The sequence below is a fragment of the Rhizobium sp. BT-226 genome, assembly GCF_025847085.2.
Classification (GTDB): domain Bacteria; phylum Pseudomonadota; class Alphaproteobacteria; order Rhizobiales; family Rhizobiaceae; genus Rhizobium; species Rhizobium sophorae.
Genome location: NZ_JAOYTI010000002.1, coordinates 559,703 through 614,791, shown reverse-complemented (window position 1 = coordinate 614,791; position 55,089 = coordinate 559,703). Strand labels below are relative to the sequence as shown.

Genomic DNA, 55,089 nt, shown 5'->3' with positions numbered 1-55,089 from the left:
CCATTCGGCGAATAGATGGCGGTGTTGATGCCGACGACATTGCCGCTGCGGTCGACGAGCGGGCCGCCGGAATTGCCATGGTTGATCGGCGCGTCGATCTGGATGAAATCGTCATAGGGGCCGCTGTGCAGGTCGCGGCCGCGCGCCGAGACGATGCCAGCCGTCACCGTGGTGCCGATGCCGAAGGGATTGCCGATCGCCAGAATCTGGTCGCCGAGCTTCAGCCGGTCGGAATCGCCCCAGGCAATGGTCTGCAGCGTCTTGCCCGCCTGGACCTTCAACACGGCGACATCGGATTTCGGATCGGTGCCGATCAGCTTGGCCGGCAGTTCCGTGCCGTCGTCGAGCGTTACCTTGATGTCGACGGCATTGTCGATGACATGGTTGTTGGTGACGATCACCCCGTCGGGGCTGATGATGAAGCCGGAGCCGAGCGCCATCGCCTGCTGCGAAGGCCGCTTTTGCGGTGCCTGGCGCGGCAGCGGGATACCCTGATCCTCGAAGAATTGGCGGAACTGCTCGTCCATCGGCGATTCCTGCTCTCCGGCGCTGACATCGGTCGCCTTCATTGTGGTGGTGATGGTGACGACGGCAGGCTTGTCGGCATCGACGATGGAGGCAAAGGAGCCGCTGGAGGCGAGAATGCCGCCGGTATCCGACGGCGCGGCAACGGCATTGGACGCATTGATGGCGAAGGGCAGGCAGGCTGCGCCGGCGATGATGGCGGCCCCGACAAGGGCTGCTGTGCGATGGTTGCGGAGGATGTGCGACATGGTGGTGGTCCCTTGGGTGATGATCCCTTGTGAGAGCGTTGGCTTTGGATGGCGTCGTGGTTCCATGTCCTGGGACCTGGCGTCGGATGGCGTTTGGCGCCAATTCCTCTTGGGAACGCACAGTCGTCGAGGGCGGCGACCGGGGGAGAGAAGAATTGGCGCTCCGGATTCATATGATCCCACCAAGCGGATTTACAAATTAAAGTTTGATCATGTTTATATTGCCGATTTGTAAGATATGACTGGAATTTAATCTTCGCTCCCCCAGGGTTGGAGCTTCTCAAAACATCCGGCCCGATTTGCCCCGCTCGCGTCCTCAGCGGTGTTTTCATTCGAAATTAAATGGACTTATTCCCGGAGGCGGTGATCCGTTCGCCGCATGCGCCCGTAATTCGCCGTTAGACGAACTTGTTGCTCTTTCTGGAAGTTATATTCCGGATCCTGTTGCGAATATAAAATGTTAGTAGACTCTAAATTATTTCTTCTTCAGAAAGTAAAGGCCGCGATTCGAGGGCAAGCGAGTCTCGCGGGCGACGCATAAGGGGGATGAGGGCAGCAGTGGAGCGGGGGCGGAAGGCCAGGCGCGGCGCGCATGTGAAGTTGAGCGATGTGGCGAAGAAGGTGGGGGTCAGCTCGATCACGATTTCGCGCGCGCTTCGCAATCCTGAAATCGTCTCGGAGGATCTGCGCCAAACCATCCTGCGCACGGTAGACGAGATGGGGTATATCCCCAATCTTGCCGCGCGGGCGCTGGCCGGCCGCCATAACGGCATCATCGGCGTCATCACGCCCGCTTTGCACCAGCACGGCTTCGCCGGCCTGATGATCGGCATCGAGGATTGCTTGCGCGCCACCGAATTCCGCGTGCAATATTCCAATACGCTCCACCATGCCGACGGCGAGGCCGGCGAGCTCAAATCCGTGCTGACGCAGAAGCCGGCCGGCGTCATCATCGCCGGCGCCGAATCCTATCGTGATCTTCTGCCGCTGATCGAGAATGCCATCTGTCCGATCGCCCATATCACCGATCTCAGCCAGGAGCCGGCAAGGCTGGTCGTCGGCCTCGATCATCACGCGGCAGGCGCCGAACCCACCCGCTTCCTGCTGTCGAGGGGTTATGAGAGGATCGGCTTCATCGGCCGCGGCACGGATATTCGCTCGCGTCGCCGGAAGGAAGGCTATGAGGCCGCGCTGCGGGAAGCGGGCCGTTTCGATCCCGATCTCGCCATTGGCGGAGATGAGGGAAGCAGCACCGGCCTCGGCAGGGAATTGTTTGCCCGCCTGTTGCAGCGCGTGCCGGATATCGATGCCGTCTTTGCTCAAAGCGACGACCTGGCGCTTGGTGTCCTCATCGAATGCGCCGTGCGCGGCATCCGCGTGCCGGAGGATGTCGGCATTTGCGGCTTCAACGATCTGGAATTTTCGGCCTTCACCCAGCCGACGCTGACGACGGTGCAGATTGCACGCTACGATATCGGCCACCGCGTCGCCGACATGCTGCTGCGCGCCATTCGCGACGAGCCGCCCGGTGAAGGCAAGGTCGACTGCGGCTTTTCCATCATCCCGCGCGGCTCGACGCGGTAAGCTGGTATGATCTGCCGAATGAAATGCGACCGTATGCTCGAACTAGAGCCTTTCCGGGTTAGATTGCAGCATTCTGCCGGAGCAGGTTTTCGTCAGGGCAAAGGCGACTGGCGAAGGGCATACCCCAAGATACGTGCGAGCCGATCGCCTTTGATCTTGGCGGAAAGATGCCCGGCCGCACGGCCGCACCGCTTCGCCATGCGAAGCGACAAGTGCGTCCGGCGATTCTTAAGTCTTGCAGATTTGCCAGGCAAATCTGCGGGAGGGTTGGCTGAAACGGGCCGGCTGATCGACCGGCCGGCTTGGCCGTAGAACTGGGCTACGACGCGCGCCGGCCGGTCGACCATCCGACTCCGTTTGAGCCAACAGAATGCTGCAATCTAATCCGGAAAGGCTCTAGGCATAGCCCAGATTATTCCCTATATGGAATGAATGATCTTCACTGTGCTGAAAAATGGATAGCGCCGGACTGTCTCTCGACAGAATGCGCACCTTCGTTCGCGTCGCAGAACGCGGCAACCTGTCGATGGTCGCAAGGGAGCTGGGTGTCGGTCAATCCACCGTAACGCGGCACCTCAATGAGCTTGAGGAGGCTGTCGGCGTACCGCTTCTCAGCCGAACCACGCGTCGGGTGACCCTGACCGACGAAGGCAGCCGCTATTATACGAACTGCCTGCAGATATTGCGCCTGGTCGAACAGGCTGCCGAAGAAGCGAGAGATGCCCGTCAGGCCCCGGCGGGCGCTGTTCGGCTTTCTTGTACGGCAGCGCTCGGCGTGATGCACATCACGCGCCTCATCTTCGACTTTCAGGATAAACATCCGGACATCCGGGTCGACCTCAACCTGACGGACGAGCGTATCGATCTGGTTCGCGAAGGCGTCGACGTCGCACTGCGTCTTGGGCCTCTCGCCGACAGTGCCATGAAACTTCATGCGCTCGGAAAAAGCCATCGGCTGCTGGTCGGCGCGCCCACCTATTTGTCCGCCCGCGGATGGCCGGAGCGCCCCGCCGATCTGTCACGCTACGAAACCCTCATAATGTCCAATGTGGCGGGGAGCGATCGGCTCGTTCTTTCCTCTCCCGATGGCACAAGCCTGATGATCCCGGTGAGCGGCAAGCTGCGCGTCGATCACGGGCTTGCGGCGCGCAAAGCCCTTGCCGCCGGACGCGGCATTGGGCCCGCACACCTCTGGCTGGTTCACGATCTTCTGGACGACGGTCAGCTCGAGGTCGTGCTTGGCAACTATCGTCCTGCGCCGGTTCCGGTGAGCTTGCTAATCGTCCCAGAGCGGGCAGCCATTGCCCGCGTTCGGCTGCTCGTCGACTTTCTTGCCGCCGAGATTGCCAAGCTGCCTGGAATCCGGCCATCATAAGTCCTGGTTTCAAGCATGTCGTTGTCGCAAAACCGCTGCCGCAGTTTTGCGAGGCATGCTTCAACCCCCGAAAGACCGCTTGTCGCCACGCCACCCCGTCTTCCGTAGATACTGCTCCCAGTTGAGCGTGTCGGGGTTCAGGCGACGGCTCCATTCGAGATCATGCTCCCTGCCGAAATAGCCATATTCGACAGCATATTCGACCATCCCCAGAATCTCTCGAACGAGAAGTTCATTGGCGGCAAACTCCGGAAAATAGCGCAGCAGGCCATCCCGGGTGAAAGCGTTCCGATATTCGGCCTTGAGCCCGGTCACGTGCTGGAAGGTTTCGATCATCTCACGCGGAGAAAGGATATCGCCAACGATCGGCAGCGTTTTCCCGTTGTAACGCTCGGGATTTGAGAAAATTTCGAGCACGACCGGCCCGGTCGCCGTCAGCGGATCGACAAAAGGCGCTCGGAAATCTTCGGGAAGATAAATCGGCAGGAGGAGAATATCCCCCTCCATGCGGGGCACATAATATTCGAGAAGATTGGTGTAGAAGAACGCCAGCATGACGAAGGAATGAGAGATAGGCAGGCCGCGAATATGGTCTGCAACGCGCGCTTTGTCGGTAAAGTGCGGTGCATACTTCGTGCCGCTGGTGATCTTGTCGACATTTTCGAGGGTGCTGAAAACAACATGCCCAACGCCGGCCTCAACGGCGGCATCCGCCAGTTGCCGGCCGAGAGGGGCCTCGATCGTCTCCGGCGGGGCGATCGGCGGCGTCATCAGAAATGCACCGTCCGCGCCTGTGAAGGCAGCAACGAGGTCCTTTTGACGGCCAAGTTCGAGCGGGACCGTTACGATTTCAGCGCCGAGTTTCTCCAGGCGTAAAGCTTCAGGCGAATCCTTTTTCCGGGTGAAGGCACGCACCCGGAAACGTTGGCTCTCAAGGAGTGCCGCGGCGACGCTGCGCCCCTGTTTGCTCGTTGCACCGGCGATCGCGATCAGTGGCTTTTCATGTGCAGACATAGAGCTTTAAACCTTTCCCTGTCATTGACGCCGGCTACGGTGCCAGGCGTCGTTTTGCGGGAGAGCGGTCGGCCTGTGCCGAGAGCCCACCTTCATGGCGGTACCCTATCGCAACAGGTTCTATGGCTATAGATGTGTGAAATACATAACATAATGCCATTTTATGGATAATTGCGCCGGCTAGGCGCGGTCGGCTCGCCATGCCGGATCAGAATGTCGAAACCCGCGCCGGGATGACCGGAAGTGCCGAAAGCCATCCCTGGACTCTGCCGACATCCATGGCGGGCTCTGGTGGATCAAAGCTGAGGGCTACATTGCAAAAGGTCGTAAAGTTCACCCCGCAGATCGTCAAATAAATCGATAAGACCAAGGGTTTAGAAGTCCTGCCCGTCGCTGCAAGTTATTACGTTCATTGAATTCTTTTCAAGTCAGACTCTTGGGCTGCTTGGAAGATGTACTAATCATTCGTAAGTACTATTGAATATGGTTAATATTATGTTAACCTTAAACAGATCCGAGGGTGCTCAGCGCTTTCAAGGCGGAAATCCGAAAACATGAAGCTTTCGAAGATAATATCTCCAGCTATGCCTGAATATAGGTTGAGAAGAGGTTCTCGCCTAAATCAAACAATACTATGGATGGTATTTACGGCAATTGCTCCTTTGGCGTCAGCAGCGGAAGAGTTACCTGCGCCCACGGAAGCGGTCTCGGTTGTGACGTCTGGTGAGACTTCGGCGCGACAGCCTCAATTGTTGCGTGACGTTCTTCGCTCAGGCGATAAATTGGATCTCGCATTTTACGAAAGCTTGGCCTCCGTCGAAGATCGCTGGACGGGCTCACGGGGCACGGTTCCCTGGAACTTTTACCAGCGGCCCGAGCTCACCGGCGAATACGTCGTTGAAGCGGACGGGACGATTTCGCTTCCTCTTTTGGGACGCTTCCCGGTTCGAGGGCTTACTCCGGCGGATGTGGAGGCGATAATTCTTCCTTCGTACGAAAATTTGGTCGGCAGAAAGGGGTTCGTGAATATCGTCAAGATTGAGCACCAGCCAATTTATATTACCGGCCCGGTTCGGAATCCTGGGTCGTTTCGATATGTTGATGGCATGACTGTTCTGCATGCCGTCGCGCAAGCGGGTGGCATGGCTGCGAAGAGTATTGAGCCATGGCAGAGCGTGGAAATTTCACGCCAGATCGAGCGGTTGAAGGCTGGGCTGGCCGACGTGAAGCGGCTTGCGTCGCGCACCGAGGTGCTCAGGGCGAAGCGCGATTCCGTACAAATTGCCAGCATTGGCACGCCTGTTCTTGGTCCGGACCCCGATGCTCAACGGTTGCTGGATGATGAGACATGGCAGCGCCAATTGGTAACGACGAGCAAGGATGCGCAGAGCAGTGCTTACGCAAAATCTGTTGCCAATGCTCAGGCCGATCTTGATCTGCGTCAGGCACGAGTCGGCAATTATGATGCCACCATTCGGGTCCGCCAGGATCGGCTGGCAAGTATCGAGAAGTTGGCCAAAAACAAACTTGTCACGAGCATTGAGTTGACCCGGGCACAAAGCGAACTGACCGAGTCGGAAGATCGAAAGCAGCAAGCCGTCATCGATGTTGAGAGCGCAAAGCAACGGCTGGCGGCAGCCAAACAGGACGTTGAGCGCGATCGTATCGAACGCAAGATCGAGATCGAAAAGTCGGCAGCGGATGCCGAAAGAGGCCTATCCACGGCGTTGAAGACGACCGAGAGCGATCTTGAAATCTTCCAGTCGATGGTATCGTCGAATGATAGCGCCGGTGTTGAATTTGAAATCGTTCGGCCTGGACCGAATGGTGTCATCGTCGAACCTGCGACCGAAGAAACGGTCTTACAGCCTGGCGATCTGATCAAAGTACATTGAGACTTAGCCACATAGTCTTCCAGGAGAGTTTAATCCTCCTCTCGGCCAAAGAGCTCAGGGGCATCGTCGATTTGCGATTTGTCACGCGGTCCAAAACGCCAAGGAGAGCTTATGTCTACAATTGAAGCGTTACAGTCCTCGCATTCCTCTATGCCGGTCCAAGGTCCGATGTTCAATTTGCCAAGGACCTCACTCGTTATTCCAACCTTGAACGAAGCGGAAAACATTAAGCTGCTCTTGCCCCGCATACCGACATGGGTGCATGAAATCATCATCGTCGATGGGCGATCGACGGACGGAACGCCGGATATCGCGCGAAGCATGCGCGATGATGTCAAGATCGTGCTTCAGCCGAAGAAGGGCAAAGGCATCGCGTTGCGGACGGGCTTCGAAGCCGCATCTGGTGATATGATCGTGATGCTTGATGCTGACGGGTCGATGGATCCCTACGAAATCATCTTGTTCGTCGCAGCTCTTGTTGCAGGTGCGGATTTCGTCAAGGGTTCGCGCTTTATGCAGGGTGGCGGCACCAGCGACATGACGGTCATCCGCCGTTTCGGCAATCTGGGCCTGACGCTCCTGGTCCGGATGCTCTATGGCAGCTCTTTTAGCGATCTGTGCTACGGCTATATGGGCTTCTGGAGACGGCATGTTCCCTTGCTGCGTGCCGATTGCGACGGCTTCGAAATTGAGACGCTGATCAATTTGCGGGCTCTCAAGAATAATCTCAAAATTATGGAAGTCGCGAGCTTTGAATCGGAGCGTATCTACGGCGTCAGCAATCTGCGTGCCCTTCCGGACGGCTGGCGCGTGCTGAAGACGATCTTCCGGGAACGCGTCAGTACGCCGACGGGCGTCCAAGTCCTCGAGCAGGGCATTTCCTGAGGTCTGGATTCAATTGGCGAGGCCGCATGATGCGCATTTTGATGCTCAGCGCGAAATACCTGCCTTTTGCCGGAGGAACGGAAACCCATGTCAGCGAGGTCGCAATCCGGCTCGTGCGCAAGGGGCATGCGGTGACGGTATTGACGGGCAATCCCGACGGCCTTCTTCCGGCAGCGGAAACCCGAGACGGCGTGCAGATTGTCAGGCTGAAGACGTTTCCCCGTGGGCGGGATTGGTGCTTCGCCCCCGGCGTCTTCAGGGCGGTCGCCGAAGGGGATTGGGACCTGATGCATGTTCAGGGCTACCACACCTTCCTGGCACCGCTGGGAATGGCCGCCGCATCGCGGAAGGGGCTTCCTTTCGTGGTCACCTTTCACAGCGGTGGCCATTCGTCGCGATTTCGGTCCTCGATCCGGCGCCTCCAACATAGAATGCTTGCGCCTCTGGCTGCGGGGGCAGCGCAACTCATTGGCGTGTCGCGGTTCGAAGCGGATCTATTCAGCCGGAATATGGCAATCGCGAGAGACCGGTTCATCGTTATCCCCAATGGCGCGCGCCTGCCGGAAACGTCCGGGTGGCGACCGGCTTCTTCACCTCACGACAGGCGGCTGATCGTCTCGCTCGGCAGGCTGGAGCGCTATAAAGGTCATCACCGCGCGCTTGCTGCATTTCATGTGCTGGCAACGAAATTCCCTGATATGCGCCTTCGGATCCTGGGAGAGGGGCCTTATGAGGCGAAGCTGCGTCAGCAGGTGGCCGAGCTTGGGCTCGGCAACCGTGTCGAGATCGGGGCAATTCCGCCGACCGACCGGTCCGCAATGGCCGATCTTTTGTCTTCGGCCGCTCTTGTCGTGCTCCTCAGCGATTATGAAGCTCATCCCGTGGCGGTTATGGAGGCGCTTTCGGTCAAGGCTCCCGTACTGACCGCCGACACATCCGGCTTTCGGGAGCTGGCTGAGGAGGGCCTCGTGCGATCCATTCCGCTCAACGCTTCGCCAGACTTCACCGCGCGTGAAATGCTCGCCGCCATGGACGCGGGGCCGATCTCAATCGAGACGAGGTTGCCGGACTGGGACGATTGCACGGACCGGCTGCTGAAGGTGTACAGACGCGTCCTTTCGCATCCGCAGCCTGAATTGCGAACCGGTCCAGCACTGCTTGGAGATTTGAAGCACGATGACCGTTGTTAAGGGGCGGGCTTCTCCAGGCCGGCAGAAGGCCTACCAGGACGGAGCTTATCGTCATGGTTATCCAGGAAGGGTTTCCATTCCACGCGTCGATCTGTGGATCGCCGCATTTCTGGGCCTGCGCAGGCAGGACAGCGCGGTCGGGGACGTTGCCGATCCTTCGTCGCTGGGGATGTCGCCGGTCTTTGCCTTCCTATGCAGCTGCGCCCTTGTTGTGGCCGCTCTTGCTGCAAATGCCAGTCGGCTGGGAGAGGGCTGGGCGGTTCCGACGTTCTATTGCGCCATCGCCGCGATCTTTCTCCCCGCGGCGGCGCGAATCATCCATCCGGGAGCCAGCCGCCTGGAGCGCTTGGCGCTCATAGTGATCGTCACCTCAGCCCTCTTCGTGGTACGCCTCATCCGCGCGCCCGTCGCCTTCATAGACCATGACGAGTTCCTGCATTGGGCGACGGTGAACGACATTCTGGAGGCGGGGCGACTGTTCCTGCCCAATCCGCTTTTGCCGGTCAGCCCGCTCTATCCCGGGCTAGAGCTCATAACGTCCGCCTTGGTCAGCCTCTCCGGACTGTCCGTTTTCGCGGCAGGCCTCATCGTGCTGGCGGCGGCACGGATAATGCTGATGCTCACGCTATTCCTGCTCTTCGAGAAGATCACGGGCTCGGCACGGATCGCCTCCATCGCCTGCCTGATCTACATGGGCTCGTCCACGTTTTTGCTGTTCGACGTCCACTATTCCTATGAAAGCCTGGCGATCCCCATGCTTGCGGCGGTGCTGTTGGCTTCGGAAAGCCGACGCATGGAGCGAAGCGACGCGGCAGGCTGGCCGACGGTCGTCGCCACCATGGTCCTGATCGTGGCGCTTGCGGCCACTCATCATCTCACCTCCTATTTTTGCACGGCCCTTCTGTGCGCCACGGCGGTGATGGAATGCCTGAGACAGGGCGCGTCCGCTATGGGGAGGCGGCAGGCGATCCTGCTGGCCGCGATCGCCGTGATTGCTCCGGTCGCCTGGTCGAAGATCGTCGGGAACCCCACCGGCAGCTACATTCTTCCCGTACTGGCAGGCGGCCTGCACGAGGTAGCGCAACTCGTATCGAGTTCGACCTCGACGCGTAAGCTTTTCGTGTCGGACACGGGAGCCTTGGCGCCGGCTTGGCAACGTTACCTGACGATGGCGGGCGTCGCGCTGATCTGCCTGGGACTTCTCACCGGCTTTCTCCGCTCGCTCGTTTTCAATGGGCAGCCCCGGAATGCGAGCATCCTCTGGCCGCCGACCAGATGGCGCCTATGGCGGTCAAGCCTTCTCGTTGTCCTCGTTTTGGTGACGCTGGCCTACCCCCTCAGCATCATCTTCCGCCTGACGCGCAGTGGGTGGGAGATCGGCAACCGCATCGGCTCGCTATCCTTCCTCGGCGTCGCAATTGTCGTCGCGGTGGCCGTTGCGGCGTTCTGGCACGGCACGTCGCGTGGCTGGCTGCGCGCAACGGCGCTTGCCGCCGCCGCAACGACGGTGCTGATTGCTGGCGTCATCAGCTCCGAGGGACCACGTATCCTGGTTCCGGCCGGCTATGAAGTGTCGGCCGACTCCTCGTCGATAGAACCGATGGGGATCAGCGCCGCAAGGTGGACCAGGGAATGGCTGGGCGGCGACCAGCATTTCGCAGCCGACCGGATCAATCGCCTGCTCCTGTCTACCTACGGCCGGCAAAAGGTCTCGACCACGCTTGAGAGCGGGCAGGATACAGGCATGGCCATCACCGCAGCCGATCTCGGTCCGATGGAACGCAAGCTGCTGATCGAGTCGGGCATCGGTTTCGTCATGGTCGACCTGCGCATGACCACCGGCCTGCCTGGTGTCGGCGTCTATTTCGACGGCGGCGCGCAGGACCGAAACCACCTGGTCCCCCTCCAGCCGTCATCGCTGCTCAAGTTCAATTCCGAGCCCGATGTCGACCGTAGCTTCGACAACGGCTTCATGGTCATTTTCGACGTCGGGCGGCTCGGGAAAACACGGCAGCCCGGCGTCCCTGGTAAGCGGACCGGAGAGCCGGTGCAATCCTTGGGACGAACAGACGGAGATTCGCGATGATCGATAGCCGTCTCGACGCTTTCATGTGCGTCCATTCGCGGGACATCGAATATTTGCTCGAAGCGTCCCTTCGCTCCTACCAGCAGCATTTCCCCGACAAGGGAAACCTGACCATGGTCACCGACAACCCGGCCGCTTTAAGAGCCTTCCTCGACGCGAAGGGTCTCGTGCCTGGCGCATCCGTCACCGGCGACAACGACTGGCTTTCCGCCAGCGAACTGGAACTTCCCGGCTGGTTTCGGCAGCAGATCATCAAGCTGCGCGCCTCCGAATTCTGCCGGACCGAGCATTTCTGTAATCTCGGCGCAGATACACTGCTGCTGCGGCCCATTGCGAGGACCGATCTGATCGACGGGCGCGAACCGGTTCTCTACTATTCCAGCCACAGGCTTCCCGATCTGCACTACCGTTTCGAGAAGAAACGATTGCGCAATGTTGCAAAGATCCTTGGCGTCGAGCCAGCCCGGTCTTCTCGCTACGTCGATTTCATCAATGATTTCTTCTGCTTCAAGCGCGAATGGCTTATCGCTCTGAATGACTACATCGCGTCGAAATACGGCTCAAAACCCTATGTCGAGCTGCTCAAGGGGCTGAGCGCGTCAAAAGATCAGGCACGGTTCGGGGAATGGACGCTCTATTCCGTCTTTCTGCTCGATGTGATACACCAGTCGCCGACGATGCGCGATGCGCGCGGGGCCTATCTGACGCAGATCCATAGCCGTCTCGGCCTCACTCTGAGCCGGCTGGACAGCAAGATCGTTCATCTCGTCCAGAAATCCTTCGACCCGAACGTGATCCGGCAGAAGCTCATGAAGGTGAACCCGGGCGCCGCTCAGATCATCGGCGCGACGGCATGGGCGGATGCAGGAGCTCGTCCCCGATGATGGCCCGCCGTGTCTTTCCGGGAATCATTCCGCTGTGGGTTCTTGCCGCTGCGTTGGCCGTAACGTGGCTGCCCGAAACCTTTTCGACCTGGGAAAAGGCGGTCCGCCTGGCGCTCTGCGCGCCGCTGATACTGTATCTCCCGGGGCGCATGCTGGTGGACACCCTGCGCATAGAGGGCGATATGGTCACCAGGGGGACGCTCTCGGTGTTCCTGAGCTTCGCGGCCTGCATTTTTTTGGGGCTTCTGCTGCATGTCGTCGGACATCTCGATGCCCGAGGCTGGGTCTACGCGCTGGGCCTGACGACGATCGCCGTTCGGTGGCTGAATGTCGTTTTGCAGCTCGCAAGGCCGGTTCCAGCCATTCCCTGGGCTTGGCCCGGCCGCCGTTTTGGGACCTTCGCTGTTTCCATCATCTTGGCGACGAGTTCCGTGCTCATGGCGCGCCCGGTCGCGCTTGAACGCAAGCCGTTTCATTTCACCGAGCTTTGGATGGTGCCCAAAGGGAACTGGACGAACAATGTGGTAACGGTCGGCGTGCGCAATTCGGAAGACGCCAAGACGCTTTACAGTCTTGACCTTGTTCTCGGCGGCACGTTGATTGGAAAGATGCCAACCTTCGAACTGGCACCGTCCTCCAGCCAAACCTTCGAATTCTCCGTACCGACAAAAACGCGCCCCCCCGCACGGCTGGAGGCCTGGCTCTACAAGGGCGGCGACAGGGAAACGATCTACCGCAAGGTCTGGATGACCATCGACACGCTCCAGTCCCCGGCATCGACCGGAATAACCCTTCAGTTCGCTCCGGGGACGAAAAATGGATAATTTCCAGCACCCCGTGCCCGGCAAGCTTACGACGGCAATCGTCATCTGCTGCTATTCCGATAAGCGCTGGGACATTCTCAACAAAGCAATCGAGGCGGCAGCGCGCCAGGTCCCGGCCGCGGACGAGATCGTCGTCGTCGTCGATCACAATCCGGCACTCGCGCTGCGTCTGCGCGCCAAGCGCTTCGAAACCCCGATCAGGATCGTCGAGAACAGTCATCCGCCCGGCCTCTCCGGTGCCCGCAACACCGGGATTTCTGTCAGCCGCGGCGAGGTCATCCTGTTTCTCGACGACGACGCCGTGTCGGATCAAGATTTGCTGGCGACCTTGGTGCGGCAACTCGAAGATCCCTCGGTTCTGGGAGCCGTGTCCGCTATCCGCCCGTTGTGGGAAACAGACCGTCCGTCCTGGTTTCCCGACGAATTCCTGTGGACCCTCGGCTGCACCTATCGCGGCCTTCATCCGGGGCCGGTGCGCAACCTCATCGGCGCGTCCATGTGCATCCGCCGCGATGTCTTCGATCATACGGGCGGCTTCGATTCCGGCTTGGGCCGAACGGCCAAGGCTTTGCCGCTCGGATGTGAGGAAACGGAACTCTGCATCCGTGCAGCCAAGGCCTTGCCATATGGCCGTTTCGTCTTCGAGCCATCGAGCGGCAGCGATCACGCCATCCCCGCCGATCGCGCGACCTGGAAATATTTCCTTCATCGATGCTGGGCCGAAGGGCTTTCAAAGGCCAGCCTATCGTTGATCGCAGGCTCCGGCGAGGCGCTGGCGTCGGAAAAGACCTATGTGACAAGGACGTTGCCCCAAGGGGTTATGCGGGGATTCGCTGATCTGTTGCTTGGCCAGCCGAGCGGCCTTCTTCGCGCCGTCGCGCTGGGTGCCGGCCTGGCGGCCACTGCGGCCGGCTTCGCTTTCGGCCGGACCCGCGCTGCCCTTACGCGTCCGTTCACCTCCGTTCCTGCTCGCGCTCTCGAACCGGTGGAGTAGGCATGATGACCCTCAGCGCCGCCATGACTAAAGTCCGCAGCCTCCTGTTGAATCAGGCGGTTTTGCTCCTCAATGCAGGCATGCTGGGGCTTGGAACGTTGATGACAGCCATTCTTGGCTTCGTCTACTGGTGGTTCGCGGCACGCTCCTTCTCGGCCGAAGCTGTTGGGCTCGCCGCCGCCGCCATATCGTTGATGAATCTCCTCGCGAATCTCGGTGAAGTCGGTCTCGGGCCCTTCCTGATGGGCGAGATAGGCCGTCAGAAAAGAGCGGGCCCCTTTCTGACGGGCGCCCTCCTGGCCTCGTTCAGCGCCTCCATCGCCGTGGGGCTGATCTATCTTGGAATCGCAGCCTGTACATCGACGCAGCTTGGCTCGATCGTCGGTTCCTCCGCGACCGATCTCTTCTTCGTCGCTGGTTGCGCTCTGACGGCCGTGACCCTCGTGCTCGACCAAGCCCTGGTAGGCCTTCTGCGCAGTGGCCTTCAACTGGCCCGAAATGTCGTCTTCGCCGCCAGCAAGCTTCTTCTACTGATCGCTCTCGGCCTGACACTTGGCCGGGCGACCAGCGAACTGGCGATCTTCACCACCTGGTTTGCCGGGCAGCTTGTCTCGCTGGTCGTCGTGGCCGGGCTTCTTGTTTATGCCGGCAGGCGCGTTTTCCACCGGCCGGAAATCCGCGCCTTCCGCCCGGTGCTCGGACAGGTTTTCGGCCATCATACGCTCAGCATGGCTGTGCAGGCGCCGGCGCTGCTGCTGCCCTTCGTCGTCACGGTGATGCTGTCCGCTGAGATCAACGCCGCCTTCTATGCCGCCTGGACGGTGCTGAACGTCGCGCTTCTCGTCCCTGGGTCACTCGCCTCGGTGTTGTTTGCCATCGCTATGCGGGAGCCGGAGCTATTTCCTTCGCGCCTGCGCCTGTCGCTCGGCTTGTCGATGCTGGTCTGCGCGGCGACCGCCTTGGCGTTCCTCTTCCTGTCAGGCTTCATGCTCTGGATATTCAATCCGGCCTATGCCGTGATTGCAGGAAATGGCCTGCAGTTTCTTGGCGTTGCCGCTTTCGGAATGGCGTTGAAGTATCATTATCTGGCGGTTCAACGTGTCCGACGGCGCCTGGGTTTTGCTACGCTCGTTCTGACCGGCGGTGCGATGCTGGAGATCGCGGCCGCCGTCGCTGGTGCGCAATTCGGGATCGCAGGCACAGCCAACTTCTGGGTCATTGCTGTTTCGCTGGAAGGCCTGCTTCTTTGCCCGGCATTGTATTGGGCCACACGGCACACTGCGACGCAGCCCGCCATCGCGCCATCAGCGGCTGCCGGTGTCTCGACATACGGCAATTCCCTCGACGAGACAGACCAAATCGGAATTGCGTCACGGGCTTGAAAGGGAGTTTCTTCGCATGAGGCGTATTCATCATTTCCGGAATTTCGCTATCGGCGCCGCGGCGCTGGCGCTTTTTTGGTCTGCTCAGGTCGGATCTGCGGACGCACAGTCCTCTGCGCAGCAATCTTTCGTCACGACGAAAGAGGGGGGCTTCCTTCTGGACGGCAAGCCATTTCGGGTGGCCGGCGTAAACAACCACTATCTGACATTTGGCTCGCCAGGCGAGGTCACCCGTGTGTTGGACGATGCCACGGCAATGGGTGCCAATGTGGTGCGCACCTTCCTGCAACCGGTTATAGGGTCGCTGGACGGCCAGGTGCCGACGATCTGGAATTCAAAAAGCACGGCCGATTCCAGCAATCTGGGAACCAAGGGCATCTATATGATGAGTTGGGATCCGATAACCAACAAGATGGTTCCCAACGACGGACCTGACGGCCTGCAAAAGGTCGATTACCTCATCGCCGAAGCGGCGAAGCGCAAGCTCAAGCTGATCCTCGCATTCGTCGATTTCTGGGCCTACACCGGCGGTGCCCAACAGATGAACGCCTGGTACGGGAGTTCGGACAAATACACGTTTTTTGCCGCTGATCCGCGAACCCGACGCGATTACAAGGCATGGGTCCGGCATGTTCTGTCGCGCGTCAACACGATTACCGGTGTGCGCTATTCCGATGACCCCACCATATTTGCCTGGGATCTGGCCAACGAACCTGACATCCATCCCAAACCGCTCCTTTATGAGTGGGTGTCGGAAATGTCAGCCTATGTCAAATCCCTGGCACCGAAACAACTGGTAACGACGGGCCATGGGAACATGGATCAGAAGCTGGCGGATATGAATATTCCGAGCGTCGATTTCGGCACGTGGCATGGCTATCCATCCTACGTCAAAATGAGCCATTCCGATTTCGATGCCCGCATTCGCGAATACTGCGCGATCGGACGAAGTATCGGAAAACCGGTGATCCTGGAGGAATTTGGAATTCCCCGATCCGATGCCTATCAGGCAAATGCCTATGAAACGTGGCTGAACACCATCGCCACCTCGGATTGCGGAGGCTGGGTGGTCTGGCGGCTCACCAGCACCCAGGACTCGGGCCTCTATCCTGAGGACGATTATGACAAATTCGACATTCATAACGATGGAAGCCCTGCTTGGCACGCTCTGCGCGGCGCCGCCCTCAAGCTTCAATAATCAGGGCCACCGAAGCCATTCCGCCGTCCAGGATTCGAAGGCGGAAACCGATTTCAAGACGAAAACACGCGTGACACGACGATCGGAAGCGCGCTCGCCAACCGGGATGGTTGCGCGAACGGACGAGTGATAGCGATCTCAACACGCCAGAGTATTGACCTAATGCATCCATATTTTCTTGCGATCTAAACTGGGTCTCTAGCTTCGCCAAATATTCGCGGTATATCCAGGATATCGGGGGATAAACTGGAGATTTTCGAAGGTCGGCAGTTGGCAATATGAATAATGCGGACGGCTCGCTCCCAGAAGCGGTATCGTATATTGACTCATCATCGGGCTATCCCGATTCGAAAGAGGGAATCCGGCAGTGAACTCTTCACGCTTTCTCCAATCAATCGTCGAAGCCGAATCCCATGATACACGCTTGAATTTTGCCCGTGCCGCGATTTTTCAGCTTTATAGTGCTTGCCTGCCAACCGGTTCTGCGCCGGCTCAGTTTTCCGTCGAACTCACTCTATCTGAAGAAGAAGCGGTCACGCTTGTCGTGCGGCCGTTCGTCAATAAGGTCGAAGCACTTGGCGGGCTTGTGAAATCCCTGTTTTCGACAAACGCAGAGACCGTACTGCGAGCCCTGCCATGCAGGGTGGAGGATAAGCTTGGATCCGGCATTGGACTGATACTTTTCGTCGACGATGAGCCGATGATTACTATCGGATCTCTTGCAGATGATAGCGGACTGTTTCTTCGCCAGATCGAACCGGCATCCAGGACGACCTCCGGGGTTGCCACAATCGGTGCGGTGGTAGGCCAACGACTTGCCAGTGTGGTTCCTATTCCGACTGGATCTCTCGATCTGCGTAAGCCGAAATAACGGACTCTGAGCAATCAAGGGATCAGCAGGATACTGCCCGCCGAGCGTCCGGATTCCATCTCTTCGTGAGCCTTTGCAAGATCGGCCAAACGATATTCGGCACCGATCTGCGAAACGATCCCTGCTTCCATCGCGCCGACGGCAGCCAGGGCAGCCTCGCGATACTGTCCGACGTCGGCGCTCCAGGCCATGATGCTCGGATGGCAGAGCGCCTTGCCCGGGCGAAGTTCCTCGACAGGCACCGGTGGAATAGCACCGGCGGCCTGACCGATGGTGACAGCCATGCCGAATGGGCGGACCGAGCGTATGCTTTTGAGAAGCGTGTCGCCGCCGATCCCGTCATAGGCGATGTCGACACCAAGCCCGTTCGTGAGCCGCTTCACTTCCGCGACGATGTCGGCGTCTCGTCCAACGATAAGGTGATCGGCTCCATAAGATGCGGCGAGTGCGGCCTTTTCGGAAGAGCCGACCGTCCCGATCACCGTGGCATCGAGCGATCTCGCCCAACGAACGAGGATGCTCCCAAGCCCGCCCGCGGCCGCATGGATCAGAACCTGGGTGCCTGCGCGCACATCATAGGTCTTCTTCAACAGCATGTAGGCGGTCATGCCTTTGAGGAGCGAACTCGCTGCCGTTTTCGCCGAAACGGCATCCGGAAGCTTGATCGCCCTTTCGGCGACAATATTCCTGGTGGAGCGATAGGCGCCAACCGGCGGCCCGGCATAGGCGACGCGGTCGCCCTTTTGAAACATGGAGACGCCAGGACCGACATCCTCGACGATGCCCGCCGCCTCGGCACCGATCACCGCGGGGTAGGACGGCATCGGATAGATGCCCTTTCGGTGATAGACGTCGAGAAAGTTGGATCCGATTGCCTGATGACGGATTTTTATCTCGCCATCACCGGGAGGTTCTGAATGGTGCTGCTCCTCAACATGGAACTGGGTGACGTCACCTGGGGCATTCAGCCATACGATTTGGTTGGTCATCTCTCGTGCTCCTTCATGGGCACAAATTAGGCGATGGCGTGATGTGTGAAAATTCTCTATTGTTTCACAATGATTGGGAGAGAATTCACAAAACTCGACTGGGACGACCTTCGGCATTTCCTGGCGCTCGCGCAGTCCGGAACGTTGCTTGGTGCGGCAAAGCAGCTCGGCGTCGAACACGCAACGATCAGTCGGCGCGTTTCATCGCTTGAAGCCGGTCTCGGTCGCAAGCTCGTAGACCGCCGCGGACGGCGCATCACGTTAACCTTGGAGGGAGAGCAGGTTGCCAGGCACGCAGCTCTTGTCGCGGCGCAGACTGCGGCAATCGAGCAGCTTGGCCGCAGCAGCACCACGGAATTGCGTGGCCATGTGAGGATCAGCGCGCCTCCCGCTCTCTCAAGCGTGCTGCTGGCAAAGCCGATCGCCGCCGTCAGGCGAGACCATCCCGGGGTCCAGATCACGCTTGTCGGAGAAAAGCGCCTCGCCTCCCTGAACAGACGAGAGGCGGATATTGCCGTGCGAATGTCGCGTCCGGAAGACGGCGATTACTCTATCGTCAAGCTCGGCGAGACGAGCTTCCATCTCTACGCATCAAAGACCTATCTCGAAACGGTTCCACCATCGGACTGGACCTTCATCGGTTACGACGAAACCATGAACGCCTCGCCGCAGCAGCTGCGGCTGATCGAACTGGCCGCCGGCCGGCCGATCGCCGTGCGGTCGTCCGTTCTGGAGTTTCAGGCCGCAACCGCATGCCTTGGCGCCGGTGTCGTCATGCTCCCTGATTTCGCCGCCCCGGAGTCCGGCGGTCTCCAGCGCATTGAGAGCGAACAGGCTTTGACAAGAGAGGTCTGGCTGGTTGTCCATTCGGACATCAAGGACGTCCCCTCCGTCCGCGTCGTCGTCGATGCGCTGAAAAACGCTCTCGGGAAGTAGCCCGCTCAGTCCGTTAGGCCGCAAAGGGGCAGAGGCAGCCATTGAACTGGTCGCAGTCCGGCAGAGTTCCTCTCAGGATTGCGCCCATTGCCGTCATTGATATCTCACCGCTGTTGTCTTTAGTTTGTCGTCACAACTTTCAAGCGGGAGGAGAACATGCCAGTCGAAGCAATACGAACGGGTGGATGCCTGTGCGGTGCAGTGCGTTATGAGGTCCGAGGCGAGCCCTATCAGTCGGGGTTGTGCCACTGCAAGACATGCAGAAAGATCACTGGCTCCGCCTTCTCCGCAACGGCAAATTGGCATCGTTGGCAATTCCAGATGTCCGGGGAAATCAGCACTTTCGATAAAAGGTCCTTCTGCCCTGCCTGTGGTTCTCGGCTCTTCTTTCTCTTCGATGACGGCGTGGAAGTGTTTCTGGGGACGCTTGATGAAGCGCCTTACGCTATCAGCCCGATGGTCGAAGTGTGGAACATTCGACGTGAACCTTGGCTCGCACCGGTCGTCGGAGCTGCGCTTCACGAAGGAAATGAGATCGCTTCGGGAAAAGACGAAGGATGACTTTCGAACTTGACGCTGAAACTGTCTTGCAACTCATCCAGCACCTTGAGCCCGATCTCACCATCTGCGGTTTCTCCCGGCTGGAGGGCGGGAGCACCGAGGTCTATAAGATTGATCTTGCGAATTCCGATTATGGGTCGCTGGTTCTCAAGACTTATCCGGATGAGCCCGAGTGGGGCCCTTCGAAGGAGGCGCTCGTAGCGGGCTGGCTCAAGGATTTGACGCCGCCGGTTCCCACCTGGCTGCGCGTCGATGAATCTCGGTCTCTTCTGCCGCTACGCTATTCCTTGTTGACCCACTTGCCCGGCCGCTCGCTTCGCCACTGGATGGCCGAGCCTGATATCAAAAACGTCTATCGCCAGATAGGAGAGCTTCTGAGACGCATTCATGCGGTACCGATGCCTGCGTATGGCTATGTGCTTGGCCACGGCATCGACAAACCGGTACCCACGAACGCAGACTACATGACGGCAGCGTTTGACGATGTGTTTCGGCGGTTTCGCGCCCTTGGCGGCGATCCCGAGCTGGCACGCCGTCTGCAACAAGCAGCTAAGGGCAGCTTCGATTTTCTTGACGCAAGCGATGGCGCAGTCCTCGCCCACGACGATTTTCATCAGGGCAATGTATTGGCGTTACGTGGCAAGGCTGGCCGACTTGAATTGAGCGGGCTTGTCGATTTTGGAAATGCACGCGCTGCGGATAAGCTCTTCGACTTGGCCAAGGCCCTTTTCTGCTGTGCACATGAAGACCCGCGCAGCTATCAGCCCATTCTGGAAGGTTACGGCTCGGTCGATCACCCGGATACCGAAAGGGCGCTTTGGCTCTACACTCTTTTCCATCGGGTCAGCATGTGGTGCTGGCTCACGAAGATTGGCGTAGACGCTGCAGCCGAGGAAGGCCCTGGCGGACTTATTCGCGATCTCAGCGAAATGGTTGTCTAGCATGCAGGTAGCGAAAGAGCTTTGCTGCCCAACCTTTCCACGTCCATTCATTCTAATTAGCGATTGGAAGGCTTTGAAAGTGCTCTACTGTTTCGTCAAGCTGCACCCAATTATGTTTCGATTGTTCGAAGACTGACAGGGCAGGTGGCGCGAAGGCGGGGTCGGCGAGGGAACCTACCGCCACCCCGATCCAGGACGGCGCAGCATCGGCCTTCCAATAGACGGTCGAGCCGCAGGTTGGGCAAAAATGCATTCGGACGTTGCGACCGCTCTCGGCAGTACGAATGAATTCTGTAGACGCGCCAGATATTTCGACACAGCCCATCGAGTAGAAAGCGTTTGCGCTAAACGGCGCACCTGTCCTGCGCTGGCAAGCCAGACAGTGACACAGCGCAGTCAATTGCGGCGGCTCGCTGAGCATCAGTCGCAGAGCGCCGCAGGCGCATTGGGCATTGGCCATGGAAAATCCTCCCGCTTGCACGGTGAAAATACGTTGAATGGGGGATGAAGTGCAGGCCCGAACCGCAAATGGTTAGGGTGGGCGATGCGAAGGGGCTGAGACCTGATATAATTTCAGGCCCACAGAAGCTCAAATGTAGATCGCGGAATGCCGAAGTCTAGAGGAAAGCCCATCTGATCGCTTCGGGCCGGACGCGGATGCGGAGCCCTGATCGCACGGCCTTAGGTTCTGATCGGTTTCTTTGCGGCAAGCTGGATTTCAAATTCCACTAGCGATCAATAGCCAAGGGCGGAGTGTAGTCGTTAGTGACCCACTGAGCACCACCCGGGCGGCTGGGCGTCGAGCGAGTTTTTCGTTGTTAATGCACGACTTGGGAAGCGACCGACATCAATTCCTGGGAATTCGGTGCCTGGAATGTCTGGAGCCCAGCCTCCAGAACTTCAGTGAAGCTCCAGCGTACGATGCCCTCCCGGTCGATTAGGAACTGACCGACAAGCTGCCCGTGGTCGGCAGTCATCATTTGCTGATCGGCTTCCGTAATCTGATATCCTTCCTTCTTGTTGAGAAATTCGTCCATTGCCATCACGCCCATAGGCTCGGGCAACTCGCCCGGAAGATCGATCAGTATCGCCATGGCCGTGTCGATCCCGACCTCGCGTAGGCCGAAGGCTTGGTGCGAAGCCCGTACCGGGTCGGAAGCAGCAAGAAGATCGGGTATCGGATGGTAACGGAAATAGAGCCGCGCGCGTTCGACTGGGGTGTTTACCACCGCCAGCGATTGGACGCCTTTCTCACGCAGCATCGGGTTGAGATATGCCATGGCCGCGACATGGCGCCGGCAGAACGGACAATGCAGCCCTCGAAACAAACCGATCAACAATGGGCTGCGGCCACGAAAATCATCAAGTGCGATCTTCCCCTCGCGCGAGATCGCATCAAACACAACGTTCGGAACCCGGTCGCCCGGTTGTAGCGGATGGTCGACATAGCTCGTGGACATGGACAACCTCCTCGCTCGGGGATCAGTCGAGAAAAGGCAGTGCTTCGAGGTCGAGATTGAGCGTTGCAGGGCCTGACCTCTCGTCTTACCGCACCGCCAGGATCCGATCTAAGAATGGCCCCACATTGGCCCGCGGGCAAGCGGTAAACAGCGAATCGTGAATTGAAAAAGTCCGTTTTCTGCAAACTCTGATTTTTTTAGCGGCCGTAGAGGCCGACACAGAAAATTGAGCTGGGCGACCAGCCAATTTTGCGTTCAAGCAGTGTGGGGCCGCGTAGCGGAAGTTAAGCCCGGATTTTCGACTTTTCAACACTGTCGGCCGGAAGCGGACACGAAGCTGCTATCGCAAAGTCTCAGGTTCTGAACGGTTCTTTGCCGCTCGACAGGGAACCCGCCAGCCCTACAGCCAGCGAATTCGGCTGCGGTGAGGGGCCAGTCTTGCTGGCCCCTTATCCCTTATCCCTTGTCAGATATCGCTTGCAGCGCTCGACCAGAGGTCGGCCGCTTCGGCTGCCGTCATGCGCCGCACCTCGGCCTCGTGGCTGCGGCTGGCGAAGAGTTCGCTTGCCATGATCTGCTCGGCAAGGTCGGCCGGAAGCGAGAGGATGACGCGGGCTTCGCCATTGTGCAGGCCGCCGAGTTCCGTGCGCTTGCCGGTCACCATGCCGCCGGCGACCGTATTGTTGGTCTCCGGATCGATCAGGATGAAGGAGCCGGAAAGCCGGTTCTGCTCATAGGGGTCGAAGATCGCCGCTTCGTCGAAGACGAGCCGGACTTTGCCGATGGCGTTCATGTAGAGCCGCTGGGCGGCGTTCCAGGTGCCGGTCTTCAGTTCCAGCTGGCTGAGCGGCTGCACCTGCACGCGCTGGCGGCGGCTGCCGCTCTTCAGCCAGTAGCGTTTGCCGGGCTCGATACCCTCAGGCTGCAGCGCCACGATCTGCGCGTCGAAGGCAAGGCCGACCTGCGGCTGGGCGTCGATCGAGACGATCATGTCGCCGCGCGCCACGTCGACCTGGCGGTCGAGCACCAGCGTGATCGCGTCGCCGGCAACGGCGGCATTGCGGACGAGATCGAAGGTGACGATCTTCGAGACGTTGGCGACCATGCCGGACGGCAGGATCATGACGCTGTCGCCCGGCTTGACCGAGCCGCCGGCAACCGTGCCCTGATAGCCGCGGAAGCTTTCGCCGGGGCGCGAGACGCGCTGCACCGAAAGGCGGAAGCCGACCGTCTGCGACGAGCGCACAGTGGCAAGCTCCAGTGTCTCCACCAGCGTCGGGCCGCTGTACCAGGGCATGGCGGCCTGGCCGGAATAGACGACGTTTTCGCCCTTCAGCGCCGACATCGGAATGGCGGTGATCTGCTTGACGCCGAGCGACAGGGCAAATTCCCGGAAGTCATGGCTGATCTTGTCGAAGCCGGCGCGATCGTAGCCTGTGAGGTCGATCTTGTTGACCGCGAGCACGAACTGCTTGATCCCGAGCAGCGAGGCGATCGTCGCGTGACGGCGCGTCTGTTCGAGAATGCCAAAGCGCGCATCGACCAGCAGGATGGCGAGATCGGCGGTCGAGGCGCCGGTCGCCATGTTGCGGGTATATTGCTCATGGCCGGGCGTGTCGGCGACGATGAAGGAGCGCTTGTCGGTCGAGAAATAGCGATAGGCGACATCGATGGTGATGCCCTGTTCGCGCTCGGCCTGCAGGCCGTCGAGCAGCAGCGCGAAGTCAGGCAGTCCGAGATCGTTCTGCTTGCCGGTGGAATCGCGCTGCAGGGTGGCGGCCTGGTCTTCCTTGACCGCCTTGGTGTCCCAGAGCAGGCGGCCGATCAAGGTCGACTTGCCGTCATCGACACTGCCGCAAGTGATGAGGCGCAGCGGGCGCGAGTCGCGCAGAGCTTTCTGCTGCTCGGCGGCGGGCAGGGTGACGACGGTGGCGGCCGAGACGGCGGTTTGGGCTGCGGTCATCTCAGAAATATCCTTCACGCTTCTTCTTTTCCATGGAGCCGGACTGGTCGCGATCGATGGCGCGGCCCTGGCGTTCGGACACCGTTGCAATTTCGAGTTCGGCAATCACCTCTTCGAGGGTGGTGGCCTGTGAGCGGATGGCGCCGGTCAGCGGGAAGTCGCCGAGGGTGCGGAAGCGGATCATGCCTTCCTGGCGGACTTCACCGGGCAGCAGTTCCAGGCGCGGATCCTCGGCCAGGATCATCATGCCGTCGCGCTCCACGAAGGGCCGCTTCTTGGCGTAGTAAAGCGGCACCAACGGAATGTCTTCGGCCTGGATGTAGCGCCAGATGTCGACCTCTGTCCAGTTCGACAGCGGGAAGGCGCGCACGCTCTCGCCCTTGCGGATCATGCCGTTATAGATGTTCCAGAGTTCCGGCCGCTGGTTGCGCGGATCCCAGCGATGATCGGGCGTGCGGAAGGAATAGATGCGCTCCTTGGCGCGGCTGGCTTCCTCGTCGCGCCGCGCGCCGCCGAAAGCGGCGTCGAACTGGCCGGCATCGAGCGCTTGACGCAGGCCTTCGGTCTTCATGATGTCGGTGAAGGCGGCTGATCCATGCGTAAACGGCGTGATGTTTTCGGCTTTGCCGCGCGGATTGATGTGCTCGATCAGATCGAGATCGTACTTCTTCGCGGTCTCGTCGCGGAAGGCGATCATCTCGGAAAACTTCCAGCCGGTGTTCACATGCAGCAGCGGGAAGGGCACGCGGCCGGGATAGAAGGCCTTGCGCGCCAGATGCAGCAGCACCGAGGAATCCTTGCCGATCGAATAGAGCATGACCGGACGCTCGAATTCGGCCGCAACCTCGCGGAAGATGTGGATGGATTCGTTTTCCAGCGCTTTCAGATGCGGGTCGAGCGGCGCCTTGGCGCTCTGCGGATTGCTAAGTTCCGTATCCGGACGGCTATCGGGCATGTCTTACTCCAGGCTATCGGTCGTTGCGGCTCACCGCAAAACAATTCCTTGATGTTGGCTTTCCCAAGGCTGCGGCGGTCGCCGCGCCCTGATTGGGAAAGCCGTGGGGTGATTTACTGTGCGGCGATCGCTGCGGCCTCTTCGGCGACATGCAGGCCGCATTCGCGCGTCTCGTCCTGCTCCCACCACCAGCGGCCGGCGCGTTCCGGCTCGCCGGGCTTGATCGCCCGCGTGCAGGGCTCGCAGCCGATCGAGGGATAGCCGCGCTGATGCAGCGGATTGACCGGCACGCCATTTGCGGAAACGAAGGCCTTGATCGCCTCCAGGTCCCAATCGGCGAGCGGATTGACCTTCAGCAGGTGCCGTTCGGCGTCATATTCGGCAAAGGGCGTTTCGGCGCGGTTGGCCGATTGGCCGCGGCGCAGGCCGGTGATCCAGATCGCAGCGCCGTCGAGGGCACGCGCAAGCGGCTTCAGCTTGCGCACGCCGCAACAGGCGTGCCGTGCCTCGACGCTCTCGTAGAAACCGTTGAGGCCGTATTGCGCCGCATAGGCGTCGATATCGGCCTTCTCGGGCTCGAAGCGATGGATATGGATGTCGTACTGGCTTTCGGTCTCTTCGATCAGCGACAGCGTCTCGGCAAACAGCCGGCCGGTCTGCAGCGTCGCGACATCGATCGGCAGGCGGTGCGTACCGATCTCGGCGGTGATCACCTGGTCCTCGATACCGAGTGACGTCGTGAACACCACGCGGCCACCAAGGCCGGAGACCAGCGACAGACGTCCGGCAAGGTCGAGGCCTGCCAGCCTGTCGTTCAGCGCCTGGGCTTCCGCAATCGGTCCTTCTTCCGCAATCGGCCCGTCTTCCACAATCGGATTGATAGCAGTCATGATAATCCTGTCCTTTGTTGACCGGAGTATCGCAGTTCACGCATGGATCGGACAGAAAAAGGGATTTCGAAAGCTGCGGCCGGAGGAGCAAATATCTCTCCGAAGCTGCCGCGATGCAGAAAAGCAGCCGCCTGCGGACGAAAGTCCACATCGGCAGCTCGAATGTCTATAGAAATAGTAGAGTTACACGCAGCCTGTCAATCCGAAATCTGAAGTGATGCCGAAAATGGTGCGGAAGGCGCGGTTTTGGCATAGATTAAGAGAGCTTGGCCGAGGGCGAAAAACAAGGCCAAAACGCTTGTCTCTCAAGGCTTTCTCCGGCGCGTTCAAATTCCGTTCATGCTGGTTGTGCCATAGAGGCAAAAGTACTTCCGTAGCGGTGCGGAAATTCGCGCCGCCTGTGTGTGTCGATGGTCAAAAATGATTACGCAAAAGGCGAAATATGCGCTGCGGGCGCTCACGGTCTTGGCTGATGCCGATGCCGACGAACCGGTGATGATTTCCGATATCGCGGCGCAGCAGAAGATCCCGAAGAAGTTCCTCGAACAGATCCTGCTCGACCTGAAACATCACGGCGTCGTTGCCAGCCGTCGCGGCAAGCAGGGCGGTTATCTCCTGCTGAAGCCCGCCCATACCATCACCTTCGGCGAGATCCTTCGCATCATCGACGGCCCGATCGCGCCGCTTCCGTGCCTGTCGATCACCGCCTACCGCCGGTGCGACGATTGCGACGGCGAACAGAACTGCCAGATCCGCCATGTCTTCGCCAAGGTCGCAGACGCCACCCGGAAGGTGCTGTTCTCAACGACCATCGCCGATGCCATCGCCCCAAAGCACAGCGCCGAAGTCACCCGGTTGCTGGCTTGAGCATACGCCCGCCTCTTGCTTCAAGATTTGGTGAAATCCCTTTTCTTCCAGTCGGGATGCTCCACCTGCTTGCTCATGCTGGTAGGGAGAATATCATGTTTGGAATTTCAGCACAGCGAGTAGTGGCTGCGGCCATCCTCTCGGCGGCCCTAGCCACAGGTGCTGCCGCTCATCACGGCTGGTCGTGGGCTGAGGCGGATCAAATCGAACTGCGCGGCACCATCGAGAAGATCTCCATGGGCGGACCGCATCCGACGCTCGATGTCGCCACCGCCGATGACGGCGCCTGGCTCGTCGAACTCGGCAATCCGCGCCAGACGGAACGCTCCGGCTTCGTTGAAGGTGTGGCCAAGCCTGGCGACCAAGTGGTGGTCCTTGGAAACCGTTCGCAGGATCCAAAAGAGAAGCGGCTGAAGGCGGTGCGCCTTACCATTGGCGAAAAGCGCTACGACATCTATCCAGACCGCATCAAGACGAACTGACCTTGGGCGAACTGAGCTGTGATCGACATTCTCGAATGGCTGTCGGCAACGACACCTGCGGTCGCGTTCCGGCGCTCCGGAACACTCTACATGTTCGTCAACGCAGCCCATATCCTGGCGATCGGTCTTCTCATCGGCGCCATCCTGCCGCTCGATCTGAGGCTCGCCGGCTTCTTCCGCAAGGTGCCGGTTGAAGTCGTTGCCCCGTTTCTCTCCCGCGCCGCCGGCGTCGGCCTTGCCGCGGCTATTGTCACCGGCTTCTGTCTCTTCAGCGTCCGGGCGGTCGAATATGCCGGCAATCCCGCTTTTCTTGCCAAGCTCGGGCTGATCGCCTTTGGATTGCTCAACGTGCTGGCGGTGCATACCGGGCAGGGTTGGCGAACCGCAACCACGGTCGGCATTCTGCGCCCTGCCATAAGAGTTTCTGCGGCTCTGTCGGCGGCGACATGGATCGCCGCGCTTATGGCGGGACGCTGGATCGGATTTCTCTGATAGTGGAGGGGAGTTGAATAGAACACGATGATCCACCATATTGCATTGCAATTGCAACGCATGAGGAAGTTATGAAAACCGCATCGCTCCCGTCCCTTCGCGTGGATCCTGAATTGCGTGCTGCCGCCGAAAGCGTTTTGAAAGAAGGCGAGAGCCTGTCGTCGCTGATAGAGGACTCTCTTCGCCGCCAAATCGATTATAGAAAGACCCAAGCGGAGTTCATCGCGCGCGGTCTGGCTGGCTTGGCCGACGCGGAGCGGACCGGTGTATTTTATACAACGGGCGACATTCAGGAGTTGATGCGCGAAAAGCTTGAAAAGGCGAAAGCCCGTAAAGCCGCACAGCAGAAATGACCTTCGAGCTAAAGTATACCCAGACCTTCTATGAAGATCTGGACCGGCTCGCCGATTTTCTGATCGAACGTGATCCGGATTTGGCGGAACGTGCCCTCAACGCCATCCAAAAAGCTTTGATGATACTTCAGGATTTCCCGCTTATGGCCAGACGCGCCTCTGCGGATGATCCTTTGCTGCGCGAGCTCGTCCTACCATTCGGTTCAGCCGGTTATGTCATTCTTTTCAAAGTGATGAACGAAACGAGCGTCATTGTCCTCGCCGTCCGTCACCAGCGCGAAGAAGATTACCACTGACTATCTGTCGCTGACGGCCCAGCGCGGGTTGATCCACGGCTCTGGTTCGAGCGCACCAGCGGTTGTTTGCAGAGGATATAGTCGGCCGCCTTCTCTCCCGTCATGATCGAGGGTCCGTTCACGTTGCCGTAGGTGACGTACGGGAAGATCGAGCTGTCGGCGACGCGCACCCCGTCCGAAGGCTTGCGCGGCACCGCGGCTTCAACATGCTTGTTCGAATTCATCGCCCGAATCCTCTGCCGCGCCCATCCCACAGTCAGCCTCTCAGCATGCGGCGAGCTTCATAAGCTTCCAGGAACTCCGGAGAGGCGACGTCATCGGCCAGCGCGCGAAGCGCAGCTGCGGAAGGACCCAGCACCACCTCAACGCGCTGATTGGCATCAGCCCAAAGGGCCAATGCCTCGTGCAGGCGTTGCTCGCCGGACGTCGTCAGCATTGCGTGCTTCGTCCGGCCATCATGTTCGTCAGGCATAAGCTCGACCAGTCCGTCCCGGACGAGCGGGCGAAGGGCGTGGGTCAAAGCGGAAATGCTGACGGCAAGGCGCTCGGCGAGCAATAGCAAGGTTGGCCATCCATGGCTGCCCTCGTGCAACGCTGCGATCTGGGTCAGAAGCCCGACCTGGGTGGCCTTCAGGCCGGTCGGCGCCACTGCGTCATCATAAATCTGCCCCAACCGCCGTGATGCGCGCCGGAGGGCGGTGTTTGTGCACACGAGTTCGGCCAGGAGTTCCGGCGGGCTCAGCCTGCCCGCGCGCAACTCCTCCCCTGGATCGCCAATCGAAAGTTTTTTGCCCATCCCAGTAAAATAGTTGAGGGCTCATCCATTGACAAGACGGCATCGCGACCATACGTAAACTTGAGCACTCAACCAAATAGGATTTTGACATGTCTGCATCATCGCTCAAGCCCGTCGCCCTCGTCACCGGCGCCTCCGCTGGTATCGGCGCCATCTATGCGGCGCGCCTCGCTGAAAAGGGGTATGACCTCATCCTCGTCGCCCGGCGGGCCGATCGTTTGAAGGCGCTCTCGGACAAGCTCGGCGCTGCCCACGGCACGAAAGTCGAGGTCGTGGAAGCCGACCTGACGAAAGACGCCGACCTCACCCGCGTCGAAAAAGTGTTGAAGGACAATTCAGCGATCACGCTCCTCGTCAACAACGCCGGCAACTCGACCTTGGCTCCGGTCGCCAAGACCGCTGAGGAAGACGCGGCCGCGATGATCGCACTCAACGTCACTGCGCTCACGCGGCTGACACACGCCGTTCTGCCTGCATTCCTCAGCCGCAACCACGGCGCGATCATCAACGTAGCTTCGGTCCTGTCCTTTCATGCCCTGCCGATCAGCGCGATCTACAGCGGCACCAAGGGCTATGTGATGAACTTCAGCCGGGGCCTGCAGCAGGAGCTGGCCGAGACCAATGTCCGCCTGCAACTCGTCATGCCGGCGGCCACGGCGACGGAACTCTGGGATTTGTCGGGCGTACCGCTGGCGTCGCTCAACCAGGCGACCGTCATGACGTCCGAAAACCTGGTCGACGCCGCCCTGGCCGGTTTCGACAAGGGCGAAGATATCACGCTGCCATCCGTTGCCGACGCCAGTCTGTGGGACAAGTTCGACCACGCCCGATCCACACTGTTCGCCGCGACGCAGACCGGTGAACCTGCGCCCCGTTACCGTGCCGTCTAGACACCCCGAAGGATCGAGCGCACGGATTAACCCGTACGCCAGCGGGCGTCGGCAGATCCGTGCGGTTGATTGATATTCATTTTAAGGAGATTCCATTGCCCAGCTTGTTCGACCAATTCACGCTGAAAGGCGTCATCCTCCGAAACCGCATCGCGGTATCTCCCATGTGCCAATATTCCGCGATTGATGGCGTTCCGAACGACTGGCACGCCGCCCATCTCACAAGCTTGGCGCGCGGTGGCGCTGGCCTCGTCAACGTCGAAGCCACGGCTGTCTCTCCGGAGGGGCGGATCACGCCGGGCTGTACCGGTCTTTGGAATGATGTCCAGGCCGAGGCCTTTGGGCCGATCGTCGCCAGCATCGAGAAGGCGGGCGCGGTCGCAGGGATCCAGATCGGCCACGCCGGCCGCAAGGCCAGCGCAAACCGTCCTTGGGAAGGCGACGATCATATCGCCGATAGCGACTCGCGCGGCTGGGAAACCATCGCACCGTCCGCCATCGCGTTCGGCGGCGGCTTGGCGAAGGTACCGCGCGCCATGAAGAAGGCCGACATAGATCGCGTCCGCGGCGATTTTGTCGCTGCAGCGATCCGCGCGCGCGACATCGGATTCCGCTGGCTCGTGCTGCATTTTGCTCACGGCTATCTCGGCCAGAGCTTCTTCTCGCCGCATTCGAACCAGCGCGACGACGAATATGGCGGCAGCGCCGATAACCGTGGACGCTTTCTCCTCGAGACGCTGGCGGCCGTTCGTGAAGTCTGGCCCGAGGATCGTCCTCTGACTGCTCGCTTCGGCGTCATCGAGTTTGACGGTCGCGACCAGGAAACCCTGCGGGACGCGATCGATCTAGTCGGAAAATTTAAGAAGGCCGGCCTCGACTTCATCGACGTCAGCCTCGGCTTCTCAACCCCGGCCGCCAATATTCCCTGGGGTCCAGGGTTCATCGCGCCTTACGCCGATCAAGTCCGCAAGGCCACTGGCCTCCCCGGTGCCGCAAGTTGGAACATCACTCAGCCGGAGCAAGCGGATGAACTCATCCGAAGCGGACAGGTTGACCTGGTTATGATCGGCAGAGCGATGCTCGCCAATCCGCATTGGCCCTACGAAGCCGCGCGCAAGCTCGGTGTCGAGCGTCCGTCCTGGACATTGCCTGCCCCTTACGCACATTGGCTCGCATCCTACCGCACTGCCTGAGTGATCGGGGCTCTCGAATAGCGTTGAGGGCCCTTGTCTCTTCGAGTTGAAAAAACGAACCACGGCCGTCTGACGGCTCGCTTCTTATCGATCGCTGACCGCCGCGCGTGGGTTGATCCACGGTTCCTGGTTCGAGCGTGCCAGCGGCTGTTTGCCGAGAATGTGGTCTGCCGCCTTCTCGCCGGTCATGATCGAGGGTCCGTTCAAATTGCCATAGGTGACATGCGGGAAGATCGAGCTGTCGGCGACGCGCAAGGCCTCTACGCCGATCACCCGCGTTTGCGGATCGACCACCGCCATCGGATCGTCCTTGGCGCCCATCCGGCAGGTGCCGCAGGGGTGGTAGGCGCTTTCCAAATGTTCGCGCAGGAAGGCGTCGATCTCTTCGTCGCTTTGCACGCCTTCGCCCGGCTGGATCTCCGGCCCGCGATAGTCGTTGAAGGCGCTCTGCCCGAAGATCTCGCGGGTGAGGCGCACGCAGTGGCGGAATTTCTCCCAATCCTCGGCATGGCTCATATAGTTGAAGCGCAGCACCGGATCGGCTTTGGGGTCGGCGGAGCGCAAGCTGACGCTGCCGCGCGATTTCGACAGGTTGTAGCCGACATGAACCTGGAAGCCGTGGCTTTTCGCCGCCGCCTTGCCGTCATAGCTGATCGCCACCGGCAGGAAATGATACTGGATGTCGGGCTGCTTCAGCCCCGGCGTCGAGCGCAGAAAGGCGCAGGCCTCGAATTGGTTGGAGGCGCCGAGCCCGCCGCGCGAGAGCAGCCATTGGGCGCCCGCCACCCCCTGCCAGAACCATGGCAGCCAGGAATAGAGCGACACCGGCTTGGTGCTGACCTGCTGGAAGTAGAATTCCATATGGTCCTGCAGGTTGGCGCCGACGCCCGGCCGGTCGGCCTTCACCGTTATGCCCATATCCTGCAGATGTTGGCCGGGACCGATACCCGACAGCATCAGGAGCTTCGGCGAATTGAACGAGGAGGCCGAGACGATCACTTCGCGGTTCGCCTTCACCACCTCGATCCTGCCGTTGCGTTCGATCTCGACGCCGGTCGCCCGTCCGTCCTCGATCACGATCCTCTGCGCCAAGCCGTAGACGATCTTGACATTGTCCCGCTTCAGCGCCGGTTTCAGATAGGCGTTGGCAGCAGACCAGCGGCGGCCGGAAAAGATGGTCTGCTCCATCAGACCGAAACCTTCCTGCTTGCTGCCGTTATAATCCTCCGTCGTCTCGAAGCCCGCCTGTTTGCCGGCCTCGACGAAGGCTTGGAAGAGCGGATTGGTGAAGCCGCCGCGCTGCACATGCAGCGGTCCGTCCGTGCCGCGCCAGCCCTCTTCGCCGCCATGCGAATGTTCCATCCGCTTGAAATAGGGAAGCACGTCGGCATAGGCCCAGCCGCTGGCGCCGAGCTCTTCCCAGCGGTTGAAGTCTTCGGCATGGCCGCGCACATAGACCATGCCGTTGATCGAGGAGGAACCGCCGATCACCTTGCCGCGCGGCGCGGTGATGCGCCGGTTGTTGAGGTTTGCCTCCGGCTCGGACAGATAACCCCAGTTATACCTCTTCATGCTCATCGGCCAGGCGAGTGCTGCCGGCATCTGGATGAACGGCCCAAAATCGCTGCCGCCTGCCTCGATGACGATGACGCTATTCTTGCCGTCTTCCGACAAGCGGTAGGCGAGGGCGGAGCCGGCGGAGCCCGAGCCGATGATGACGAAATCTGCTTGCATAGTCTTGTTCCCTTGAGCCGCCATCATCCGGCTGCTTCTTGTTTTTCCTGGAGCCTGCCCCTCATCCGCCTGCCGGCACCTTCTCCCTGTGAACGGGGCGAAGGGACATGCCGCACCGGCTTCCCCAGCCTCGACGCTGCGTTTGGCACGTCCCCTCTCCCCGCGAGCGGGGAGAGGGTTAGGGTGAGGGGCAAAGGGCAGGGCAGATGTGTTTCAATTCAATAAGGCGCCGCCACCGGCCCCATGCCGACATAGACCGTCTTCAGCTCGGAATAATGCTCCAGCGCCGCCAGCGAATTCTCGCGGCCGAAGCCGGATTGTTTCGAGCCGCCGAAGGGGATTTCCACCGGGCAGAGATTGTAGGTGTTGATCCACAGCGTGCCGGCTTCCAGCCGGTCGACGACGCGGTGGGCGCGGGTGAGGTCGGCGGTGAATACGCCGCCGGACAGGCCGAATTCGCTGGCATTGGCGCGCGCGATCACCTCGTCCTCCGCGTCGAAATCGAGCACCGACATCACAGGCCCGAAGATCTCCTCGCGGGCGATGGTCATGTCATCGGTGACATCGGCAAACACCGTCGGCTGCACATAATAACCTTCACCGGAGACATTGTTCGGAATGCCGCCGCCGGCAATGAGCGTTGCGCCCTCGGCCTTGCCCTTCTCGATGTAGGAGATCACCTTCTCGCGCTGCGCCCAGGAGACCATCGGCCCCACCTGCGTCGCCTCATCAAGCGGATCGCCGATCAGCATCGCCTCGGCGCGGACCTTCAGCCGCTTGAGGAATTCGTCCTTGATCGCCCTCTGCACGAAGACACGCGTGCCGTTCGAGCAGACTTGGCCGGTCGAATAGAAATTGCCGAGCATCGCGCCCCCGACCGCCGAATCGAGATCGGCATCGTCGAAAACAATGAGCGGCGACTTGCCGCCGAGCTCCATCGTCACATGCTTGAGGTTGCCGGCGGCAGCCGCCGCCACCCTGCGGCCGGTCGGCACCGAGCCGGTCAGCGATACTTTGGCGACGTCGGGATGGTTGACGAGCAGCGGCCCGGTGTCGCGGTCGCCCTGGATCACATTGAAGAGCCCCTTCGGCAGTCCGGCCTCATGCAGGATCTCGGCGATCTTCAGCGCGCCGAGTGGGGTGTTCTCGGACGGTTTGAACACCATGGCATTGCCGCAGACAAGCGCCGGCGCAGCTTTCCAGCAGGCGATCTGCTGCGGATAGTTCCAGGCGCCGATGCCGACGCAGACGCCGAGCGGCACCCGCTTGGTATAGGCAAAATCCTGGCCGAGCGGGATCTGCGATCCGTTGAGCCCGGCCGGCGCAATGCCGCCGAAGAATTCAAAGGCATCCGCACCCGAGGTCGGGTCGGCGACAATTGTCTCCTGGATCGGCTTGCCGGTATCGAGCGTTTCCAGTTCGGAAAGCGCCCGGTTCCTCTCGCGCATGATGTCGGCGGCCCGTTTCAGGATGCGCCCGCGCGCCATCGGGCTCATCGCCGCCCATTCCGGCTGGGCGCGTTTGGCCGCGGCAATCGCCTTTTCGACGATCGCAGGCGTTGCCGCATGCAGCCGGGCGATCACCTCGCCGGTCGCCGGATAAAGGCTCTCGATGACGGTGCCGTCGGTATCCTCGACATATTCGCCGTCGATGAAGTGCGAGGCTTTCGGCTGGGCTTTCATGTCATTTGTCCCTTGGGTGGTTCGATGTGGTCGTCCCTTCCCCCTCGGGGAGAAGGTGGCCCCGCAGGGCCGGATGAGGAGGCTGAAATCTCGGTCTTGCCCAACTGCGTCGTCAGATAATCCTCGGTCAGCGCGATCGAGGCTTCAATGCCGATCGGCGCCGATTTCAGACTTTGCCTGATATAGAGCCCGTCGATCATCGCCGCAGCGCCCTCGGCGATACGTTCTGCGGCGTCTGCGGGCAGCAGCGCCTTGAGGTCGGCCAGCAGATTGGAGCGCAGCCGCCTGGCATAGATCACCAGGAAGCGGCGGGTCTCTTCCGAGCGCTGCGCTTCGGCGTAGAAGGCAAGCCAGGCAGCAATCGTCTCCGGCGCGAACTGGTCGGCGTGGAAGCTGACGCGGATGATGGCCGAAAGCCGGGCGCGCGGCGTCCTGGCGGCCTTGAGCGCCGCCACCGTATCGCCGCGCAGCTGTCTTAGAAGTGAGCGGATCGTCTCGATCAGCAATTGTTCCTTGCTGCCGAAATAATGATGCGCCAGGGCCGGCGATACGCCGGCCTGCCGGGCGATGTCGGACATGGTGACGGCAAGCGAGCCGTGATCGCCGATCACCCGCAGCGCCGCATCGACAAGCGCCTTGCGGCGCACCGGCTCCATTCCGACCTTCGGCAACAACCTACTCCTTGAAATCAGCGGCAGGTTATTTTTGATTGACTGATCAATCAATAAAAATCTTTCTCGATTTGGCCCGGCGCAGATCTTTCCCTGAAAAATTGCTGCAACATATTCTGAATCTCAGGAGGTGGATCATGGCCGATGTCTTTGAGGGAACGCCGACATCTTCGCTGCAGTCGAAATGGATCTGGTTTGCCGGCCTCGGCGTGCTGCTGCTCGTCTGCGGCCTGATCGCGCTCGGCAATCTGATGCTCGCCACCGTCGTCTCGGTCTATTATGTCGGTATGCTGATGCTGTTCGGCGGCGTGATCTATCTCGTCCATGCTTTCCAAGTGCGCGGCTGGGATCACGTGCTGTTCTGGATCCTGAGCGGCCTGCTCTATGTGCTTGCCGGCATTTGCGCCTTCATCAACCCGATCCTGACCTCGGCGGCGCTGACGCTGTTTCTGTCGCTGGCGCTCGTCGTCGCAGGTGTCTTTCGCACCTGGGTCGGCATGCGCATGAAGCCCACCAAGGGCTGGCGCTGGATCGTCGCAAGCGGCGTCATCACCGCCCTTGCGGGTTTCGTCATCGCGCTCGGCTGGCCGGTGAACAGCCTCTGGATTCTCGGCCTGTTCCTGGCCGCCGATCTCATCGTCCAGGGCTCGACGTTGATCGCCTTCGGCCTCGGCATCCGCAGTTGAGATTATCGAGAGCGGCCGTTCTTTTTTTGACAAGACCCGTTCTTTTTTGACAAGACTATGACTGGGGATTAGACTTAAGGGGTTAGAGGCCGGTCCCGCGCAAGCGAACGGCCTGAGTGCGAATGCACCAAGGCACCGGCGAGATCGCCGAGAATGCTGAAAATGGTCATGCGTCCCCCAGAGGCAGGGTTCTGCCTGATCAGAAAAGGGAGGAAGTTCATGCCGATGGTCACCGTTTCCATCTCTCCGCAACAGGCAGCGGGCATCCGCGCCGCCGTCGACAATGGCGGTTATGCCTCGAGCAGTGAGGTTGTCCGCGAGGCTCTGCGCCTCTGGGATACCACCCGCAAGCTCAATGAGTTCCGGGACGATGTTCTTGACGACGGCGCTCCATCCGGCGGCAGATGCGTCGCCGACATGTTCGCCGATCACGAGGCGGAGCGCCGTCGCTCCGCCTGAATAAGCGTTTGATTGCATTCGAAAAATTGAACAGACGCGGAACGCGTGCAAGGCCCTTGCGCGTTTCATAAAACTTTCACATTGGCGAAAGAGTTCATTGACCCTTCTGCGGCATGTTCCGGATGAAAAAGAACAAGTCACAGTGGAGATCAGCCACAATGAAGACCGGCCACGTGAAGACTGGGTTGTCCTTGGCTGCCACCGTAGCGCCGGATGTCCTGCGCCGCTACGCCAGCGATCAGATCGTCACCCTTGCCAAGCTCGTGGTCGAGAATGCCTTCCAGCCGATCGTCGAGGCCGGCACCGGCACGGTCTTCGGCTACGAATCCCTGATGCGCGGCCAGGAGCGCATCGGCTACGAAACGCCCATCGACATCCTCGACGAGGCCCACCAGGCCGGACAACTGCTGCAGCTCGAACAGATGGTCGCCAGCCGCGCGCTCGCCAAATTCGCGACGCTGTCGAATTTCTCCACCTCGACGCTGTTTCTCAATCTCGACGTCCGGCTCATCCCGCATGGCGAAAGCCTGGTCGAGACCCTGCTGCAGCATCTGCGGAAGGCGAATATTCCGCCATCCTCCGTCTGCTTCGAATTCTCCGAGCGTTTCGACAATACCAGCGTGCCGGAATTTTCCGGCCTCGTTTCCAGGCTGCGCAAGGCCGGTTTCAAGCTGGCGATCGACGATTTCGGCGTCGGTCACGGCGAGATGAAGTTGCTCTGCGACTATGCCGTCGATTATCTCAAGATCGACCGGCATTTCGTCGCCGAGATCGACCGCAGCCCGCGCAAGCGGCATCTGTTGAAAAGCATCGTCAACATCGCCCATGTGCTCGGCACGCGCGTCGTCGCCGAAGGCATCGAGACCGAGGCCGAATTCATCGCCTGCCGCGAATATGGCGTCGACCTCGTCCAGGGCTGGTTCATCTCCCGCCCGACGACGCATATATCGGAGCTAGCGCCGTCCTTCCCGCATCTGCAGGAGCTCGGCAAGAGCAAGCGGGGCAGCCAGTCGCTCGACGAAATCCTCATCCGCAAGCAGATCGAGATGCTGCCGACGGCCTACGAGAACGACAGCATCGACAGCGTCTTCGAACTCTTCCGCCGCAATCCGCGTCAGGCCTTCTTTCCCGTCCTCAACGCCAATGACGAGCCGCGCGGCATCATCCACGAGCATCACCTCAAGGAATATATCTATCAGCCCTTCGGCCGCGATCTCTTGAAGAACAAGATGTACGAGCGCAGCATTTCGCATTTCGTCGAGATGGCGCCGATCGTCGGCCTCGACAGCGACGCCGAGCAGCTGATGGCGATCTTCGCCAATATGGAAGGCAGCAACTGCCTGATCCTGACCGACAATATGCGCTATGCCGGCGTCGTCTCCGCCGCCTCGCTGATCAAGGTCATCAACGAGAAACAGTTGAAGACCGCGCAGGACCAGAATCCGCTGACCGGCCTGCCGGGCAATCGCGCCATCCGCGATTTCATGCGTCAGTCCGGCCGCGACGGCGATGAGCTCCGCCACTTCTGCTATTGCGACTTCGACAATTTCAAGCCGTTCAACGATGCCTATGGCTTCCATCTCGGCGACCACGCGATCTCGCTGTTTGCGGCGCTGATGCGCCGCTATTTCTTCGCCGAGCGCCATTTCCTCGGCCATGTCGGCGGCGACGATTTCTTCATCGGCGTCGTCGGCTGGACCAAGGAAGAGCTGACGGAGATTCTCGACCGGCTGATCAGTGATTTCCACGACGACGTGCGGGACCTCTATTCCGATGAGGATCGCGCCGCCGGCCGCATCCTCGGTCACGACCGCACCGGTGCGGAAGCATTGTTCCCGCTGATGCGCTGCTCGATCGGCGTCATCGAACTGCCGGAAGGCCTCGTCATCGACGATATCAACCGCGTCAGCGCCGAAATCGCCATCATCAAGTCGGCCGCCAAGGACAGCGACGAAGGCCTGGTCTTCCATCTGCTGGGCGAGGCGAATTGACGCCTCTGCCACATCAAGCCTTCCCAAGCCCGCGGGGCTGATTTATTTCCTGTGCATCTTCCGTTTGCATCGGATGAGGGAGGAACCGGGTCATGCCATTGCCTCAGGACATGCGTTTCGTCGATCTGCCGTCCTTCGGCGGGCCGGAGGTGATGACGATCGGCAGGCGTCCGCTTCCTGTACCCGGCGACGGAGAGGTTCTGGTGCGCGCCGAGGCGATCGGCGTCAACCGGCCCGATATTGCCCAGCGACAGGGCAGCTATCCCCCGCCCAAGGATGCGAGCCCGATCCTCGGCCTGGAACTGTCGGGCGAAATCGTTGCCGTCGGCCCGGGCGTCAGCGGCCATGCCGTCGGCGACAAGGTCTGCGGGCTCGCCAATGGCGGCGCCTACGCCGAATATTGCCTGCTGCCGGCAGGCCAGATCCTGCCTTTTCCCAAAGGTTATGATGCGGTGAAGGCGGCGGCTTTGCCCGAGACCTTCTTCACCGTCTGGGCCAATCTTTTCCAAATGGCCGGGCTGACGGAAGGCGAGACCGTGCTGATCCATGGCGGTTCCAGCGGCATCGGCACGACGGCGATCCAGCTCGCCCGCGCCTTCGGTGCCGAGGTCTACGCGACGGCGGGCTCGAAGGAAAAATGCGAGGCCTGCGAAAGGCTCGGCGCCAAGCGCGCGATCAACTACAGGAGCGAGAATTTCGCCGAGGTGATCAAGGCCGAGACCGGCCACGGCGTCGACATCATCCTCGACATGATCGGCGCCTCCTATTTCGAGCGCAACATCGCCTCGCTGGGGAAGGATGGCTGCCTGTCGATCATCGCCTTCCTCGGAGGCGCGCTCGCCGAAAAGGTCAATCTCTCGCCGATCATGGTCAAGCGCCTGACGGTCACCGGCTCCACCATGCGGCCGCGCACGGCAGAGGAAAAACGCGCCATCCGCGACGACCTGCTCTCGGAGGTCTGGCCGCTGCTGGAAGCCGGCACCGTCGCCCCCGTCATCCACAAGGTCTTTGCCTTCGAAGAGGTCGTCGAAGCGCACCGGCTGTTGGAAGAGGGCAGCCATGTCGGCAAGGTCATGCTGCGCATTTAAAAAGACGCGCGGCGCGGTAATGTCAGCGACACGCCGACAGCGAGAACACCGGGCAGCGCCATCAGCAGATAGAGCCAGTGCGCTGCCGACAGCGCGCCTGATATGCCGCCGGGATCGACGAGGCCGGCGCCATTGGCGATGACGCCGGCAAAGGCGGCTCCGAATGCCCCACCGAGCGAACTCATTGTCGGGATCGCGGCAGAAGCCTTGTCCTTCTCGTTGTCGGCGACGAGCCTCAAAACCATGGCGACGAGATGCGCCCAGCCGAGACCGATACCGAAGCCCATCATGAACATGCCGATTGCCGCCGGTACGATGAGGAGCATATGCCCGTCGGGATTGTCCGTGGCGAGGAAGACGGCGAGGCAAGCGGTCGCCGCCGCCTCGATGAGGGCGCCAATGACGATTGCCCAATAGGCTCGGCCGCCGGTCCACGAGCCGCTGAGGAAGGCCGCCAAGGTCCAGCCGAGGGCGACGAGCGCCACGAGATAACCCGAGACGATCGCCGGCACCCCATGCAGGGTCTGCAGGAAATAGGGAATGAAGACGTCGCTGACGAGAACGACAGTCACGGCGAGCATCGCCAGGTAGACCCGTGAGATCGGCTGGGAAAGGCTGACGGCGCCGGAGGGCAGCAGGCGGTTCGGGCTTCGGCCCTCGATGACGATCATGCCGGCGACCGCGACGACCGAGGCGGCGATCAGCGCGACCTTCGTGGCTGTCGCCTCGATCGCGCCGGCCGCACTCACCATCAGCACGGCGGCAAGCAGCAGCCCGATCTGGGCGACCGGCGTCTTTGCCTGCTCGCGGTCGTCCTCGACGTCGGGCAACAGTCGTGGCGCCAAGACCGCCATCAGCAGGCCGAGCGGCACGAGCACGATGAAAGCGTAGCGCCAGGCGTGGCCTGAAGAAAAGAAGCCGCCGAGCGTCGGCCCGATGACGGTCGAGACCCCCCAGATTGCCGCATAGAGGGTCGATGCCTTCGGCCATAGCGGCTCGGGATAGACGAAGCGGATGAAGGCATAGCCGAGCGCGGCAAGTGCGCCTGTTCCGAGACCCTGCACCGCGCGTCCGATCAGCACCACCGGCATCGACGGTGCGGCTGCGGCAATCAGGCTGCCGGCGCCGAAGACCAGTGCCGCGATCACATAGACGGATCGAAGCCCGATGCCGCGCGACCGCATGGCGACGAAGATCGAGCCGAGCACGGCAGCGGCGACGAACAGGCTGGTGACCCAGGAAAACAGCGCGAGGCCGCCGACATCGCGCACGATCGAAGGCGCGATCGTCGCCATGATGTAACTCTCCACCGCATAAAGCGTCACGCCGCCGGCCAGCATCAATGTTGCCGGCAGGTGCTCGGGCAGGAAGAGGCGGAAGACGGAGCTGGCGCTGGGAATGACGGCTGTCTGGTCGATATTCGACATGGGAGGACCCCGAGATTTTACTGGCGAAGGATTATTTTCCAAGTTATAAATTGGAAAATTACACGCCGCCTCGAATTAAACAAGACGTGACTTGGAAAAATATGCGCCAGTCCCCAGCCAACCGCATCCTGATCCTGATAAAGACCGACGGGCCGCAGCTCGCCGCCGCGATCGGCGATACTCTCGGCATATCGGGCGAGGCCGCCCGCCAGCAGCTGTCGAAGATGGCGGAGGAGGGGCTGGTGGAACCGGTCACCGTTGCTGCTGCCGGCCGTGGCCGGCCGCGCCAGCTCTGGCACCTCACAGCCAGCGGCAACCGCCAGTTCCCGGATGGCCATGCCGAACTGACGGCAAACCTCCTCGGCACGCTCGTCGAGCAGCTCGGCCCCGCAGCCCTCGATACCGTCATTTCCGCCCGGGAGGCTGAGACGCTGCAGCGTTATCGGCAGGACCTCAGCCAGGCCCATGACCTTGCCGCGCGCGTCGAGGCCCTTACCGGCATCCGCACCCGCGAAGGCTATATGGCCGATTGCTGGCAGGAGCCGGACGGCGCTTTCATGCTGGTCGAAAACCACTGCCCGATCTGCGCGGCCGCCACTGCCTGTGCCGGCTTCTGCCGCTCCGAACTCGAAACCTTCCGCGCCGTCCTCGGCGCCGATATCGAACGCAGCGAACACATCCTCGCCGGCGCCCGCCGCTGCGCCTATCGCATCACGCCGCATTGACGCCTGTCGATCGGAACGGCACGTCACGCCGGTTGCCGCGCCTGCCGCCTGCTGCTTTCGAGATAGAGCAGCACTCCGATCGATGCGAGACCCGCGGCCGCGCCGACGAAGGCGGTGCCGGAATAATCGGTGATCGCGGTGCCGAAGGCAAAGAGGCCGGCGCTGACGCCAACCCCAATGAACGTGTTCAGCGAGATCAGCGAGGTTCCAAGCCCTGGCCGGTCCGCGATCAGGTCCTGCAGATAGGTGATCGGCACACTGAGGATCGCTGCCGCCCCGCAGGCATTGAAGAGGAGCAGTGCGTAGACGTGCCAGGGTGCGGAAGCAAAGCCGAGCAGCAGTAGATAGACGCAGTAGATCAGCGCGCCGAAGGCGAGCACATGCGCGGTTTTGAAGCGGCGCTGTGCAAAACCCCACATCATCATGAACGGCATCTCGAGCAAAGCCGTCAAACCTGCCATGAAGCCGACATCGACTACGGTGCCGCCGGCCGCATGGGTGATGATCAGCGGCAGGAGCATGGCGTTCAGCCGCTGCAGCCCGAACAGCATCGCCATGACGATAACGCGCGACAGCACATGCGGCACGAAAATCCGTTTCAGCGAAGCAAAGAAGCCGACTGGATCGGGGGCAGGGCCGCTGGAGCCATTTCCGGGTGCGAAGAAGAAATACAGGCAGAAGCAGGTGCAGCTTGCCAATGCCGCGATCCCATAGGCCGGCGTCATTGGCGGCGAACTGACGAGATAGAGGCCGATCAATCCCGGCGCCAGCGCCCATGAGCCGGAAAAAAGCGCCCGCACCATTGCGGTGATCGCCGCCCCCTGGCCGCGGTCCATCTGGTTGGTCCTGGCGCGCAGGCTGGCGAACAAAAGCGAATAGGTGGAATTGCTCATCGGCACCAGCAACAGCGTGGAGAAGATGAAGACCACGGGGCTATGAATGATCGCGATCGACCCGAAGCCGAGCATGCCGGCGACGGAAAGCCCCAGCACCAGCGGCCGGCGCTCCTTCAGCCTGTCCGACCAGATGCCGAGCGTCAGGCTCGTCGTGACGTTGACGATCGAAGAGAAGAACACCAGTGCCGAATAGGCGCCGTTGCTCAAGCCGAGTTCATTGATCCCGATGATCGACTGGTAGGGCGCGGTCGACGCATAGGTGAAGGCGAGCGCGACGAGGGTCACGGTCGGAATTCGGATCCTGTTGTCGCGAAGGATCAAGGAAAAAGTGGATGGCATGGGGATGGTTCCTGATGCACCACTCTTAGCTGCATCGGACTTATCAGAGAAACGATAGTTTTCGATCGCTTCGGTCAATTTATGTGATGATTGGCCGGACTGTGTGATCGTTGTCCGACAGCTCTCGCAGCTAGCGCTTGGCACGCCATAGCCGGTTGACTCTGCCAATCTTCTGCCCTTAGTGCTCGCCGCGGTTGATCAATTGGATGGGGTCGATGAAATTCCGCTTTCTTGGCGCTGTGGCGCTTTCTTTTGCCGTTGCCGGTTGCACGCTCCTCGATCCGCCAACGCCGTATGAGCGCAACTTTCGTCAGGGTACGAAAACTTGTGATTTTCCCATTACCTGGAAATCGGCGAGACAAGTCATGAATACTCTTGAGATAGATTCTCCTGCCAGCGCACAATTTTGGGATGCCATCACCGAAATCTGCAATGTCGCGAATGCTGGAAATAAGAGCAAGGCCATCGAAATCCGGGCTCGTGACAGACACGGTGTTCTGCATAAAATCATTGTTGAAAGAGATTAGGAAAAGCGCAGACGCACTGAGAGTGATGCCTACACAAAGGGCATCGAAACAGGGGCGGGCGTTGGAGAGAGCGACCAGCAGGAGGCCCAGCTACGCTCGCATTCCGCCGCACGTCGCTGTACTTGCTCCAGAAGCTCACCCCACCCTCCGTCATCCTCGGGCTTGACCCGAGGATCCACGCGGGCCTCCACCAGCAACGGGCATGGATCCTCGGCTCAAGGCCGAGGATGACGGAGCAGGGGGCGATGTTTCCGCCAACTCGCCGCCGTCGCGTCGGCCACTCCATCAGCCGGGCACCTCCGCCATCCTGATGGCGATCGCCATCGCTTGCCCCCACGCCACATCAACCCCGTTGGCTTTCGCCGCGTGACGCGTTATGGACTGCGCTATCCCGCCAGCATCCGGATAAAAGCTCATGACCAATCCCGTCACCGTCGAAGTCACCCGCGGCCTGCTCGTCGAAAGTCGCCATCGTGGCGCGGTGGCTGTGGTCGATGGTGATGGCAAGCTTGTCTTCTCGTTGGGCGATATCGAGGCTGCGGTCTTCCCGCGCTCGTCCTGCAAGGCGATGCAGGCGCTGCCGCTGGTCGAGAGTGGCGCGGCCGATGCCTATGGCTTCGGCGACAAGGAATTGGCGCTGGCCTGCGCCTCGCACAATGGCGAGGAGGAGCATGTGGCGCTGGCCGCGTCCATGCTGTCGCGGGCCGGTCGCGATGCCGAGGCGCTGGAATGCGGCGCCCATTGGTCGATGAGTCAAAAGGTCCTGATCCAGCAGGCTCGCAGGCTCGATGCGCCGACCGCGCTGCACAACAATTGCTCGGGAAAACATGCCGGTTTCATCTGCGCCTGCTGCCATCAGGACCTCGATCCGAGGGGCTATGTCGGCTACCAGCATCCGCTGCAGGTTGAGATCCGCGCGGCGATGGAAAGCCTGACCGGCGCGGTGCTCGGAGCAGAAAGCTGCGGCACCGATGGCTGCTCGATTCCAACTTATGCCGTGCCGCTGCGCAGCCTTGCCCACGGTTTTGCCAAAATGGCGACCGGCGCCGGCCTCGAACCCCTGCGCGCCAAGGCATCCCGCCGGCTGATCGAGGCCTGCATGGCCGAACCCTTCTACGTCGCCGGCTCCGGCCGCGCCTGCACGGCGCTGATGCAGATCGCCCCCGGCCGGATCTTCGTCAAAACCGGTGCCGAGGGTGTCTTCTGTGGGGCGATCCCGGAAAAGGGCATCGCCATCGCGCTCAAATGCGAGGACGGCATGACCCGCGCCGCCGAAGCCATGGTGGCGGCGACGCTTGCCCGCTTCTTCGAGACGGAGAGCGAGGTGCATGCGGGCCTGATGGCCCATGCCGCAACGCCGATGCGCAATTGGAACGGCATCCATGTCGGCGATATCAGGGTCACCTCCGCCTTGGCCGGATGAGTTCGAACCGAATATATAAGTTATGAGAAAAATAAGATTACCTAATATAAAAGGGTACGTCCTGCGATCGCGGATGCACCCTTTCGCGGCGACGTGAGCACAGTCCTGGAAGCCGTGAGGGCAGGGCATGTTTGCAGGCCGCTATCTCTGGTGGATGCTGATGGGTGTCGGCATCTTCATGTTCGCCGCGCTGAGCCTCGATTATATCACCTGGCTCACGATCCAGCTGTCCGGCTGCGGCGATATGGCCGGCGCCTGCGAGCCGGCCCTCCGGCTGATATCGGGCGTGCTCAAACCCGCCTGCATCTGGACCGCGATCGGGGTCCTCTTCATCGCGACGCTGCTCCGTCTTCACGCTCTCTCGCTCACCTGGTTCTGGGGCCTGATCGTCGCCATCTGGTTCGTCGCTTCGACGCCGATCCTGCTCTTCCTGGCGGCGGATGCGGCGGCTCTGACGCGGCCCGCCACCTTGGCGGCGCTGCCCGTCGCCTTGCTGTTTCTGGCGGCTTTCGTTGCCTATCTCATGATTGCCATCGAGGATGGCGACACGCCGCCGCTTGCAGCCTCGGCGCCGTTGCGCCTCGCCCTCCGCCTGACGGCGGTCTACGGCGCGCTTGCCGGTGTAGCCTTCATGCCGGAACTATCGCGGATCGCCGGGACCCTGCTCGATATGCCGGCATTTTCCGTCATCATCGCGCTGGCGCAGCCATATCTGCAGACGTTGCTTACCCTTGGAACCGGCAGCATGGCGCCGGCCTATGCCGTACTGGCGGCCTTCATCGCGGCCCTTGCCGCAAGCCTTCTGCCGCACGCTGCCGCACCGCAGCCCTCCCGCAGCACCATCATGCTGCGGCGATCGCGCCGTTGAGATCGCGATAGGGTTTCAGCCGCTCGGCCGTCATCTCCATGGGCACGATCAGCCCCGCCACCTCGGAAATGCCAAGCACCGGGCAGGGCGAGACGAGGTCGAACTTCTCCTCGGTCAGCAGCACATGCGTTTCGGCCGAGCAGCGGGCGATGTGCCGCTTGATCGCCGCTTCCTCGAAATCGCCGGTGGAAAGCCCGTGCACCGGATGCGCGGCCGTCACCCCGAGGAAGAAGAGGTCGGGGCGCAGTTGTGAGATCGCCACCATGGCCGCCGCGCCCGTCGCCACCATCGAATGTTTGTAGAGCCGTCCGCCGGTGAGGATCACCTCGGCTGTCGGGTGGTGTTCGAGTTCGGTGGCGATGGTCGGGCTGTGGGTCGCAACCGTCAGCGGCATGTCGCGCGGCAACTGCCGGGCGATCTCCGCCGTCGTCGTGCCGCCGTCGAGGAAGATCATCTGTCCCGGCTTCACCATCGCCGCCGCCGCCGCCCCCAGCCGCGCCTTGATCTGCGACGAGACGCTGCGCCGCGCGGTGAAATCAGGCAGGTCTGGCGCCAGCGGCATCGCCCCGCCATGCACCCGTTTCAGCAGCCCCTCCGCCGCCATTTCCCTGAGGTCGCGGCGGATCGTGTCCTCCGAAAGCGCGAAATCCTCGGCGACGCGCTTGGCGACCACCTGGCCGTCACGGCGCAAAATGTCGAGAATGAGGGTCTTGCGTTGTGTTGTCAGCATCGGATCTCCGCACGAAATTAAACATAATTGCCCGATATTGCACGAAATGACTCGACATTCAAGAAATATCGTGCATTTTCACGAAATCCCGTGCATGAGGCCGGGAGAGTGCTCACGCATAAGCGGAGCGAGGAGTGGATCATGTTGATTTTGATTGCCGGGCCCTATCGGTCCGGAACGGGCGACGACCCGGAAAAGATGGCCGCCAACCTGAAGCGGCTGGAGCAACCCTCGCACGCGCTGTTTCAGGCCGGCCACGTGCCGATGATCGGCGAATGGGTGGCCCTGCCGATCTGGCACGCCGCCGGCGGCCGGTCGGTCGGCGACGCGCTCTACGAAGAAATCTTCCACCCGGTCGCCGGCCGGCTGCTGCAGCTCTGCGAGGGCGTGCTGCGCCTGCCCGGCGATTCCAAAGGAGCGGACAACGACGTCCGCATCGCCCGGGAACGCGGCATTCCGGTCTGGCACAGGCTGGAGGATGTGCCGGGCTGCGGTTGAGCCGGGTTGCTCGCCCGCGCGCCTCTACATTGCCCTTCGCTTGCGCTCAGGCCATTCGCGGCTTTGCCGCTCACCCCCTCAACCGACCCTTCGGGCCACCTTCTCCCCGCAGGGGAGAAGAGGGAACAAGCGGATTGGCTTCGGTTCCACAACCGACGCTTTAAGAGGCGCTGCCACAAATCCCTTCTCCCCAGCGGGGAGAAGGTGCCGGCAGGCGGATGAGGGGGCCACACGGCACACCATTCATTGCCCTTCGCTCGCGCTCAACGCACCTCACTTGTCCTGGGAGAAGCAAAACCCAATCCCACCAGTTCCGACCCGCGCACCACTACGCTATAACCCTTGCCGAAAGGGAGTCGAGAACCATGCTGACACTATATTACGCGCCGGGAACCTGCGCGCTCGCGAGCCTTATTGCCCTGGAGGAATCCGGTCTGGCCTTCGAAGTAAAGAAGATCAGCCTCCGCGATGGCGAGCAGCGCTCGCCGGACTATCTGAAGATCAACCCGAAGGGCCGGGTGCCCGCACTTGTCACCGATTATGGCGTGCTGACGGAAACGCCGGCGATCCTGGCCTATATCGCCCAGAGCGCCCCGGCCGCCAAGCTGGCGCCGCCTGATGATCCCTTCGAATTTGCCAGGCTCCAGTCCTTCAACAGCTATATCTGCTCGACCGTGCATGTGAACCATGCGCATCGCCCGCGCGGCTCACGCTGGGCGGACGAGCCGGCGGCCATCGAGGCGATGAAGGCCAAGGTGCCGCAGAATATGGCCGATTGTTTCACGCTGATCGAGCAGACGATGTTTAATGGCCCATGGGTGATGGGTGAAGCCTATTCGCTCGCCGATCCCTATCTCTTCGTCATGACGGACTGGCTGCCGTCGGACGGCGTCGATCCCGCCCGCTTCGAAAAGGCGAGCGACCACCACGCCCGCATGCTGCAGCGCCCCGCCGTCCAGCGTGCGCTGGCCTACGACCGGGCCTGATAGCGGGCCGCAAGCTTCTTCGGCGCCCGGAACAGCCAGGCGCCGATCAGCCGCAGCCGCAATTCCTCGTCGCCGATCACGGCGGCGCGCACCGGCAGATACGGCCAGCCGACATAATGATCGGTTTGAAAATAGACGTCGGGCGCCATTTCCAGCAGGTGATCCTTGTCGTCGAGCGAAATCGAGATCACGATCGTCTCGGTGTTCTTCACCGCCGCAAAACTCTTGCCGCCGACCTTCAGCGCCGGATTGCCGTAGGAGGTGCTCTCCTCGACATCAGGCAGCTTGGCTTCCGTCGCCAGCCGCTTCAGCCGTTCGAAAATCGCATCGACATCGCCGGCCATGGTTCCGCCCTTTCTGCCAGGGAGAAAGCTTAGAGCATGATGCCGAAAAGTGCGAGCGGAAGCCATGGGCTTGTCCGCGCGGGCGCAGGTAATAACCATCGCGAATCAATGTGCATTGAGATCACCATCCGAGACCTGGCTTATCGTCAGGAAGCGCTCGCGAACGACATCGGAGCGCCCGGCCTGCCCACGCAGATTTCCGTCCAGGAAATCATCGAAATCCTGATGTGCCATCAATGCTCGGAACCCGTCGGCGATAAAGGCACGGACCTCCTTTTCGGCGCCCTGGATCTCCATCAGAAGCCCTTCTCGCCCGTCCACGACGAGCAGTATATCTTCTGCATCCCGGCTCAAATACAGATCGTTGTTGCCGCGTCCGGTAAACGCCTCGAGCTTTGTTGCAATGAAAAGTGGCGGTGTGAGGATATTGATAACGAGCGAGTCATTGAGAGCCTTTTGCGTTGCAGTTTCAATACCCTTTGCATACCAGCGATTGCTAAATCCAAGGATAGCTTCGTCATCCGGCATGAAGTCGACTTTCAGCGGACCGAGTCGCATCCGACATATAACAGTTTCGTCAGCAGCCTCGGAAAATCCCCTCTGGCGGAGTTCGTATAACAAGGCAGCCCACTCGGAAAAGCCTTCCAGATCTACGATGAGATCGACGTCATCGGTCGTTCTAACGCCTTCAATCGTAACGGGATCGGTTATGAACAGGGCGGTCGTGCAGCCGCCGACGAAGACCAGCCTCTTTCGTAGATCTTCGCCGAGCGCGTTGGCGACCGACTGCAGCATCTCCAGCAATTGGCCTTGTACCGTGATCATTTTTGCAGCAGCCTTGAAGACAGATGTTCGCTTGCGACGCCAACCTCTCGCTGGTTACCCAGTCTAATGGCGTCTGCGAGCGCCAGATATTCATAAAGCCGCGCATCCCTCAAAACCGCCTCCGGGACGGTTTTAAATAGCGGATCAATCGACTGGCCCAAGTCCCTGCCGCTGGGATGGGGCCAAACATATATGTAGTTGCCGCCACTGATCAGCAGGTCCTTCAACATCGGGGCGGCGAAAGCGGTGGGGATACCCCGTTGCATCGCTCCGGCGTTCGCAGGAAAGACGAACCGGAAGCCGTGCAGAATAAACTCGAGAATGTTCCTCCGGCTCGGTCTTGGCCGGCCGGATTGGCTGTCCTTTGTTGCAATTCCGGAGGAGGTACTCCTCTTTATCGCCTGACTGATTTCCGTTTTGCTTATCCCCAGCGATGCCTCCAGATTGCGAACAGAATAAGGATCGTCGCCCTGTGATACCAGCTGAAGCCACTCGTTTTCCTTGTGTTCTTCCTGCTCCTGAAGGCTGACGAGCTTTAGTAAAATCACGATATCCTGGCTTTTCATGCTAGCTGTCCTCTGTCCTGGGACCGAGGACAGCTAAGCACAGTTTGACGATCGTGTCAAAGTAGATGCCCCTTAAGCCAATAAAGCATAATCATGCTCTCCTTCCTTGACTTGGATATTTTCACGCGCATTTCGCCAGCAGCGGCTTGGCCTCAACAGAGAATCCGGTCTCCATCCCGAGCGGCAGATCGGCGATTTCGCGCATCGACATGCGCTCGACCTCGGGATGCCGCAGCGGATCGTCCTTCCAGGCTGGGGAATCCGCAATTTCCGTATTGCCCATATGGAGGACAGGCTTCAAGAAAAACTTCAGCAACGACATGGCATGCCTCGCTTTCTTCCGTGGCGCGGATGTGATCGCCCCGCGGCTCTCTGCCTCGGAGCCATCCTGTCTGGCCACCACACCTTGCGTTCGAATGGATTGCCTATGCTTGCAATGTCGGCCTCAACAGGTAGATTTTCAATTGAGAATAACGCTGAGGCGGTATAGAAAAACTATATGAAGAACCTGAACATGGTCCATCTCAACGGCCTGCGGGCGCTGGAAGCCGTCGGCCGTCTCGGCTCGCTGCAGGCCGCGGCCGACGAACTCGGCGTCTCGGTCGGCGCCGTCAGCCAGCAGGTGATCAAGGCCGAAGCTCAGCTCGGTCAGGTGATCTTCGAGCGCACGGCCAGGGGGATGATCGCCACCGAAACCGGCCGGCCGGTACTCCTGGCGCTCGACGAGGGTTTCGCCCGTCTTTCGGCGGCGGTGTCGATCGCCAGCCGCAAGGATGACACCATCCTGACCATCTCGGTGGCGCCGGTTTTCGCTGCCCGCTGGCTGGTCTGCCGGCTCGATCGTTTCGCCGAGCGTCACCCGGATATCAAGCTGCGGCTGGATGCAACCACCAATCTCGTCAGTCCGGCGCTTTGCGATGTCGATATCGGCATCCGCGTCGGCAACGGCAAGTGGCCGGACGTGAAGGCCGAACTGCTGTTGGCACAGGAGGTCTTTCCCGTCTGCTCCCCCGAGATGGCGGCGAATTTGAAGGAACCCGCCGATATCCTCGCACTGCCTGCGATCATCGACGGCCATGCCATGTTCACCTGGGAGGTCTGGATGCGCGAGGCCGGGCTTTCAGGCGCGACGCTTTCAACCCGCCACGTCTTCAACGATGCCTCGCTCTGCCTCGATGCGGCGATCGCCGGCCAGGGCGTCATGCTGGCCTGGCAGACCCTTGCCGCCTTTGCGCTCGCCGAAGGCCGGCTGGTCGCCCCCTTTGGCATTCGCGCCCGCACCGGCTTCGGCCACTACTTCGTCACCGCCGAGGGCACGCGGGAGCCGAAGAAGGTGAGGGATTTCAAGGCCTGGATCCGCGAGGAAATGGCCGGCACGCTCACGCTTTTCCGATAATCCTCAAACCTCGATCGGCTCCTTGGCTCGCGTCGCCTGCATCGCCTTGTAGGCGGGACGGGACTGGCAGCGTTCGATCCAGGTTTTGATATTCGGATGCGCCTGGAAAAGCGCCTCCTCGGTCTGGGCGTAGCGCAGCACCTCGGCGAGGTTGAGATCGGCGACGGTGAAGCGGTCGCCGACGATCCACTGCCTTCCGGCAAGGTGGCCTTCGAGAACCGCCAGCGGCCTGCGCAGCGACCGGCAGGCAACCGCGATCGTCTGTTGGCCGCCTTCGCTGTCTTCGAGCCCGTTATCATAGGTGAGCACGATCTTCACCGTATGCGGCTCGACCTCCGCGGCTGCCCAGATCGTCCACATCGTCAGCAATCCGTCTTCTTCGACGCTTTGGCCGGAAAGCGGCCCGCCATGTCTACGCGCCAGGTAAAGATTGATCGCCAGCGACTCGTGCATGACGAGGTCGCCGTCCCGAATGCTGGGGATCTGCGCCATCGGGTTGACGGTAATGAATTCAGGCGAATGCGTGTTGAGGGGCGCATCCGTTGCGAGCGGTTCTGCCAGCCGCCTTGCCTGCAGCACCGGCACCGAGCGGAATTCGAGCCCGAGTTCCTCCGCCATCCAGTAAACGCGAGACGCGCGCGATCGATAGACTCCGTAGATTGTCAGCATAAACGTATCCCCTCGATGTGTCCGAGGGATCGTAAATGCCGGATCAGCCCCGGAAAAGTCCTTGCCACTGATGGGACGATGAAAGCTTTTGATGCGCCAAGCAATTCCGGTAAAAAAGTGCTCAGTTGTACAAACCGCGCGGCGGTTTTCACAGGCCGGAGGAGAGGTGAGTGCCTGATAAGCACCCAGTCGGGGGGCCTCTGTAGGCCGGTGCGAGTTTGGCGGATACGTGCCCCACCCTCCGTCATCCTTGGCCTTGTGCCGAGGATCTATGCCCGTGGCGATTGATCGATACGGTGCAGATGCTCGGCAAGGCCGAGCATGACGGAGCAAGGGGCGGGCGAAGGAACCACTCGCGGCGCAAACGCCCGTGTCAGCAACGCTATCCGCGAGCCAAACCAAGCAATGCCAGCCCTCGGCATAAACTGACTTGATGACGCAAAAACAAAGAGATAGAGCATTTCTGTCTCTCGGGAAAACAAATGCCCTCCTCAGGAGACGCGGTTTCTCTCGACGGTCAGCTGCGCATAGGGCGAGCCGCCGCCCGCCATTTCGCCGGAGACCTTCTTCTCCCATTGGAAGCCGAGCACCGCCCCCTCGGCGGTCTCCTGGAACACGTTGTCGGTGATGACGGCAGTGCCGGCGCCATCGGCGACCGAGACGGCGCATCCCACCGGCGCCTTGCGCACCACATTGCCTGTCACAACGACGTTGCGCAGATAAGGCCCCCAGCCGATCTGCAGCCCCCAGCGCGGCGCGCCCTCGATGACATTGCCTGAAATCAGCGTATCGGCCTCTGCCGCGATGCCGATGCCGAAGCCGACCTCGTGCTGGTATGGGCCGCGCAGCGTCAGGTTGCGCACGACATTGCCGGTGACGCTTGCCAGCCTACCGCCCTCGTCGAAATTGGCGATGGAAATGCCGTTTGCCGCCCCGTCGATCATGTTGGCGGAAACGACGGCGCCCTCGAAGGCGAATTCGACGTAGATCGCCGTTTCGCCGGACCGCCGGCACTGATTGCTGCTGATCTGGATGTTCGAAGCCGAATTGGCGCGGATCGCCGTAAACGCGCAATCGGAGATCTGGTTATTCACCACCATCACGCCGTCGGCGCGGAAGATGTTGATGCCGTTGCCGTTTTGCCCGGTGCCGCCGTCATTGGCGCGGATATTGGAGATGCGGTTGCCGGAGACGACCGTGCCGTCCTCCGCCTTCTTCCAGCGATGCACCAAGATGCCGCCATTGCCGCAATCCGAGACCGTATTGCCGGTGACCGAGAGGGTGCTGGAATCCACCGCGTAAAGCCCGGCTTGGGCAGCCCCCGAAATGCGGCTGCGCTCGATCCGCCCGCCGCAGCGCTCCAGTTGCAGCCCGTGCTTGCGGCTGCCGCCGATCTCGCAATTGTCGATCAGCACCTCGTCGACGCCGGTAAATTGCAAAAGCCCGCCGGCATAGTCGCCAAGCCAGCGGTTGCCGCCGTCGATGACGAGATTGGAAAGCTCGATCCGCCGCACGTTCTCGGCCGCAAAAAGATGGCCTTCGCCGGTATAGACGATCCGCGAGGCGCCGGGCACGCCAGTGATGCGGGTATTGTCGGGCAAAGTGAGATTGGAGACCCGGTAGGTGCCGGGCGGCAGGAAGACCGGCACATTCTCGCGCGCCGCTTGTTCGATCATCTGCTGCAGGTTGCGGGTCTTGCGGTCGCCGCTTTCGGGAACGGCGCGATATTCCACCGCGTCGATCGCCCCGCGCAGATCGGGCTGAGCGGCCGCCGTCAGCGGCGAGGCAAGCGCGCACGATGCCCCTCCCGCAACGGCCGAGGCAGCAAGAAAGAAAAGCATGTCGCGGCGTGAGGGCATCCGGGGATCACTTGTCATAACGCGCCCGTAGCAGGAAACGTGCCAAACCCGCATGTATTCTTTTGGCACAGGCTTGGCAAAGGCCGGCGAAATTGCCGTTATGGCCGAGCGCGACGGCAGGATATCGCCGCTTATATTGTCGTCTTGTTCACCCTTTCATTTAAGCAAGCCGAAGGAAATGAGGACTACTTTGAAGGGAATTTCTATGATGACGGGTGGGAATACGGCCTTCGGCCGGCGGGGAGAATGGCGGCATGCACGAACCGAGTGCCAGGCGATGGGAATCAGCCGATGCCCTGACGGCCGAAACGCGGCGTATCGTCGCCGCGACGGAGGCAATGATGGCATCGACCGCCCACCACCTTTCTGAGGGCATCGAGAATCTGCGCCTCAAGGAAATCGTCCACGAACTTCCGGATTTCCTCTACGTCAAGGATCGTGACAGCCGTTTCGTTTTTGCCAATGCCGTCACTGCCAGCAGCCTTGGTCTGGAGAGCGCTGCGCTGATCACCGGCAAGCGCGATTTCGACCTGTTCGATTTCGAGACGGCGTGCCACCATTTCGACATCGAGCAACAGATCATGGCGACGGGCGAAGCCCGCATCGACATGGAGGAATCCTACACCCTTCCCGGCAGCAGAAGACCGATATGTCGGCTGACCTCGAAGATACCGCTGCGCAACGATCGCGGCGAGATCGTCGGCCTGATCGGTGTTTCCCGTGATATCACCGAACGCAAGCGCCAGGAGGATCTGCATCGCGGCCAGGCGAGCCTGCTCGAAATGATCGCCCGCAACGAGCCGTTGCCGATGATCCTCGAGGCGCTGGTGCTGATGATCGAGGCGCAGCTGACCGGGATCGATGGATCGGTGCTGCTGCTCGATAGCGAGGGCACCAGGCTCTATCACGGCGCCTCTCCCAATCTGCCCGGCGGCTACAGCCGCCTGATCGACGGTGTCACGATCGGTCCCAAGGTCGGCTCCTGCGGCACCGCCGCGTGGCGCGGTCAGACCGTGATCGTCGAGGATGTGATGAGCGATCCGCTCTGGGAGGATTTTCGCGCGCTGATCGCCCCGTTCGGGTTCCGCTCCTGCTGGTCGACGCCGATCGCCACCTCGCAGAACAATGTGCTCGGCACATTTGCGCTCTACTCCAGGGAAGTCCGCAGTCCCACCGAGCATGAGATGACGCTGGTGGCGCTCGCCACCCATATCGCCGGCATTGCCATCGAGCGCAAGCGTGTCGATGACCGCATCCATTTCATGGCTCATCATGACGATCTGACGGGCCTGCCGAACCGCGCCTTCCTCAAGGAGCGGCTGGCGAGCATCCTCGACCAGGCCCGGCGCAACAACCGCAAGGTGACCGTCGCCTATATCGATCTCGATAATTTCAAGGACATCAACGACGGCCGCGGCCACGCCGCCGGCGACGAGGTACTGAAGGAGATCGCTGCCCGCATGGCCAATAGTGTCAGGGCGTCCGATATGGTGGTGCGTCTCGGCGGCGACGAATTCCTCGTGGTGCTCGTCCACCAGTCGAGCCACGATGCCGGCATCAGCCGCCGCCTTCGCGAGCTGCAGAAGGCGATCAACCGGCCGATCCGCGGCGCCGACGGCGAGATCACCGTCACCTCGAGCATCGGCGTTGCCGCCTTCCCCTTCGATGGTGCAACTTCACA

55 protein-coding genes and 1 pseudogene (2 of these 56 only partly in view) are annotated in these 55,089 nt (G+C 60.8%); 34 read left to right on the top strand and 22 right to left on the bottom strand.

The window, feature by feature from the left end:
- A protein-coding gene (locus OIU37_RS13165) for a DegQ family serine endoprotease (protein ID WP_264257676.1) crosses the window boundary here: on the bottom strand, positions 1-773 show its 5' portion. Its footprint begins 733 nt before the window's first position; only the first 773 of its 1,506 coding nucleotides appear in the window; it begins with the start codon at positions 771-773; its stop codon lies beyond the left edge, outside the window.
- A gap of 546 nt (positions 774-1,319) precedes the next feature.
- Here OIU37_RS13165 and OIU37_RS13160 point away from each other — a divergent pair.
- Positions 1,320-2,357: a LacI family DNA-binding transcriptional regulator gene (locus OIU37_RS13160; protein WP_180693491.1), complete on the top strand. Its 1,038-nt coding sequence runs from the start codon at positions 1,320-1,322 to the stop codon at positions 2,355-2,357.
- A gap of 454 nt (positions 2,358-2,811) precedes the next feature.
- Positions 2,812-3,732 (top strand): LysR family transcriptional regulator, encoded by a 921-nt coding sequence (locus OIU37_RS13155; protein ID WP_264257675.1) that lies wholly within the window; start codon positions 2,812-2,814, stop codon positions 3,730-3,732.
- A gap of 60 nt (positions 3,733-3,792) precedes the next feature.
- Here OIU37_RS13155 and OIU37_RS13150 read toward each other — a convergent pair whose 3' ends face one another.
- On the bottom strand, positions 3,793-4,746 hold the full coding sequence (locus OIU37_RS13150) for an NmrA/HSCARG family protein (RefSeq protein WP_240602214.1): 954 nt from the start codon (positions 4,744-4,746) through the stop codon (positions 3,793-3,795).
- 638 nt (positions 4,747-5,384) lie between these two features.
- Between OIU37_RS13150 and OIU37_RS13145 the strand changes: the two genes are divergently transcribed.
- From OIU37_RS13145 to OIU37_RS13100, 10 genes are all read left to right on the top strand, one after another.
- A complete protein-coding gene (locus tag OIU37_RS13145; protein ID WP_264257674.1) occupies positions 5,385-6,641 on the top strand; it encodes a polysaccharide biosynthesis/export family protein in 1,257 nt (418 codons plus the stop codon).
- A gap of 111 nt (positions 6,642-6,752) precedes the next feature.
- Entirely contained in the window at positions 6,753-7,526 is a 774-nt protein-coding gene (locus tag OIU37_RS13140; protein WP_171602139.1) for a glycosyltransferase family 2 protein, read from the top strand.
- A gap of 26 nt (positions 7,527-7,552) precedes the next feature.
- Positions 7,553-8,716 carry a glycosyltransferase family 4 protein gene (locus tag OIU37_RS13135; RefSeq protein ID WP_264257673.1) on the top strand — a complete coding sequence of 388 codons (1,164 nt, stop codon included), beginning with the start codon at positions 7,553-7,555 and terminating at the stop codon, positions 8,714-8,716.
- A complete protein-coding gene (locus tag OIU37_RS13130) occupies positions 8,703-10,802 on the top strand; it encodes a hypothetical protein (protein ID WP_264257672.1) in 2,100 nt (699 codons plus the stop codon). The genes OIU37_RS13135 and OIU37_RS13130 overlap by 14 nt, the downstream gene beginning before the upstream one ends.
- Positions 10,799-11,686: a DUF6492 family protein gene (locus OIU37_RS13125; protein ID WP_264257671.1), complete on the top strand. Its 888-nt coding sequence runs from the start codon at positions 10,799-10,801 to the stop codon at positions 11,684-11,686. Before OIU37_RS13130 ends, OIU37_RS13125 begins: the two co-directional genes overlap by 4 nt.
- Positions 11,683-12,510: a DUF1616 domain-containing protein gene (locus OIU37_RS13120; RefSeq protein ID WP_264257670.1), complete on the top strand. Its 828-nt coding sequence runs from the start codon at positions 11,683-11,685 to the stop codon at positions 12,508-12,510. The genes OIU37_RS13125 and OIU37_RS13120 overlap by 4 nt, the downstream gene beginning before the upstream one ends.
- Positions 12,503-13,504 (top strand): glycosyltransferase family 2 protein, encoded by a 1,002-nt coding sequence (locus OIU37_RS13115; RefSeq protein ID WP_264257669.1) that lies wholly within the window; start codon positions 12,503-12,505, stop codon positions 13,502-13,504. The genes OIU37_RS13120 and OIU37_RS13115 overlap by 8 nt, the downstream gene beginning before the upstream one ends.
- A 101-nt stretch (positions 13,505-13,605) precedes the next feature.
- On the top strand, positions 13,606-14,886 hold the full coding sequence (locus OIU37_RS13110; RefSeq protein ID WP_264257668.1) for a hypothetical protein: 1,281 nt from the start codon (positions 13,606-13,608) through the stop codon (positions 14,884-14,886).
- A 16-nt stretch (positions 14,887-14,902) separates the two neighbouring features.
- Positions 14,903-16,084, top strand: coding sequence for a cellulase family glycosylhydrolase (locus OIU37_RS13105; protein ID WP_264257667.1), 1,182 nt, complete (start codon positions 14,903-14,905; stop codon positions 16,082-16,084).
- Positions 16,085-16,451: 367 nt separating this feature from the next.
- Positions 16,452-16,955 carry a hypothetical protein gene (locus OIU37_RS13100; RefSeq protein ID WP_264257666.1) on the top strand — a complete coding sequence of 168 codons (504 nt, stop codon included), beginning with the start codon at positions 16,452-16,454 and terminating at the stop codon, positions 16,953-16,955.
- Positions 16,956-16,969: 14 nt separating this feature from the next.
- Here the strand turns inward: OIU37_RS13100 and OIU37_RS13095 are convergent, their stop codons facing one another.
- Positions 16,970-17,944, bottom strand: coding sequence for a quinone oxidoreductase (locus OIU37_RS13095; protein ID WP_264257665.1), 975 nt, complete (start codon positions 17,942-17,944; stop codon positions 16,970-16,972).
- A gap of 69 nt (positions 17,945-18,013) precedes the next feature.
- On the opposite strand from OIU37_RS13095, the gene OIU37_RS13090 reads away from it, so the two are divergent.
- The 3 genes from OIU37_RS13090 to OIU37_RS13080 all read left to right on the top strand — a co-directional run bounded on the left by OIU37_RS13090 (position 18,014) and on the right by OIU37_RS13080 (position 20,382).
- Positions 18,014-18,880, top strand: coding sequence for a LysR family transcriptional regulator (locus OIU37_RS13090; RefSeq protein ID WP_206679617.1), 867 nt, complete (start codon positions 18,014-18,016; stop codon positions 18,878-18,880).
- Between the two features lie 156 nt (positions 18,881-19,036).
- On the top strand, positions 19,037-19,441 hold the full coding sequence (locus tag OIU37_RS13085; RefSeq protein ID WP_264257664.1) for a GFA family protein: 405 nt from the start codon (positions 19,037-19,039) through the stop codon (positions 19,439-19,441).
- Positions 19,438-20,382 carry a phosphotransferase family protein gene (locus OIU37_RS13080; protein ID WP_264257663.1) on the top strand — a complete coding sequence of 315 codons (945 nt, stop codon included), beginning with the start codon at positions 19,438-19,440 and terminating at the stop codon, positions 20,380-20,382. Before OIU37_RS13085 ends, OIU37_RS13080 begins: the two co-directional genes overlap by 4 nt.
- A gap of 52 nt (positions 20,383-20,434) precedes the next feature.
- On the opposite strand, the gene OIU37_RS13075 is transcribed toward OIU37_RS13080, so the two are convergent.
- From OIU37_RS13075 to OIU37_RS13055, 5 genes are all read right to left on the bottom strand, one after another.
- On the bottom strand, positions 20,435-20,842 hold the full coding sequence (locus OIU37_RS13075; RefSeq protein WP_171601220.1) for a GFA family protein: 408 nt from the start codon (positions 20,840-20,842) through the stop codon (positions 20,435-20,437).
- A gap of 358 nt (positions 20,843-21,200) precedes the next feature.
- Positions 21,201-21,842 (bottom strand): peroxiredoxin-like family protein, encoded by a 642-nt coding sequence (locus tag OIU37_RS13070; protein WP_264257662.1) that lies wholly within the window; start codon positions 21,840-21,842, stop codon positions 21,201-21,203.
- 466 nt (positions 21,843-22,308) lie between these two features.
- On the bottom strand, positions 22,309-23,805 hold the full coding sequence (gene cysN, locus OIU37_RS13065; RefSeq protein WP_264257661.1) for a sulfate adenylyltransferase subunit CysN: 1,497 nt from the start codon (positions 23,803-23,805) through the stop codon (positions 22,309-22,311).
- A gap of 1 nt (position 23,806) precedes the next feature.
- Entirely contained in the window at positions 23,807-24,760 is a 954-nt protein-coding gene (gene cysD / locus OIU37_RS13060; RefSeq protein WP_003546395.1) for a sulfate adenylyltransferase subunit CysD, read from the bottom strand.
- A 113-nt stretch (positions 24,761-24,873) separates the two neighbouring features.
- Positions 24,874-25,650, bottom strand: a complete 777-nt coding sequence (locus OIU37_RS13055) for a phosphoadenylyl-sulfate reductase (RefSeq protein ID WP_240602226.1) — start codon at positions 25,648-25,650, stop codon at positions 24,874-24,876.
- Between the two features lie 420 nt (positions 25,651-26,070).
- On the opposite strand from OIU37_RS13055, the gene OIU37_RS13050 reads away from it, so the two are divergent.
- The 5 genes from OIU37_RS13050 to OIU37_RS13030 all read left to right on the top strand — a co-directional run bounded on the left by OIU37_RS13050 (position 26,071) and on the right by OIU37_RS13030 (position 28,140).
- Positions 26,071-26,517 (top strand): Rrf2 family transcriptional regulator, encoded by a 447-nt coding sequence (locus tag OIU37_RS13050; protein WP_003546399.1) that lies wholly within the window; start codon positions 26,071-26,073, stop codon positions 26,515-26,517.
- 95 nt (positions 26,518-26,612) lie between these two features.
- Positions 26,613-26,999, top strand: a complete 387-nt coding sequence (locus OIU37_RS13045) for a DUF6152 family protein (RefSeq protein ID WP_264257660.1) — start codon at positions 26,613-26,615, stop codon at positions 26,997-26,999.
- An 18-nt stretch (positions 27,000-27,017) separates the two neighbouring features.
- Positions 27,018-27,491, top strand: coding sequence for a DUF6644 family protein (locus OIU37_RS13040; protein WP_264257659.1), 474 nt, complete (start codon positions 27,018-27,020; stop codon positions 27,489-27,491).
- Positions 27,492-27,562: 71 nt separating this feature from the next.
- Positions 27,563-27,844 (top strand): YlcI/YnfO family protein, encoded by a 282-nt coding sequence (locus OIU37_RS13035; RefSeq protein WP_264257658.1) that lies wholly within the window; start codon positions 27,563-27,565, stop codon positions 27,842-27,844.
- On the top strand, positions 27,841-28,140 hold the full coding sequence (locus OIU37_RS13030) for a type II toxin-antitoxin system RelE/ParE family toxin (RefSeq protein WP_264257657.1): 300 nt from the start codon (positions 27,841-27,843) through the stop codon (positions 28,138-28,140). The genes OIU37_RS13035 and OIU37_RS13030 overlap by 4 nt, the downstream gene beginning before the upstream one ends.
- Here OIU37_RS13030 and OIU37_RS13025 read toward each other — a convergent pair.
- Positions 28,141-28,316, bottom strand: a pseudogene (locus tag OIU37_RS13025) (choline dehydrogenase); the annotation flags it as partial.
- Between the two features lie 80 nt (positions 28,317-28,396).
- The gene (locus OIU37_RS13020) at positions 28,397-28,936 is read right to left on the bottom strand and encodes a MarR family winged helix-turn-helix transcriptional regulator (protein WP_131623906.1); all 540 of its coding nucleotides are present in this window, start codon (positions 28,934-28,936) and stop codon (positions 28,397-28,399) included.
- Positions 28,937-29,025: 89 nt separating this feature from the next.
- Here OIU37_RS13020 and OIU37_RS13015 point away from each other — a divergent pair, with 89 nt between their 5' ends.
- The gene (locus OIU37_RS13015) at positions 29,026-29,826 is read left to right on the top strand and encodes an SDR family oxidoreductase (protein ID WP_264257656.1); all 801 of its coding nucleotides are present in this window, start codon (positions 29,026-29,028) and stop codon (positions 29,824-29,826) included.
- A gap of 95 nt (positions 29,827-29,921) precedes the next feature.
- The gene (locus OIU37_RS13010; RefSeq protein ID WP_264257655.1) at positions 29,922-31,019 is read left to right on the top strand and encodes an NADH:flavin oxidoreductase/NADH oxidase; all 1,098 of its coding nucleotides are present in this window, start codon (positions 29,922-29,924) and stop codon (positions 31,017-31,019) included.
- An 84-nt stretch (positions 31,020-31,103) separates the two neighbouring features.
- On the opposite strand, the gene betA is transcribed toward OIU37_RS13010, so the two are convergent.
- The 3 genes from betA to betI all read right to left on the bottom strand — a co-directional run bounded on the left by betA (position 31,104) and on the right by betI (position 35,106).
- Entirely contained in the window at positions 31,104-32,753 is a 1,650-nt protein-coding gene (betA, locus tag OIU37_RS13005) for a choline dehydrogenase (protein ID WP_264257654.1), read from the bottom strand.
- 218 nt (positions 32,754-32,971) lie between these two features.
- A complete protein-coding gene (gene betB, locus OIU37_RS13000) occupies positions 32,972-34,435 on the bottom strand; it encodes a betaine-aldehyde dehydrogenase (protein WP_264257653.1) in 1,464 nt (487 codons plus the stop codon).
- Positions 34,432-35,106 carry a transcriptional regulator BetI gene (gene betI, locus OIU37_RS12995; RefSeq protein WP_264257652.1) on the bottom strand — a complete coding sequence of 225 codons (675 nt, stop codon included), beginning with the start codon at positions 35,104-35,106 and terminating at the stop codon, positions 34,432-34,434. Before betI ends, betB begins: the two co-directional genes overlap by 4 nt.
- 137 nt (positions 35,107-35,243) lie before the next feature.
- Between betI and OIU37_RS12990 the strand changes: the two genes are divergently transcribed.
- The 4 genes from OIU37_RS12990 to OIU37_RS12975 all read left to right on the top strand — a co-directional run bounded on the left by OIU37_RS12990 (position 35,244) and on the right by OIU37_RS12975 (position 39,330).
- Complete coding sequence (locus tag OIU37_RS12990) at positions 35,244-35,792, top strand: HdeD family acid-resistance protein (RefSeq protein ID WP_171601208.1); 549 nt, start codon at positions 35,244-35,246, stop codon at positions 35,790-35,792.
- Between the two features lie 219 nt (positions 35,793-36,011).
- Positions 36,012-36,251: a type II toxin-antitoxin system ParD family antitoxin gene (locus OIU37_RS12985; protein ID WP_168312450.1), complete on the top strand. Its 240-nt coding sequence runs from the start codon at positions 36,012-36,014 to the stop codon at positions 36,249-36,251.
- A gap of 113 nt (positions 36,252-36,364) precedes the next feature.
- A complete protein-coding gene (locus OIU37_RS12980; RefSeq protein WP_264257651.1) occupies positions 36,365-38,242 on the top strand; it encodes a GGDEF domain-containing protein in 1,878 nt (625 codons plus the stop codon).
- A 92-nt stretch (positions 38,243-38,334) separates the two neighbouring features.
- Positions 38,335-39,330: an NAD(P)H-quinone oxidoreductase gene (locus OIU37_RS12975; protein ID WP_264257650.1), complete on the top strand. Its 996-nt coding sequence runs from the start codon at positions 38,335-38,337 to the stop codon at positions 39,328-39,330.
- Here OIU37_RS12975 and OIU37_RS12970 read toward each other — a convergent pair.
- Positions 39,327-40,757, bottom strand: a complete 1,431-nt coding sequence (locus tag OIU37_RS12970; RefSeq protein ID WP_264257649.1) for an MFS transporter — start codon at positions 40,755-40,757, stop codon at positions 39,327-39,329. The genes OIU37_RS12975 and OIU37_RS12970 overlap by 4 nt on opposite strands.
- 101 nt (positions 40,758-40,858) lie before the next feature.
- Between OIU37_RS12970 and OIU37_RS12965 the strand changes: the two genes are divergently transcribed.
- Positions 40,859-41,482, top strand: coding sequence for a metalloregulator ArsR/SmtB family transcription factor (locus tag OIU37_RS12965; protein WP_171601204.1), 624 nt, complete (start codon positions 40,859-40,861; stop codon positions 41,480-41,482).
- A gap of 23 nt (positions 41,483-41,505) precedes the next feature.
- Here OIU37_RS12965 and OIU37_RS12960 read toward each other — a convergent pair whose 3' ends face one another.
- Positions 41,506-42,717, bottom strand: coding sequence for an MFS transporter (locus OIU37_RS12960; protein WP_264257648.1), 1,212 nt, complete (start codon positions 42,715-42,717; stop codon positions 41,506-41,508).
- Positions 42,718-42,932: 215 nt separating this feature from the next.
- Here OIU37_RS12960 and OIU37_RS12955 point away from each other — a divergent pair, with 215 nt between their 5' ends.
- The 3 genes from OIU37_RS12955 (at position 42,933) to OIU37_RS12945 (ending at position 45,535) form a co-directional block, all read left to right on the top strand.
- Positions 42,933-43,244, top strand: a complete 312-nt coding sequence (locus tag OIU37_RS12955) for a hypothetical protein (protein ID WP_264257647.1) — start codon at positions 42,933-42,935, stop codon at positions 43,242-43,244.
- A 415-nt stretch (positions 43,245-43,659) separates the two neighbouring features.
- Complete coding sequence (locus OIU37_RS12950; protein ID WP_264257646.1) at positions 43,660-44,667, top strand: asparaginase; 1,008 nt, start codon at positions 43,660-43,662, stop codon at positions 44,665-44,667.
- 127 nt (positions 44,668-44,794) lie between these two features.
- The gene (locus tag OIU37_RS12945) at positions 44,795-45,535 is read left to right on the top strand and encodes a hypothetical protein (protein ID WP_264257645.1); all 741 of its coding nucleotides are present in this window, start codon (positions 44,795-44,797) and stop codon (positions 45,533-45,535) included.
- Here OIU37_RS12945 and OIU37_RS12940 read toward each other — a convergent pair.
- Positions 45,510-46,265, bottom strand: a complete 756-nt coding sequence (locus OIU37_RS12940; RefSeq protein WP_264257644.1) for a DeoR/GlpR family DNA-binding transcription regulator — start codon at positions 46,263-46,265, stop codon at positions 45,510-45,512. The two genes, OIU37_RS12945 and OIU37_RS12940, sit on opposite strands and share 26 nt — an antisense overlap.
- 141 nt (positions 46,266-46,406) lie before the next feature.
- Here OIU37_RS12940 and OIU37_RS12935 point away from each other — a divergent pair, with 141 nt between their 5' ends.
- Both OIU37_RS12935 and OIU37_RS12930 read left to right on the top strand, forming a co-directional pair.
- Entirely contained in the window at positions 46,407-46,763 is a 357-nt protein-coding gene (locus OIU37_RS12935; protein ID WP_171601199.1) for a DUF4406 domain-containing protein, read from the top strand.
- Between the two features lie 365 nt (positions 46,764-47,128).
- Entirely contained in the window at positions 47,129-47,749 is a 621-nt protein-coding gene (locus tag OIU37_RS12930; RefSeq protein ID WP_264257643.1) for a glutathione S-transferase family protein, read from the top strand.
- On the opposite strand, the gene OIU37_RS12925 is transcribed toward OIU37_RS12930, so the two are convergent.
- The 4 genes from OIU37_RS12925 to OIU37_RS12910 all read right to left on the bottom strand — a co-directional run bounded on the left by OIU37_RS12925 (position 47,734) and on the right by OIU37_RS12910 (position 49,806).
- The gene (locus tag OIU37_RS12925; RefSeq protein WP_171601197.1) at positions 47,734-48,093 is read right to left on the bottom strand and encodes an MmcQ/YjbR family DNA-binding protein; all 360 of its coding nucleotides are present in this window, start codon (positions 48,091-48,093) and stop codon (positions 47,734-47,736) included. The genes OIU37_RS12930 and OIU37_RS12925 overlap by 16 nt on opposite strands.
- Positions 48,094-48,198: 105 nt before the next feature.
- Positions 48,199-48,918, bottom strand: coding sequence for a hypothetical protein (locus OIU37_RS12920; RefSeq protein WP_264257642.1), 720 nt, complete (start codon positions 48,916-48,918; stop codon positions 48,199-48,201).
- Positions 48,915-49,484 carry a hypothetical protein gene (locus OIU37_RS12915; protein WP_182209983.1) on the bottom strand — a complete coding sequence of 190 codons (570 nt, stop codon included), beginning with the start codon at positions 49,482-49,484 and terminating at the stop codon, positions 48,915-48,917. The genes OIU37_RS12920 and OIU37_RS12915 overlap by 4 nt, the downstream gene beginning before the upstream one ends.
- Positions 49,485-49,605: 121 nt before the next feature.
- Positions 49,606-49,806: a hypothetical protein gene (locus OIU37_RS12910; RefSeq protein ID WP_240602239.1), complete on the bottom strand. Its 201-nt coding sequence runs from the start codon at positions 49,804-49,806 to the stop codon at positions 49,606-49,608.
- A gap of 177 nt (positions 49,807-49,983) precedes the next feature.
- Between OIU37_RS12910 and OIU37_RS12905 the strand changes: the two genes are divergently transcribed.
- Complete coding sequence (locus tag OIU37_RS12905; protein WP_240602240.1) at positions 49,984-50,880, top strand: LysR substrate-binding domain-containing protein; 897 nt, start codon at positions 49,984-49,986, stop codon at positions 50,878-50,880.
- A 3-nt stretch (positions 50,881-50,883) separates the two neighbouring features.
- On the opposite strand, the gene OIU37_RS12900 is transcribed toward OIU37_RS12905, so the two are convergent.
- Positions 50,884-51,549 (bottom strand): glutathione S-transferase family protein, encoded by a 666-nt coding sequence (locus OIU37_RS12900; protein ID WP_264257641.1) that lies wholly within the window; start codon positions 51,547-51,549, stop codon positions 50,884-50,886.
- A 491-nt stretch (positions 51,550-52,040) separates the two neighbouring features.
- Positions 52,041-53,408, bottom strand: coding sequence for a TIGR03808 family TAT-translocated repetitive protein (locus OIU37_RS12895; RefSeq protein ID WP_264258481.1), 1,368 nt, complete (start codon positions 53,406-53,408; stop codon positions 52,041-52,043).
- A gap of 254 nt (positions 53,409-53,662) precedes the next feature.
- Between OIU37_RS12895 and OIU37_RS12890 the strand changes: the two genes are divergently transcribed.
- Positions 53,663-55,089: the 5' portion of an EAL domain-containing protein gene (locus OIU37_RS12890; RefSeq protein WP_240602241.1), read on the top strand. It continues 871 nt past the right edge of the window; the window shows 1,427 of its 2,298 coding nt (coding positions 1-1,427); it begins with the start codon at positions 53,663-53,665; its stop codon lies beyond the right edge, outside the window.

Excerpts from the sequence above, each read along its gene's own strand:
- OIU37_RS13160 (WP_180693491.1), top strand. The coding sequence starts at position 1,320 with ATGAGGGCAGCAGTGGAGCGGGGGCGGAAGGCCAGGCGCGGCGCGCAT.
- OIU37_RS13155 (WP_264257675.1), top strand. The coding sequence starts at position 2,812 with ATGGATAGCGCCGGACTGTCTCTCGACAGAATGCGCACCTTCGTTCGC.
- OIU37_RS13150 (WP_240602214.1), bottom strand. The coding sequence starts at position 4,746 with ATGTCTGCACATGAAAAGCCACTGATCGCGATCGCCGGTGCAACGAGC.
- OIU37_RS13145 (WP_264257674.1), top strand. The coding sequence starts at position 5,385 with ATGGTATTTACGGCAATTGCTCCTTTGGCGTCAGCAGCGGAAGAGTTA.
- OIU37_RS13140 (WP_171602139.1), top strand. The coding sequence starts at position 6,753 with ATGTCTACAATTGAAGCGTTACAGTCCTCGCATTCCTCTATGCCGGTC.
- OIU37_RS13135 (WP_264257673.1), top strand. The coding sequence starts at position 7,553 with ATGATGCGCATTTTGATGCTCAGCGCGAAATACCTGCCTTTTGCCGGA.
- OIU37_RS13130 (WP_264257672.1), top strand. The coding sequence starts at position 8,703 with ATGACCGTTGTTAAGGGGCGGGCTTCTCCAGGCCGGCAGAAGGCCTAC.
- OIU37_RS13125 (WP_264257671.1), top strand. The coding sequence starts at position 10,799 with ATGATCGATAGCCGTCTCGACGCTTTCATGTGCGTCCATTCGCGGGAC.
- OIU37_RS13120 (WP_264257670.1), top strand. The coding sequence starts at position 11,683 with ATGATGGCCCGCCGTGTCTTTCCGGGAATCATTCCGCTGTGGGTTCTT.
- OIU37_RS13115 (WP_264257669.1), top strand. The coding sequence starts at position 12,503 with ATGGATAATTTCCAGCACCCCGTGCCCGGCAAGCTTACGACGGCAATC.
- OIU37_RS13110 (WP_264257668.1), top strand. The coding sequence starts at position 13,606 with ATGACAGCCATTCTTGGCTTCGTCTACTGGTGGTTCGCGGCACGCTCC.
- OIU37_RS13105 (WP_264257667.1), top strand. The coding sequence starts at position 14,903 with ATGAGGCGTATTCATCATTTCCGGAATTTCGCTATCGGCGCCGCGGCG.
- OIU37_RS13095 (WP_264257665.1), bottom strand. The coding sequence starts at position 17,944 with ATGACCAACCAAATCGTATGGCTGAATGCCCCAGGTGACGTCACCCAG.
- OIU37_RS13090 (WP_206679617.1), top strand. The coding sequence starts at position 18,014 with ATGATTGGGAGAGAATTCACAAAACTCGACTGGGACGACCTTCGGCAT.
- OIU37_RS13085 (WP_264257664.1), top strand. The coding sequence starts at position 19,037 with ATGCCAGTCGAAGCAATACGAACGGGTGGATGCCTGTGCGGTGCAGTG.
- OIU37_RS13080 (WP_264257663.1), top strand. The coding sequence starts at position 19,438 with ATGACTTTCGAACTTGACGCTGAAACTGTCTTGCAACTCATCCAGCAC.
- OIU37_RS13075 (WP_171601220.1), bottom strand. The coding sequence starts at position 20,842 with ATGGCCAATGCCCAATGCGCCTGCGGCGCTCTGCGACTGATGCTCAGC.
- OIU37_RS13070 (WP_264257662.1), bottom strand. The coding sequence starts at position 21,842 with ATGTCCACGAGCTATGTCGACCATCCGCTACAACCGGGCGACCGGGTT.
- cysN (WP_264257661.1), bottom strand. The coding sequence starts at position 23,805 with ATGACCGCAGCCCAAACCGCCGTCTCGGCCGCCACCGTCGTCACCCTG.
- cysD (WP_003546395.1), bottom strand. The coding sequence starts at position 24,760 with ATGCCCGATAGCCGTCCGGATACGGAACTTAGCAATCCGCAGAGCGCC.
- OIU37_RS13055 (WP_240602226.1), bottom strand. The coding sequence starts at position 25,650 with ATGACTGCTATCAATCCGATTGTGGAAGACGGGCCGATTGCGGAAGAA.
- OIU37_RS13050 (WP_003546399.1), top strand. The coding sequence starts at position 26,071 with ATGATTACGCAAAAGGCGAAATATGCGCTGCGGGCGCTCACGGTCTTG.
- OIU37_RS13045 (WP_264257660.1), top strand. The coding sequence starts at position 26,613 with ATGTTTGGAATTTCAGCACAGCGAGTAGTGGCTGCGGCCATCCTCTCG.
- OIU37_RS13035 (WP_264257658.1), top strand. The coding sequence starts at position 27,563 with ATGAAAACCGCATCGCTCCCGTCCCTTCGCGTGGATCCTGAATTGCGT.
- OIU37_RS13030 (WP_264257657.1), top strand. The coding sequence starts at position 27,841 with ATGACCTTCGAGCTAAAGTATACCCAGACCTTCTATGAAGATCTGGAC.
- OIU37_RS13020 (WP_131623906.1), bottom strand. The coding sequence starts at position 28,936 with ATGGGCAAAAAACTTTCGATTGGCGATCCAGGGGAGGAGTTGCGCGCG.
- OIU37_RS13015 (WP_264257656.1), top strand. The coding sequence starts at position 29,026 with ATGTCTGCATCATCGCTCAAGCCCGTCGCCCTCGTCACCGGCGCCTCC.
- betA (WP_264257654.1), bottom strand. The coding sequence starts at position 32,753 with ATGCAAGCAGATTTCGTCATCATCGGCTCGGGCTCCGCCGGCTCCGCC.
- betB (WP_264257653.1), bottom strand. The coding sequence starts at position 34,435 with ATGAAAGCCCAGCCGAAAGCCTCGCACTTCATCGACGGCGAATATGTC.
- OIU37_RS12990 (WP_171601208.1), top strand. The coding sequence starts at position 35,244 with ATGGCCGATGTCTTTGAGGGAACGCCGACATCTTCGCTGCAGTCGAAA.
- OIU37_RS12985 (WP_168312450.1), top strand. The coding sequence starts at position 36,012 with ATGCCGATGGTCACCGTTTCCATCTCTCCGCAACAGGCAGCGGGCATC.
- OIU37_RS12980 (WP_264257651.1), top strand. The coding sequence starts at position 36,365 with ATGTTCCGGATGAAAAAGAACAAGTCACAGTGGAGATCAGCCACAATG.
- OIU37_RS12975 (WP_264257650.1), top strand. The coding sequence starts at position 38,335 with ATGCCATTGCCTCAGGACATGCGTTTCGTCGATCTGCCGTCCTTCGGC.
- OIU37_RS12970 (WP_264257649.1), bottom strand. The coding sequence starts at position 40,757 with ATGTCGAATATCGACCAGACAGCCGTCATTCCCAGCGCCAGCTCCGTC.
- OIU37_RS12965 (WP_171601204.1), top strand. The coding sequence starts at position 40,859 with ATGCGCCAGTCCCCAGCCAACCGCATCCTGATCCTGATAAAGACCGAC.
- OIU37_RS12960 (WP_264257648.1), bottom strand. The coding sequence starts at position 42,717 with ATGCCATCCACTTTTTCCTTGATCCTTCGCGACAACAGGATCCGAATT.
- OIU37_RS12955 (WP_264257647.1), top strand. The coding sequence starts at position 42,933 with ATGAAATTCCGCTTTCTTGGCGCTGTGGCGCTTTCTTTTGCCGTTGCC.
- OIU37_RS12950 (WP_264257646.1), top strand. The coding sequence starts at position 43,660 with ATGACCAATCCCGTCACCGTCGAAGTCACCCGCGGCCTGCTCGTCGAA.
- OIU37_RS12945 (WP_264257645.1), top strand. The coding sequence starts at position 44,795 with ATGTTTGCAGGCCGCTATCTCTGGTGGATGCTGATGGGTGTCGGCATC.
- OIU37_RS12940 (WP_264257644.1), bottom strand. The coding sequence starts at position 46,265 with ATGCTGACAACACAACGCAAGACCCTCATTCTCGACATTTTGCGCCGT.
- OIU37_RS12935 (WP_171601199.1), top strand. The coding sequence starts at position 46,407 with ATGTTGATTTTGATTGCCGGGCCCTATCGGTCCGGAACGGGCGACGAC.
- OIU37_RS12930 (WP_264257643.1), top strand. The coding sequence starts at position 47,129 with ATGCTGACACTATATTACGCGCCGGGAACCTGCGCGCTCGCGAGCCTT.
- OIU37_RS12925 (WP_171601197.1), bottom strand. The coding sequence starts at position 48,093 with ATGGCCGGCGATGTCGATGCGATTTTCGAACGGCTGAAGCGGCTGGCG.
- OIU37_RS12920 (WP_264257642.1), bottom strand. The coding sequence starts at position 48,918 with ATGATCACGGTACAAGGCCAATTGCTGGAGATGCTGCAGTCGGTCGCC.
- OIU37_RS12915 (WP_182209983.1), bottom strand. The coding sequence starts at position 49,484 with ATGAAAAGCCAGGATATCGTGATTTTACTAAAGCTCGTCAGCCTTCAG.
- OIU37_RS12910 (WP_240602239.1), bottom strand. The coding sequence starts at position 49,806 with ATGTCGTTGCTGAAGTTTTTCTTGAAGCCTGTCCTCCATATGGGCAAT.
- OIU37_RS12905 (WP_240602240.1), top strand. The coding sequence starts at position 49,984 with ATGAAGAACCTGAACATGGTCCATCTCAACGGCCTGCGGGCGCTGGAA.
- OIU37_RS12900 (WP_264257641.1), bottom strand. The coding sequence starts at position 51,549 with ATGCTGACAATCTACGGAGTCTATCGATCGCGCGCGTCTCGCGTTTAC.
- OIU37_RS12895 (WP_264258481.1), bottom strand. The coding sequence starts at position 53,408 with ATGCCCTCACGCCGCGACATGCTTTTCTTTCTTGCTGCCTCGGCCGTT.